Origin of the sequence: Caulobacter sp. DWR2-3-1b2, assembly GCF_049896345.1 — a bacterium.
Taxonomy (GTDB): Bacteria; Pseudomonadota; Alphaproteobacteria; order Caulobacterales; family Caulobacteraceae; genus Caulobacter.
This window is the reverse complement of sequence record NZ_JAFCUC010000001.1, coordinates 1,216,574-1,268,801: the sequence shown is the minus strand read 5'-3', so window position 1 is coordinate 1,268,801 and position 52,228 is coordinate 1,216,574. Positions and strand designations below refer to the sequence as shown.

Genomic DNA, 52,228 nt, shown 5'->3' with positions numbered 1-52,228 from the left:
GGTCGAACATGGCGTTGGGAAACGGCAGGGCTGTCTCCTCGACCAAGGTGGCCTGGTTGGGTTCGCCGCGGGGCCAGACCTCGACGCCCTGCGTCGCCGGCATGGCCGCCACCACGCGCCGGGCCTTGGCGCGGGCGGTGTCGAGGAAGGGCGTGGCGTAGCCCAGGCCCAGCACGTCCAGGCCCCGCGCATCGCCCCAGGCCTCCTCGACCTTGCGCCCCAGCATCTCGCGCGCCGACCGACCGAGGGGGGTGGCGTAGAAGGCTCTAAGATCGAGGACGTCGCGACGCATTGAGTCTCCTGGCAGGCGGCCTCATCTATGTAGGCGGGCGAACACCGCGCGTCACCGTTCCGTCGCCCCCAGGAGAGCCGAAGCATGTCGCTGACCGTCCACCAGTTCCCCTGCCTGTCGGACAATTACGGCTTTCTGGTGCGCGATGACGCCACCGGCAAGGTCGCGACCATCGATACGCCCGACGCCGACGCCATACTGGCGGCGCTGAAAACCCTGGGCTGGAGCCTGGACCTGATCCTCAACACCCACTGGCACCCGGACCACGCCGGCGGCAACGCGGCGATCCAGGCAGCGACCGGGGCGACGATCGTCGGACCACAGGAAGTGACCCGCATCGCGCCGCTGGACCGGCCGGTGGGCCAGGGCGACACGGTCGCTCTTGGCGAGACGACCCTATCGGTGATCGACACCGGCGGCCACACCCTGGGGCATATCGCCTATTACGATGCGGCGGACCGCATCGCCTTTGTTGGCGACACGCTGTTCGCCCTCGGCTGCGGGCGACTTTTCGAGGGCACCGCCGAGCAGATGTGGGGGTCGCTGGCCAAGCTGACCGCGCTGCCGGACGACACCACCGTCTATTGCGCCCACGAATATACCGCGTCCAACGCCCGCTTCGCCCTGTCGGTGGACGACGAACCGGCGCTCAAGATCCGGGCCGACCAGGTGTTCGCCGCCCGTGAGCGCGGCGAAGCCACCGTGCCGACCACCATCGGCCTGGAGAAGGCCACCAACCCTTTCCTGCGCGCGCCGCTGCTGCGCCCCCATCTGTCGCCCGCCGAGGCGTTCGGCGAAATCCGCGCCGCCAAGGACGGTTTCAAGGGATGAGCACGCCGCCGCTCGGCCTTTCCGGCGACCTGGGCGCCAAGGAGATCATCCGCCTGCTCGACCTGGCGCCGCACCCCGAGGGCGGCTGGTACAGGCGCACCTTCGAGGACGAAGCGCCGGCAGACGGCCGCTCGGCCTCGACGGCGATCTACTATCTGCTGCAGGCGCAGGAGCTGTCGGCCTGGCATCGCATCGACGCGGTCGAGACCTGGCACTACTACGCCGGCGCCCCGATCGCTCTGACCCTGTCGCCGCCCGACGGTGTCGGCCTCACGGCCTATACGCTCGGCCCCGACCTGCGGGCCGGCTGTCGTCCGCAGGTCATCGTGCCGGTCGGCTGGTGGCAGACCGCCGTCAGCCTGGGGGCGTGGACGCTCGTCGGCTGCACCGTCGCGCCAGGGTTTCGGTTTGAGGGCTTCGAACTGGCGCCGGAGGGGTGGCGGCCGAGCGCGTGACAGGCTAGGTGACAGGCCAAATGACAGGCGTTATTGTAAGAGCACAGGAGCGCCCCATGGCTCAAAGCGACGACATCGCGACCTCCACAGCCTCGCTGGAGGACTTGGAGATAGCCAAGGTGCTGGAGCAATCGAGACAGGACTCGGAGGCAGGTCTTTCGCTGCGGGGCGACGGCGCCCTAACCTATCTCCAGAAGCTCTTGGACCAGGCGCGCGCTCAAGTGTTACGCCAGACGGGCTGATCTCGCCTTGCCGCGCGACCTCGAACTCACGCCGCGTGCCAGGCGAGACCTCCAGGCCGCGAAAGATCGGTTCTTTGCCTCTGCCGGCCCCACGCCTCAGGCTCTCGAGCGCATGGAAGTCCTCGTGGGCGCCATCGCGAATCTCGTGAACACGCCCGTCACCTGGCCATTGAGCGAGACATTTCCGGGTGTGCGCTGTCGCCTGGCCAGTGGCTGCCGGATTTTCTACGAAGTTCGCCCGGACATGCACGACAATCACAGGGCAGGTGATGTGCCATACTGCACGTGCGCCTGCCCGGCCAGAACGAGCCCAGCAGGGTCTGATCGTGAGAGCAGGAAGGCCCCGGATCGCTCCGGGGCCTTCTTATCAGACGGTGGTGGACGCCGGCTCCGCCGCCGGCATGGTCGTGGTGTCGTCCGAGCCGTGTGACCACTTCTTGAGGATCGGCGACAGGACCAGGAACAGCACCCCGATACCGATCGACACCAGGCCGATGATCTTGAACACCAGCAACGACTGGGTCATGGCCGCCGCCGGGTCCAGCACCTGGCCGCCAACGGTTTCGGTCGCGGCAATGCCGGCGATCTTGCTGGCCAGCCAGTTGGCCATGGCCAGGGCCATGTACCAGACGGCCATCACGAACGAGACGATCGACAGCGGCGACAGCTTGGTCATCTGAGACAGACCGACCGGCGACATGAACATCTCGCCCGAGGTGTGCAGCATGTACATGATGACCAAGAAGACCAGCGGCATGCGGAAGGCGCCATCGGCGAAATGAGCGCCGATCAGCAGCACCAGGAAGCCCGCCCCGACCTGGATCAGCGATAGGCCAAACTTGATCATCGGGCCCGGATTGCGGCCTCGGAAGCCGAGGAAGGTCCACATCGCGGCGAACACCGGCGCGAAGATCAGGATCCAGCCGGCGTTGATCGCCTGGGTCTGGGCGGCGTTGAACGAAGTATTGACCCAGAAGCCGCTCTTGGGATCGATCCCCGCCGCCGCCAGTTGCTCGGGCGCGCCCAGGATCACCGCCCCATTGAACCAGGTCACCGGCTTGTGCAGCAGCACCAGATCGACATTACTGGCCGCGAACAGGTTCAGGGACGAACCGGCCTGTTCGAACAGGGTCCAGAACACCACCGCGCCCAGCACCAGCACGGTGGCCAGCAGCAGCCGCTCGCGTTCGACCTTCTCGCATTTGACGAAGGCGAACCACAGGATATAGCCCAGCGAACCGAACATCCCGGCCACCAGCGTGAAGTCAACGACGGGCGTATACTGCACCACGAAGAAGACGATCCCCACCATGGCCAGCGCGCCGACATAGATCAGGCCTTCGCGGTTGATCGGGCCAACGACCGGCGCCTTGAGCGTCTTGGGTTCGGGTGGCTCGCCCTTGCCCAACAACAGGGGCTTGCCCAGCACGAAGACGATGAAGCCGGCCAGCATGCCGATGCCGGCCATGCCGAAGCCCGCGTTCCAGCCGACATTGACGCCCAGCAGACCACAGAGGATGGCCGCCCAGAACGAGCCCAGGTTGATGCCGTAGTAGTAGAGGGTGAAACCGGGATCGCGACGCGGATCGCCTTGGGGATAGAGCTGGCCCACCAGGGTGGCGACATTGGCCTTCATGAAGCCCACGCCGACGATGATCAGCGACAGGGCCAGCCAGAAGATGTTCAGATAGAGCGGATCACGGTCTTCAACGCCCAGCTGATACTGCCCCTTGGGCAGCACCGAGGGGATGATCGAATTGGCCGGCAGGTTCTTGATCTCGAAGTCGCCCTGGTCATTGGCCGCCACGTCATAGGGCTTGTCGGCGATCATCATCTTGGCGACGCGTTCCTCGCCCCGGCCCGTGGCCTGGAACTCGTAGGCGTGGCCGCCATAGGTCAGGGTCTGGGTGGCCGGATGGCCCTCGACCGCCATGGTCAGGTGGCCCGCCACCAACAGGATGGCGCCGAACGCCACGGCCTTGCGGGTGCCCAGATAGCGGTCGGCCAGGAAGCCGCCGAGCAGCGGCACGATATAGACCAGCGACGTGTAGGAGCCGTAATGGCCGCTGGCAGTCTTCGAATCGAACAGGAAATGCTGGGTGAGGTAGAAGATCAGCAGGCCGCGCATGCCGTAGTAGGAGAAACGCTCCCACATCTCGGCCATGAAACAGATGATCAGCCCGCGCGGATGGCCTCGCAAGATCTGGATAAGCACGGGTATGCCGGTCACCAGCGTGACCAGGATGCCCATGGCGACAACGATATTCATTCACTAACCTTGAGATATTCAAGCGGCAGGGGCGTCGAACAGGTCGTTTCGCCCTCGCCCTCCCCATTCGGCGGGGAGAAGATCACGGGAGTCGGCGTTTCACAAGCAATGGCTTGCCGCTTTGGACCCCCCTCAGGGCCCCGCGCGTTCTCTATATCGCCGCCTTCGCGCGATACGGGAGAAACACCATGAAAACGCCAGACCAGGATCATCCGATCACCTGCTCGCGCGAGCCGGGCCGGGTCGCGGTGCTGTTTGAAGGTCACGAGATCGCCGACAGCGAAGACGTGCTGCGACTGGCCGAAGCCGACTATCCGGTGGTGCGCTATTTCCCTCGGTCCGACGTGGCCATGGACTTCCTGCAGAAGACCGACAAGGTCACCCATTGCCCCTATAAGGGGGACGCGACCTATTACACGATCTACCGCGACCGGCAGCTGATCGAGAACGCCGTCTGGTCTTACGAGACCCCGTTTCCGGCCGTGAGCCAGATCGCCGGACGCCTGGCCTTCTATCCACAGCACGTGGAATTCAAGTCCGCTGGCCAGACCCCAGCCCAGACCGCGGCCTTGGATGACGATGTTCATGTCGATGTCGATGACGTCGTCCGCCATACCGACAGCGGTTCCGGCGCCAGCCAGGCCGAGCATTGGCAGGCCAATGTCGATATGCCCGAGGACGAAGCGCGAAAGGGCGACGACATCAAGAACGACGACGGTCGCGCGGTCGTCAGCCGCCCGTACGACGGAACCGGATCAATCTGAGCCGCACTGATTTTTCGCGAATTACCAAGGCTTCGTTAACTATTTAGGCGCTGCAATACGGCAGCGCTTAAGCGCGAGGCCTCCAGAGAGAGGCATGGGAAGGAACGCCATGGCCTACACTGGTTATGACTCTCGTCTTAACGCCGCCCCGCGTTCGTCGGTGCGTCAGCCGCTCCTGCCGCCCATCGCCTGGGGGCGCCTGATCGTCTTGGGCGCCAGCGTGGCCGCCTGGGTCGGGATCATCGCGGCGATGCGCGCCCTTTTTTGAGGCGCAAGCGTTTCGAGGTCCGCTTGGAGCTTTTCCCGACCTGACTGCGTCAGGCCGTGAGCTCTAATCTGTTGTTTTGACGCATTTATCTTCACGCGAACCGGAACCACTTCGCTCGAAAAATCCCCTAGTAGGCGAAATCCTCGAACACCCGATTGATGTCGCCCTTCCAGGCGCCGTGGTACAGCGCCAGCAGGCGCTCGGCGGGCGTTATCCCGCTGTCGGCGATCTCTTCAAGTTCGCCCAGATAGATCGTCTCATCCAGAAAGCCGCCGTTGACGTGGGCGCGCGCCTTCAGCCCTTGCCGGGCGATAGCGACGAAGTCCTTGGCCACGTCTTGGGCAGAGCGGCCGGCGACCTGAGCCTTCAGGCCTAGTTTCGGCACGTCGCGACGCAGGCCAGCGCGATCCTCGGCCGTCCAGTCCTTGCAAATGTCCCACGCCGCAGCCAGCGCCGCGTCGTCATAAAACACGCCGGTCCATAGGGCTGGCAGAGCGCAGAGGCGGCTCCAAGGTCCGGCATCGGCGCCGCGCATCTCCAGATAGGTCTTCAGCCGCACCTCGGGAAACAGGGTGGTGGTGTGGTCGGCCCAGTCCTTGATCGAGGCGCGCTCGCCCGGAAGTTCGCCGATCTTGCCGTCGATGAAGTCGCTGAAGCTGCGGCCGGCCAGGTCGATATAGCGGTCGCCGCGCTTGGCGAAATACATCGGCACGTCCAGGGCGTAGCGGGCGTAGCGCTCGAAGTCGAACCCGTCCTCGAACACGAAGTCCAGCAGGCCGGTGCGGTCGGGGTCGGTGTCGTTCCAGACATCGGCGCGGGCCGAGAGAAAGCCGTTGGGCTTGCCCTCGGTGAACGGCGAATTGGCGAACAGGGCGGTGACGATCGGCTGCAGGGCCAGGCTCATCCGGAACTTGGCGACCATGTCGGCTTCGCTGGAGAAGTCGAGATTGGCCTGCACCGTGCAGGTGCGCAGCATCATGTCCAGGCCCAGGCCGCCGACCTTGGGCATGTAGTTGCGCATGATCACGTAGCGGCCCTTGGGCATGATCGGCACCTGCTCGCGCTTCCATAGCGGCGAGAAGCCCAAGCCGAGAAAGCCCAGGCCAAGCTCGTCGGCCACGGTCTTGACCTCGTCCAGGTGCTGGCCGGTCTCCTCGCAGATGTCGTGCATGGTCAGCAGCGGCGCGCCGCTCAGCTCGAACTGGCCGCCGGGCTCCAGGCTGACATTGGCGCCGTTGCGCTCCAGCCCGATGATCACCTCGCCTTCCATCACCGGCTTCCAGCCAAAACGCTGCAGGCCGGTGAGCAGGGCGTGCACGCCCTTGTCGCCCTCATAGGGCACGGGCGTATGGTCCTTGAGGTAGAAGCCGAACTTCTCGTGCTCGGCGCCGACCCGGAAAGCCTCCTTGGGCTTGGAGCCCGAGGCGAAATAGGCGGTCAGATCGTCGAGCGTCAGCGGACGCTCCTGGCTCGCGGCTTGCGCCATCGGTCATCCCTCCCAAAACACGCATCAAGAAGGGAGGGCAAACCCTCCGACCCGCCCGCGAACTGTCGTGCAGCGCAGTAGGGCGTTTTCTTAGCGAACCTCAAGAGGGCGCGCACAGCCTTTCGCGACAGGCGGCGCTAGCGCCAATCCCCTGCCGCCGCCTGCCACAGGGTCATGGCGGCGATCGCCGCCGTATCCGCGCGCAGGATGCGGGGGCCCAGAGACACCGGGATGACGAAGGGCAGCGACCGCAAGCGTTCGCGCTCCTCCGGCGCGAAGCCGCCTTCGGGGCCGATCAGGATGGCGGCCGGCGGGGCCGTAGCGGCCAAGGCCTCGATCATCGGCCGGGCGTCGCCGCCCTCGTCGCAGAAGATCAGCCGGCGCGCCGGGTCCCAGTCATCGAGAATCTTTTCCAGCTTCATGGGGTCGTCGATCACCGGCACATCCAGCCGTCCGGTCTGCTCGGCGGCCTCGATGGCGATGGCGTCCAGCCGCCCCAATTTCAGGAAATCCACATTGGTCCGCCGGGTCTGGGTCAGGCGCACGCGGCGCGCGCCCAGTTCCGCGGCCTTCTCGACGATGGTCTCGACCCGGCCGCGCTTGACCATGGCCACCACCAGGTCGAGGTCCGGCGCATGGTCCTGCTCGCGGGTCTGTTCCTCGCAGCGCAACAGGCAGCCGCGCTTGCCGGCCTCGGTCAGGCTGGCGCGCCACTCGCCATCTTGGCCGTTGAACACCAGGATCTCGGCGCCGACCTCCAGCCGCATCACGGCGGTCAGGTAGCGCGACTGATCGACGGAGGGCGCGACGCCCGCGCCGAGCTTCAGGGGATGGGGAACGAAGAGACGGATCATGGCGCTCTTCTAGAGCGTTTTGGAGCGAAGTGGATATCGGTTCGCGTGAAGAAAACGCGTAAAAACAACGACTCTAGCGCAACTGCACGTTCCGGGGGTAGGCTCTGCGCCATGAGCAAGACCGACGACTACGAAGCCGAACTTCGCGACCTGCAACTGGCCCTGGTCGGCCTGCAGCGACAGGCGATGAAAGAGGGCTGGAAAACCGTCGCGATCTTCGAAGGCCGCGACGCCGCCGGCAAGGACGGGGCCATCGCCCGGCTGACCGAGCACGCCCACCGCCGCGCCACCCAGGTGATCTCCCTGCCCGCCCCCAGCGATCGCGAGCGTAGCGAGTGGTACTTCCAGCGCTATGTCGCCCACCTGCCCGGCGCCGGCGAGGCCGTGGTGTTCAACCGCTCCTGGTACAACCGGGCCGGGGTCGAGCGGGTCATGGGCTTTTCCAAGCCCGACGAGCAGGAGCAGTTTTTGCGTGACGTGCCGGCCTTCGAGCTGATGCTGGTGCAGAACGGCGTGCGCCTGACCAAGTTCTGGCTCGACATCGACCGCGAGACCCAGGCCGAACGGCTGGAAGCGCGGCGCGAGGAGCCGCTGAAGGCCTTCAAGGTCAGCGATCTGGACGCCGTGGCCCAGGCCAAGTGGGAAGACTACAGCGCCGCCCGCGACGAGATGCTGATGCGCACCCACTCGACCCCGGCGCCCTGGGTCTGCGTGCGCGCCAACCACAAGAAGGCCGCCCGGCTGAACATCCTGCGCTACATGCTGCACGCCTCGGCCCCGAAAAAGCTGCTGAAGGGGATAGAGCGGCCGGATTCCGAGGTGATCTTCAAGTTCGAGCCGGCGGCGCTGACGGATGGGCGGCTGGCGCGCTGAGGGCTCGGCAACCCCGCATTTCGGGGCTTGCCCTCCCGGCCGGGCCGCATAGCATCGCGGTCATGAAAGCTCTGGCCTGTCTCACCGTCATCGGGGCTCTGCTCCTGGCCGCGCCCGCCAGCGCCCAAATACATGAGCGCATCTATCCCGCCCCAACGGCCCCGCTCGACCTGGCGGGTCTGCCGACCGGCGCCGTGATCGACACCGTCCGGACCGCCGACGGACTGACCCTCAAGGGGCTGGAGATCGCGCCGCGAGACGGCAAGCCGACCTTGCTGATGTTCCACGGCAACGGCTCGAGCGCGGCGACCTCGATGCGCTGGCTCGCGCCGTTGCTCACCGAGGGCTATGGCTTGGTGGCGGCGGAATACCGCGAATACAGCGGCAATCCGGGTCGGGCCAGCGAGGCAGGACTGGCCGCCGACGCGGACGCGTTCTTCGCGCGAGCCCGTGTCGTGTCGGGGGGCGGAAAACTGATCGTGGTGGGACACAGCCTGGGTGGCGGCGTCGCCTTTGGTCTGGCTCGGCGGCAAAAGCTCGACGCACTGGTGACCATCGGCACGTTCACCGATCTTCGAACCATGGCCCCGGCGGCGGCCCGATGGATGATCTCCGACCGCTATGACAACGCCGGCGCGATCGTCACGCTCGACGAGCCTTGTTACCTCGTGCACGGCACGGCGGACCAGGTCGTACCCTACGCCCATGGCCAAGCGATGCGCGCCGCCGGGTCGAAGGCTCGCAAGGACGGCGCGCTGTTCACCGTCGGTGGCGCGGGCCATGGTCCCGACGGCGCGGTCCTGGCGATGATCCTGCGCGCCGTCGCGGCCAAGACCCAGGGCGGCGGCGTGATTAAGGTTCAGCTGCCGCCAGGGGTTCAGTTGACGCCGTTCGGCTCCTGACGGTGCGAATGGTCGGTGACATAGAAGGTCTCCGGCTCGGCCTCGATCAGCATCTCGCGCTGGTCGAAGGTGATTCCCGGACAGACCGGGGCGTCGCCGTCGTCCCACAGCCGGGTCAGACCTTCCCGTGGGCCTTCAGTCAGGCATGGCCGCAGGACGTGCCGTCGGCGACGCCGGGCAGGCTGAAGGCGAAGGCGCGCACCGCGTCGAAGGTCATGGCCAAAGATCCCGTGGGCTGACGTATCGCCGCAGACTATAGGGACAAGATGGACGCTGAAAACACCCTCTTGCAGCCTGGCGCTCCCTCCGGCCTTCCCTCGCCTGTGCTCGTGCTGGGGGCCACCAGCCTGATCGGGCGGTTCCTGCTGGCGCGGCTGAGCGCGGCGGGGATCGAACCCATGGCGCTGAGCCGTCGGCCGCCCAGCGACGATATCTGCTGGGTGGACGCGGATCTCGGCGATCCGGACCTGGCCAAGGCGCTGCCACAGGTGGGCACGGTGTTCTCGCTGTCGCCGATCTGGCTGCTGCCCCGGGCCTTGCCGGCCCTGAAGGCGCGCGGCCTGAGCCGACTGGTGGCCTTTTCCTCGACCAGCCGCTTCACCAAGCAAGACTCGCCCGAGGCCTCCGAACGGGCGGTCGCCAAGGCGCTGGCCGATGCGGAAGCTGAGGTGGAGGCGTTCTGCGCCGCCCAAGGCGTCAGCTGGACCATCCTTCGCCCGACCCTGATCTATGTCGAAGGTCGCGACGGCAATGTCAGCCGGCTGGCCAGCCTGATCCGGCGGTTCAAGGTGCTGCCGCTTTCAGGAGCGGGGGCGGGTCGGCGCCAACCCGTCCACGCCGAGGACCTGGCGATCGGCGCCTTGGAGGCGGCCCAGGCGCCGGCGGCCTCGAACAGAGCCTATGACCTGACCGGCGGCGAGATCCTGACCTACCGGGTCATGGCTGAGCGGGTTTTCCAGGGGCTGGGCCGTCGCCCGGCGATCCTGACCCTGCCGCCGTGGCTGTTTCGCGGGCTGCTGACCCTGCTGAAGCCCTTCTATCCCGGCGCGACGGCGGCCATGGGCGACCGCATGGCCCAGGACTTGACCTTCGACGACGGCCCGGCGCGGGCCGACTTCGGGTGGTCGCCGCGAGATTTTCATCCACGGTTCTGACGCGCGGATACCGGATGGGGACACACATTCGTCCCACGGTCAGAGGCAGCGGGATCAGGGCGGCGGGGCGAGTGTGTGTCCCCGGCTAGACCCCGGCCCCTTCCACGTCGCTCAGCACCATGGCGAACGGCGCCTGGGCGCCGTCGCGCTCGACATAGCCGCTGACCAGCTTGTGGTCGGGATTGAGGACGCCCAGATCAACGTCCTCGGTCGGGAACATCACCACGCGCCGGTCGCCGATGCAGACCAGCAGCTCGTAACCGTCATGGGCCCGCCGCGACATGGCCTTCAGCCGTGAATAGTAGGGCTCGCGCTTCCAGGCGACCGGCTTGCCCGGATCGACCACGACGTTCAGCCGCTTGCCGTCCCGGTCCGAATACATCAGGAAGCCCGCCTTGTCGGGTCGCCAGGCAGCGTCCAATCGCTCCGAGCTCAGCCACAGGCAATGGAAGCTTTGGCAGGCCGAGGGCCGGCCGTGATAGTCGCCGCAGCCCGACCCCTTGCGGAACACGCTGCACCAGCGGCCTGCCGGTTTGTCGAGCTCGCTGATGTGCAGCACCTTGCAGCACATGCCGCAGTCGCCGCAGGACTTGGAGAGGGCCACATCGGTCATGCGGGCATCTCGCGCACCAGGCCATGATCGATGTCGCGATCGGCGAGGATCTCGAAGCCGCGGCGGCCCACCAGGACGTAGAGGGTCCCGCCCTTGGCCGCGCCGCGTGCCGCCCAATCGCGGAACGTGCCGTGGAACGGGGCCCTTCGCCAGGCCTCGGGCGAGGCCGGATCGACCTCGACGATCAGGCCCTGACCGGCGTTCTCGCGATGCACCACGAACCTGGCCCGGTCCGGCCGCCAGCGGTCATCGAGGTTGGGCGCCCGCAGCCAGTAGCAGGAGAAGCTGGCGCAGGCCGTGGGCCGGGTGTCATAGATCGCGCAGCCGGCGCCCTTGCGGTAGTGGCCGCACCAGGCGTGCGGCGCCTTGTCGATGGCCTTGACGCCCATCAGCTTGCAGCACATCCCGCAGTCGCCGCAGGTCCTGCTGGCGTCGCCTCGCCCACTGTCGTCATCCCCTGGATCGTCAGGAGACGGATTTATCGCGGTTTCATGACGGTTTTTCCGTCGGACCAAATACCGCTCGCCCCGGCGAACGCCGGGACGAGCGGCGCAGGCCTAGAGCAAGCCGCGCGATATAGGAATCGCACGGCTTGCTCTAGACTTTTGTTTTCGCATCGCTTTTGCGGAAAACCGGTGGCCACTTTTCCGCGCGATGCTCTAGGTCTCGCTCCAGACCCCCAGCTCGTTTCCCGACGGATCGGTGAAATGGAACCGCCGGCCGCCCGGAAAGGCGAAGATCGGCTTGGTGATGGTTGCGCCGGCCGCCGCCACCTTGGCCAGCATGGCCTCGATGTCGTGGGCGTAAAGCACCACCAGCGGCCGGTCGGTCGCGCCTTCTTGCGGCGTCGTGAAGCCGCCGTCCGCGCCCTGGCCCTCGAAGGCTGCGTAGTCGGGACCGTAATCGACGAACGACCAGCCGAAGGCGGCGGTGTAAAAGGCCTTGGTGGCCGGCAGGTCGCTGGCGAGCCATTCGATATAGTCGATCTTGCCGTCTTCGCGCATGACTTCTCCTAACGATGTTCTTGGATTGTTCTGGTCCAGGCTCAAGGCAGAGTCCAGACGCTGGTGCGCTTGACCGCCGTGTCCTCCAGCTCCCGGGTCGTCGCCACCTGATATTCGGCCAGTTTCACCAGGCCCTCCTTGGGAAAGTAGGTGCGGCCAGGATCGCCGATCAGCACCATCGCGCCCGCCGCCCGTCCTAGCGCCAGCCAGGCCATGACCGCCTCGGCCATGGGGCGCTCGTAGCAGATGTCGCCGGCCAGCAGCACGTCAGCTGCCGGCGGCGGGGCGTTCAACAGATCGACCCGGGTGAAGGCCACGGCGACGCCGTTGACCTCGGCGTTGAGGCCGACGGCGGCCTCGCAGAACACGTCGATATCGGCAGCCAGAACGCTGACCGCCCCGGCTTTCATGGCGGCGATGGCCACCAGGCCCGAGCCGCTGGCGAAGTCGATGACGCGTTTGCCCGCCACGGTCTCGGGATGGTCGAGGATGTAGCGCGCCAGGGCCTGACCGCCCGCCCAGGCGAACGCCCAGAACGGCGGCGGCAGGCCGAGCTCGGCCAGGGCCTGTTCGGTCAGCTGCCAGATCGGCGTGATCTCGTCAGCCAGATAAAGCTGGAGCTCGGGCGTGTGAGGCGGGGCTTGGAGGCGGGTGTTCTCGACGATAAAGGCCCGGCGGCCGGCGAGGGTCTGGTCGATGGTGAGAACTTTCATGTCGACTTTGCGACAACCGAAATTTGCGACAACCGAAAGGTGCTTGACGAACCACCGCAACCGTTTAGCGGTTGATCACGGCTAGGCTTCTGGCTGTTGTTAGTGCTCCTGGGGGAATATCATGAAGTTCAATAGCCCGCTCGCCTCTACGGCGATCATTTTTGCATGTCTGTCGCTCGGCCTCAGCGCGTGCGCCACCAATCAGAAGATCTCGACCAATCAGCTGTCGGACAGCTCCCTGACCTGCGCCCAGATCGCGTCGCAGGACAAGGAGCTCGACGTCATTCTGGAAAAGGCCAAGCACAACAAGGGTGTGAGCGGGGCCAATGTCGCCGCCGTGCTGCTGTTTTGGCCCGCCGCCGTGGGCAACTACATGGACGCCGACAAGGCCGAGGAACTGGTCGTGAAGCGCAAGGCCATCTTGGCCGAGCTGCACAAGGCCAAGAGCTGCAGCTAAGCAAAGGCCCGCCCGTTGGCGTCGCCAACGGGCGGGTATTAATGAGCTCCTAAGCCGGCGCCTTGCCGGACGCAGCCTTCAGCACCGACAGATAGCCTGGCGCGGTGAGCATGTTTCCCGTCAGGCCCTTCGCCACAAGCAGGCGATGCGCCTTGGGCAGGTTCCAGCACGGCATGTGCATGAACAGATGATGCTCGGCGTGGAAATTGACGTAATAGGGCGCGATCAGGGCTCGCTCGATCCAGCTGGCCTGGGTGGTCCGCGCATGACGGAACGGGTCGGGCTCGTCCTTGGCCACCAGGGCGTGCTCGGCGATGTTGCGCAGCCGGGTGACCAGCGGAAACCAGGTCGCCATCGGCACGATCCATAGCGCCAGCCACGCCCACCACAGGCCCGCCGCGCTGAGCACGACCAGCAGCCCCAGGTTCCACAGCAGGAACGGCCTCTGCCGCGCCGCCTCGCCGGCGAACACGCTGCCGGCGGGCTGGCCATCGGCGCGGCCCTTGAGCTTGGCCATTAGCGGCCCGAACCGCTGCTTGAAGAAGGTCTGGCCGGTCAGGTCACGGACGATCTTGCGACGCAGGGATTTCCGGGTCGTGGGGAATGGGGCTGACAGGATCAGGTCTGGATCCTCGGCCTGCTGGGCGAACTTGTGGTGGGTCAGGTGATAGGGCCGGTAGCTGGCGAGACTGGCCCCGGTCGGCGCCGCGCACAGCCATTGGCCCACCCAGTCATTGACCTTGAGGTCGGGGTGCAGACCGCCATGCGCCGCCTCGTGCATCAGGATCGCCAGGCCCAGCTGCCGCGCCCCGATCAGCATCACCGCCAGGATGTAGGTCAGCGGGTTGGGCCAGAGCACGAACACCGCCCCGGCCGCGACGATCACCGCCCAGGCGTGGGCGACCAGCGCGACGCCCTTCCACCGCGAGCGCGCCGACAGCGGCGCCCATTCGGCGGGGGTGAACAGTTCCTGCGGCTTGATACGGGTCGCGACGGCCATGGAATGACCATGCCACAGTCAGCTTCTGGCTTACAGAATGACGCTACGTCACAGCTCGGAGACCTTCATGCGCCTTGTCCTCACCGCCCTCGCCCTGACCTTGGTCGCGGGGACCGCCCTCCCTTCTGTAGCGGGGGCCGCCAGTTTCAACTGCGCCAAGGCTCGCACCGCCGATGAAAAAGCGATCTGCGCCAACCTGGCCCTGAACGACAAGGATGTGAGGATGTCGGTGCTGTACGACATCAACCGCAAGACCCTGGCCATGGGGGGGCGCGGTTCGCTGGAGGACGCCCAACGCCAGTGGCTGCGCGACCGCAGGACCTGCGGCGCCAACCGCGCCTGCCTGAACCGGGCCTATGACCGCCGCCTGAGCGACCTGGATCGCAGCATGGAGCGCATTTACACCAACGGCCCGTTCTAGCTGTCATCCCGGACAAGCGCGCAGCGCGAAGATCCAGGACCGAGGCGTGGACGCCGGCGCTTCCGGCGGTCCGGGATCTGCGGCTCTACGGGCCTTGTCCGGGATGACAACCGTAGTGGGTGTGGCGCCTAAAACCCCGCCGGCTTCCACGCCCCCGCCACCAGGGCCAGGAACAGCACGAAGCCGGCATGGGTGTTGGACTTGAACAGGGCCAGCGCCCCGACCGGATCGTCCATCCGCAGGGCCGCCGCCTGGCGTGACAGGTGCACAGCGAACAGCGCCGCCAGCGGCAGGAACACGGGTCCCACCCCGCCGACCCAGGCCGCGGCGATCACCAGCACGAAACAGGCGATATAGAAGACCAGCACCCCGCGGGGCGCGGCCTCGCCCAGCCGGCGGGCCGAGGATTTCACCCCGGCCAAGGCGTCGTCTTCGAGGTCCTGCACCGCGTAGATCGTGTCGTAGCCCAGGGTCCAGAAGATGCCCGAGGCATAGAGCAGGGCGGCGGCCCAGGTCAGGCTGTGGGTGGCCGCAGCGAAGCCCAGCAGCGCGCCCCAATTGAAGGTCAGGCCCAGCCAGGCCTGCGGCCACCAGGTGATGCGCTTCATGAAGGGATAGGCCGCGACCAAGGCCAGGGAAGCGATCCCCAGGCCGATCGCTAGCCAGCCGAGTGTGATCAGGATCAGGAAGCTGACCGCGCAGCAGCCGATCACGAAGGCCCAGGCCTGCTTGACGCTGATCAGTCCCGCCGGGATCGGCCGCATCGCCGTGCGGCTGACCTGGGCGTCGAAGTCGCGGTCGATAATGTCATTGAAGGCGCAGCCGGCCGCCCGCATCAAAGCCGCGCCGAGGAAGAAGGCGATCAGCAGCCACGGATTGGGCCATTGCCCCTTGCCCGCCGCCGCCAGGGCGATGCCCTGCCAGCCGGGCAGCATCAGCAGCCAGATTCCCGCCGGACGGTCAAACCGTCCCAGCTTCAACCAGGGCCGCAGGGCCGGCGGCGCATGGCGATCGACCCAGTTGCCGGCGGCGGCGTCGGGCAGGATGGCGGTGTCGGGTTCGCTCATGGGCAAGGCTTAGCGCGACGCCCGCCGCCCGACCACCTCATAGAATTTTCCGATGACTTCGCAAGAAACGATCAATTGGATTAATCTCTGCGCCGCGGTCAAGGTCAATCATCAAACACGGCGAGGCGACCATGACCAAGACCACCTTGACCACCACGGCCGGCGCACCGATCGCCGATAACCAGAATTCGATCAGCGCCGGTCCGCGCGGTCCCCTGCTGATGCAGGACTATCAGCTGATGGAAAAGCTGGCCCACCAGAACCGCGAACGGATCCCCGAGCGGGTGGTCCACGCCAAGGGCTCGGGCGCCTACGGGACCCTGACCGTGACGCAGGACGTCACCCGCTACACCAAGGCCGCCTTCCTGTCGGAGGTGGGCAAGCAGACACAGGTCCTGATGCGCTTCTCCACCGTGGCCGGCGAGCGCGGCGCCGCCGACGCCGAGCGCGACGTGCGCGGCTTCTCGATCAAGGCCTACACCGAGCAGGGCAACTGGGACATGGTGGGCAACAACACCCCGGTGTTCTTCGTCCGCGACCCGCTGAAGTTCCCGGACTTCATCCGCACCCAGAAGCGCCACCCGGTGACCAATCTGCGCTCGCCGACGGCGATGTGGGACTATTGGTCGCTGAGCCCCGAGAGCCTGCACCAGGTGACGACGCTGTTCAGCGATCGTGGCCTTCCTCAGGGCTACCGGTTCATCCACGGCTTCGGCAGCCACACCTACAGCTTCCTCAACGAGGCCAATGAGCGGGTTTGGGTGAAGTTTCACTTCAAGTCGATGCAGGGCATCAAGAACTGGACCAACGCCGAGGGTAACGCCATCATCGCCAACGACCGGGAAAGCGCCCAGCGCGACCTGTTCGAGGCCGTCGAGACCGGCGACTTCCCGCGCTGGCGCTTCTGCATCCAGGTGATGACCCAGGCCCAGGCCGAAACCTTCCGCTGGAACCCCTTCGACCTGACCAAGGTCTGGCCGCACGCCGAATATCCGCTGATCGAGGTCGGGATTGTCGAGCTGAACCGCAATCCGGACAACTATTTCGCCGAGATCGAACAGGCCTCGTTCAGCCCCTCGAACGTGGTGCCCGGCATCGGCTTCTCGCCCGACAAGGTGCTGCAGGCGCGGATCTTCGCCTATGCCGACGCCCACCGCTATCGGATCGGGACCCACTACGAGGCCCTGCCGGTCAACCGTCCGATCGCCCCGGTTCACACCCAGCACGCCGACGGCGCGATGCGCCTGGACAGTCCGCCGCGCACCAACGCCTGGTACGAGCCCAACAGCTTCGGCGGACCGGTCGAGGACAAGGCCTTCGTCGAACCAGCCCTGCCGCTGGAGGGCGACGCCGACCGTTTCGACCATCGGGGGATCAGTGACGACTATACTCAGCCTGGCGACCTGTTCCGCCTGATGAACGCCGACCAGCAGCGCCAGTTGTTCGACAATATCGCGGCGGCCATGCACGGCGTGCCGGTCGAGATCCAGCAGCGCCAACTGGTCCACTTCCACCGCGCCGATCCGGCCTACGCGGCCGGCGTCGCCCACCGCCTGGGGCTGACGATCGAGAGCCTCGTCGCCGCGCAATAGCGATCGCCGCTGTTTCGCAGGCCCGAGACGGGCCGTCACGCATTCACCCAGCGTGGCGGCCCGCCTCCACAGTCTTGAAAGTTCCATTTGATGTCTTCCGCCGTCAATCGTTTCGAAGCCTGGACCTTACTGGTCCTCGGCCTCGCCGCCGGGATCGTCCTGCCCCATCCCGTGACCACCGCCCTGTGGACCGCCGCCGCGCGAGCCTTTGACCGCGCCGGCGACGCCGGGATGGTCACGCGCCTGACCTCCGGCACGAAGTTTGGCTCGCGGATCCGGGCGGCGCTGCTGGGAAACACATCGCCGCACCTGCGCTTTGCCTGACGGCGAATTCACCCACGGGCGGGGACACACACTCGTTCCACGGCCCTTGCACACTTGGCGCAGGCGGCGGGATGAGTGTGTGTCCCCAGCTGATCCGCCGCGCTTCAGGGCTACCGCGCAAGCCAGGCCCTATCCCCCAAACCGCTCAAACGTCTGCTCAATCACCGCCCGCGTCACATCCCACTCCACCGCCGCCAGCGCCTCGGCCAGCGTGAAGAACCGCGCCTCGGCCGCGTCGTCGCCGGCTACAGGATCGCCCGCCACCCACCGCGCGGCATAGTCGATCATCAGGTAATGCCGCGTCGTCTCGCCGCTCGTCCGCGACGTGAACAGCCCGTCCACCACGTCGACAAGCCCCAGCAGCACGGCCTCGACGCCCGTCTCCTCGGCCAGTTCGCGCAGGGCCCCGGCGCGAGTGGTCTCACCCCGTTCCAGCCGGCCGCCTGGTAGGCTCCACTGGCCCAGTCGGGGCGCGGTGCCGCGCTTGATCAGCAGGACCTGGTCATCACGCAGGCAGATGACGCCGACGGTGGGTACGGGGAGGAGTTCGGACATAGGGGTAGAAGCCATGGCGGGCCTGATAGGCTCCGTGCTCGTCGCTGTCATCCCTGGTCAGGCCGTTACGGAAACCCGTTCTTCAGGTCCAGGCTCGAACTCACCCCCACCTTGGTCAGGTGGTTCCCCAACCAGGCGTCGGCCGCCTTGCGGCCCCGGTCGCGCAGGTCGGTCAGGAAGCTCCACTCGGTGTCGAACTTGCTGCCCAGCGACAGGTCGGCCAAGGCCTTGTCGGCGGTGATGGCGTGCATCAGCATCCTGCGGTAGCGGCCGCGGGCGGTGTCCTTGAGCAGCCCCTCGTCGAGAAGCTTCTGCACGAAGCCGATGGCCCTCAGCTCGCTGGCGAGCGCCGCGTTGAAAGTGATCTCGTTCAGCCGATCCATGATCTCGCCCGGCGTCTTGGGCGTCTCGTCGCGGACGAAGGGGTTGAGGCTGACCAGCAAAATATCATCGGGCGTGTCGTCGTAGAACAGCGGCCATAGCGGCGGATTGGCCAGAAAGCCGCCGTCCCAATAGGGCTCGCCGTCGATCTCGACCGCCTGGAACACCTGGGGCAGGCAGGCGCTGGCCATGATGTGGCGGGCGGTCAGCTCGGTCTCGCGGAAGACCTTTAACTTGCTGGTGCGCACGGCCGTGGCGGCGATGTAGAGCTTGATCGGCGAGCGCTCGCGCAGCGCCTTGAAGTCGATCTCGCCCTCCAGGGCGTCGTGCAGCGGATTGAGGTTGAACGGGTTAAACTCGTAGGGGCTCATCGACAGGGCGAAGGTCTCGGCCATCCGCCAGCCGGGGGTGTTTTTCAGCCAGTCGGTCCCGCCGGAAAAGGCGTTGGTCCAGATGCTGGTGTCGCCAAACACGTTGCGCCCGCCGTTGCGGTTGACCTGTTTCCAGAAGCGTTCGAGCCGGGTCTTGGCGGCTTCTCGTCCATTGGCGCGGCCTCCGTCGATCAGGCCCTGGGCTAGGCAGACGGCGTTCATCGCGCCGGCCGAGGCGGCCGTCACCGCATGGATCTCGATGTCTTCCTCCTCGAGCAGGCGGTCGATCACCCCCCACTCGAAAGCCCCGTGCGAGCCCCCGCCCTGCAGGGCGAGGCTGATGGGCTTGGGGCCCGAGGGCTTTTTCTTGAACGGACCGATGGGCATGGAGAAGCTCCGAGTTCAGACGGTCCCGACGCTCCCCCCACTCCATCTTCCCGGCGAAGGCCGGGAAGATGGAAGAAAAGTCTGGACCTACGCCGCCGTCCAGCCGCCATCGATGCTGAAGGCCGCGCCATTGGCCGAGGCCCCGGCGTCGGACACCAGATACAGCAGCAGACCGTTCAATTGGTCGAAGGTGACGAACTGCTTGGTCGGCTGGGCGGCCAGGATCACGTCCTTCATCACCGCCTCCTCCGAGATCCCGCGCGCCTTGGCCTGATCGACGATCTGGGCCTCGACCAGCGAGGTCTTCACGAAGCCCGGGCAGATGGCGTTGCAGGTGATACCGAAAGTGGCCAGTTCCAGGGCGGCGGTCTTGGTCAGGCCGAGGATGCCGTGCTTGGCGGCCACATAGGCGCTCTTGAACGGCGAGGCGACCAGGCCGTGGGCCGAGGCGATGTTGACGATCCGTCCGCGCCCCTGCTCCTTCATGATCGGGATCGCCGCCTTGGTGGCGTGGAAGGCCGACGACAGGTTGATGGCGATGATCAGGTCCCACTGGTCGGCGGGGAAGTCCTCGATTGGCGCCACGTGCTGGACGCCGGCGTTGTTGATCAGGATGTCCAGCTCGCCGAACTCGGCCTTGGCGGCGGCGATCATCTCGGCGATCTGGCCGGGCTTGGTCATGTCGGCGCCGTTGTAGAGCACCTCGACGCCGTGCTTTTCGGCCAGGTCGGCGCGGGTTTTCTCAATAGCGGTCATCTCGCCCAGGCCATTCAGGACGATATTGACGCCCTGGGCCGCGAGCGCGTCGGCCATGGCATGGCCGATGCCGCTGGTCGAACCGGTCACAATCGCGACCTGACCTTGCAAACCGAAATCCACGGCCATCGGCAACTCCTTGCGCATCCCGCTCATGCTGCAACGCAACATATAGCTCGCTGTTGCGATCAGCGAGCGTTTATAACTCACCGGTGGATAAATTCAGGGCTGGAGCCGAGCGAAAACCCAGTCGGCCTGTGTCGAGAGATCCTTGCGGTACCTGTAGCCGTCCAGGTCGAAGCCCTTGAGATCTTCCGCCCGCTCGACGCGGTTGTCGATGGCGAAGCGGGCCATGCGGCCGCGGGCCTTCTTGGCGAAGAAGCCCAGCACGCGCAGCGTGTTGCCCTTTTCTTCCTTGAAGTGGCAGTTGACGATGGGCAACTTGAGCGCCTTGGCGTCGACGGCGCCGAAATATTCCTGGCTGGCCAGGTTCACCAGGGTGGGATCGGCTTGGTCCTGGGCCGCCGCGTTCAGGGTCTTGGAGATTGTTTCGCCCCAGAAGTCGTAGAGGTTGGAGCCCTTCTTGGTCTTCAACCGCACGCCCATCTCCAGGCGATAGGCCTGCAGGGCGTCGAGCGGTCGCAGCACGCCATACAGGCCCGACAGGATGCGCAGGTGGTCCTGGGCCCACTCCAGGGCCGGGCGGTCCAGCTCGCGCGCGGCGAGACCCGCATAGACGTCGCCGTTGAAGGCGATCACGGCCTGGAGCCCCTCCTCGACCTGCGGGTCGAAGACTTGAAAGCGCTCGTAGTTCAGTTCGGCCAGCTTTTCGGAGATGTGCATCAGCCGGCGCAGGTCGGTCGCCTTCAGCTTGTGCGTCAGCTTGGCCAGTTCGGCGATCTGCGGTTTCAACTCGGGCGTGGTGAGCGGCAGCACCTGGTCAGGGGCGGTGAAGTCCAGCGATTTGGCGGGGGAGATGACCATCAACATGGGCGGGGAGATAGAGGCTCCGGAGGGCCACGGCTAGTGCGAGGCTGGACAATGGGCCGGCGCGCCGCGATGTTACGCGTAGGGTGGGGACAGCATGATTGATTTCGGACCGACTTTGAGAAGGGTCGCGGCGCTGCTCGTCTGCGCCGGGTTCGCTGGACTTGCCAGCTGTCAGGCGCCGGCCCTGGATCCCGAGGCCGACGCCGTGGCGCGTGCGGTCTATTCGGAGATCCGCACTCAGTCACCGAGCCTGCAAGCCCGCCTGTCGCCGGAAATTCGCACGCCGCAGACCGCCGAGGAATTGGTCAAGGTCCGGGCCTATATTCCCGCGGGCGAACCGAGCCTGGGCAAGGCCGTGGGCTGGAATTATCTCTCCATGGTCGGCAAGGGCAAGACGGCGACGCTCGCCCACGAATACGACTATCCCGGCAAGGTGGTTCTGGCCCGGGTGGCGCTAGCGCGGCCGGAGGGCGCAAAGGCTTGGCTGATGACCGGGTTCAATGCCCAGGTCGCCACCACGGAGGAACTCCAGGCGCTGAAATTCTCCCTGGCTGGCAAGCATTACACCCAATACGTTTTTCTAGCCGGTCTGGCGGCCAGCCTTGGCCTGATGCTGGCCGCCTTGATAAAGGTAATCCGAATCAAGGGCCTGAAGCGCAAATGGCTATGGGGGATCGCCGCGTTCGCGGGGGTCGGCAGCCTGCAGATGAACTGGTTCAACGCCGTGTTCAGCTGGAAGCTGGTGAACATCGCCCTGCTCGGCGCCGGTGTGGTCCGCGGGGGCTCACGGTTCGACCCCTGGATCCTGACCTTCATCGTTCCGCTGGGCGCGGTCTTGATCCTAACCGGGGTATGGGCCAAGCCGAAGGCTGAGCCCGTAGTGGAGGAGGCGTTCTGATCGTACCCCAGACCTTGGGCCTGCTGGCCGCCCTGACCTGCCCGCTGGTGATGTTCGGCGCCCTGTTCCTGGTGCTGCGCACCCAGGGCCTGAAGTACCGCATCCTGTGGGCGGTGCTGTGTTTCGTCGGGATCGGGGCGTTCTGGATGCGCGCTTCGGACGGCGTGTGGGGCTTCGTGCCGGCGGCCATCAACATCCTCGGGCCGGGCCAGCAGGCCGGCTATTACAAGGCGACGGTTCCGCTCGGCGCCCTGGCGTCGATGTTCGTCTGTCTGGGCGTCCGGAGAGCCCGCGCCAACGCCCTGGCGAAGGCGGCGGACAGGACTGCCTAGAACAGCACGCGCGGGTTCATGATCCGCTGGGGGTCCAGCGCGGCGCGGATGGCGCGCAGGGCCTCGACCTCTACGGCGCTCTTGTAGCGCAGGGCCTCGACCGACTTCATCGCCCCCAGGCCGTGCTCGGCGCTGATCGAGCCGTCCATCGACGCCACGATGTCATGGACGATGCGGGCGCCCGTATCGCGCAGGGCGTCGTGCGGGTCGTCGCCCTTCTCGTTCATGGGCGCGCCGTCGGCCCGCAGGACGTCGTAATGGACATTGCCGTCGCCAACATGGCCGAAGGCGACCACCCGGACGCCGGGCGACAGCTTTTCCACCGCCGCCGTGGCCTGGTCGATGAAGGCGGCGACCTTGGAGACCGGCACGGAGACGTCATGCTTCCAGGCCGCGCCTTCGGGCTTCTGGCCGCCGGACTGGTTCTCGCGCACGGCCCAGAAGGCGTGGGCCTGGGTCTGGGATTGTGCGACGGCCGCGTCCTGGATCAGGCCGGTCTCCAGCGCGTCCGACAGCAACCGCTGCATGGCCGCTTCGGCGGCGCCCGGTTCGCCCGAGGCGGTCTCGATCAGCACGTACCAGGGATGGACGGCCTCCAGCGGCTCGCGCAGGCCGGGGATGTTCTTGATCGCGAACGCCACGCCCAGCCGGCTCATCAGCTCGAAGGCCTCGATCGCGCCCCCGGTCTCGTCCTTGGCCCTGGCTAGCAGGGCGATGGCGGCGTGGGGGGTAGCGACGGCGGCGATGGCCACGCAGCGTGAAGCCAGCAGCGGATAGAGCTTGAGGCTGGCGGCGGTGATCACCCCCAGCGTGCCCTCGGCCCCGATCAGCAGGTGCTTGAGGTCATAGCCGGTATTGTCCTTGCGCAGCCGCTTCAGGCCGTTCCAAACCTCGCCATTGGGCAGCACCGCCTCGATCCCCAGGACCTGGTCGCGCATCGTGCCATAGCGCAGCACCGCCGTGCCGCCGGCATTGGTCGAGGCCAGGCCGCCGATGGTGCAAGAGCCTTCCGAGGCCAGGCTCAGGGGAAAGCGGCGGCTGACCGAGAGCGCGGCCTCATGGGCCGTCGCCAAGGTGACCCCGGCCTCCAGCACCATGACGTCGTCGAAGGCGTCGATGTCGCGCACCCTCGTCAGCTTCTCGGTGGAGAGCAGGATCTCGCCCTGCGGGATCTGGCCGGCGACCAGGCCGGTATTGCCGCCCTGCGGGGTGATGGCCACGCCGTCGGCCGCGCAGATGCCGACCACTGCGGCCACCGCGGCCGTGGAGCGTGGCAGGGCCAGCAGTGGGGTCTGGCCGGACCACCGCCCGCGCCATTCGACCAGTTTGGGGGCCAGACGATCAGGGTCCTGGCTCCACCCGCCCTCGCCGAGCACGGCCTTCAGGCGGGACAGGGTGTCGGCGGGGAGGGGCTTGGTCATGGTGGCGGAGGATACGCTTCCGGGAGCGAGGCTGTCAGTATATACTGCGGTCTATACGGAGATCGCCATGGGCATCCTGATCAAGAATCCAGAGGCCGAGCGCGCCGTGCGCGAACTCGCCGGACTGACGGGCGAAAGCTTGACAACCGCCGTAGAGGTCGCGGTGCGCGAACGCTTGGCCAAGCAACACGAAGCCCGACCGCATCGAGCGCGGACGATCGAGGAAATGCGCGAAGCGACCGATCGCTTCAGGCGCGCCGTCGGCCTGGACAAGGTCAAGCTGAACGTCACCAAGGCCGACTTCGATGAGCTTAACGAAATCCCCGGCCTCGACACAACCGATCCTGAATGATTGTCGTCGATACCTCGGCGTTGGTCGCCGTCGCCACCAGCGAGCCTGACCACATTCTGATCATGCAAGCCTTGTTATCCTCGGATCGGACCGTAATCTCCGCATTCAACTATGTTGAAACCGGCGTCGTCTTGATCAGTCGGGGCCATCTCGAAGACCGGGCTGAACTGGACGTTTGGCTTGCTCAACTCGGAGTCGCCGTCCACCCCGACCCCGAGGACTCCGCCAAGGCTCTAGACGCCTACCTCACCTACGGCAAAGGACACCACCCCGCCCGCCTGAACCTCGCCGACTGCTTCGCCTACGCCTTGGCCAAGCAACTCGGCGCGCCACTGCTCTACAAGGGCGACGACTTTCCGATGACCGACGTCCGCTCGGCGCTGGACGCCTAGCCCGCCACGTCCGGATCCGGCAGGCCCCGAACGTCGCGCCAATAGTCCTCGCGCACGTCGTCGTCGATCACCGGCGGATCGCCCGCGCCCTTGAAGAGCCGGTCGCCGCCATCCTTGCGCGCCTTGGCGATCCAGAAGGGGTGGCCCGTGTCGACGTCGGTGAAATTGGCCTTCAGGCCTGAATTGCGCAGCGCCTCAAAGGCCCGGCCGGCGTAGTAGAGCGTCTCGCCGGTCTTCGACAGCCGGACGCGCCCGATCCGCGCCGGACCGTTCAGCCCCTTGGACTTGTCCTCGATATACATGATGCGGAATTTCATCGGCTCTATCCTATGAAACCGGCCGCGCGCCGCAGCCGGTCATTGATCGCTTCGCCCAGGCCCTCGCCCGGGATCGGCGCGACGGCGATGGCTGTCGGCTGGGTGCGGTCGGCGGCGCGAAGGAACGCGAACAGGTTTGCCGCCGCCTCCGCCAGATCGCCCGAGGGGCTGAGATTGAACACCCTATCCCCTTGCGGCCATGGCCCAAAGGCCAGGAACGCCTCGCCCGCCGCCGGGGTCTCGGCATTGATCCGCACCGGCGCGTCGGGGGCATAGTGCAGGGCCAGCCTGCCGGGCGAGCGCTTGGCGTCATTCTGCGCCTCGGCCAGCGGGCCGACCACGGCCTCCAGCTGGGCGCGAGTCACGGCGCCGGGGCGCAGCAGGCTCACCGGACCGTCGAGCACCGCCACAACCGTGCTTTCCAGCCCGACGTCGCAGGGCCCGCCGTCCAGGGCGGCGGCGGTCTTGTCGCCGGTCTCGGCGAAGGCGTCGGCAAAGGTGGTGGGGCTCGGCCGGCCCGAGCGATTGGCCGAAGGCGCAACGACCGGACCGCCGAACGCCGCCAGCACGGCGCGCGACAGGGGGTGGCCGGGCACCCGGATGGCCACGGTGTCGAGACCCGCCCGGGCCAGATCGCAGACGGCGGCGGTGTCGCGGATCGGGGCGACGATCGTCAGCGGGCCGGGCCAAAAGGCTCGCGCCAGAGCCAGGGCGCGATCGTCGAAGGTGGCAATGCGGGCGGCGGCTTCGATGCTGGCGACATGGGCGATCAGCGGGTTGAAGCGCGGGCGGCCCTTGGCCTCGAAGATCGCCGCCACGGCGGTCGGGTTCGAGGCGTCGGCCCCCAGGCCATAGACCGTCTCGGTCGGCAGGAGCACCAGGCCGCCGGCGGCGAGCGCCCGCGCGGCCCCAACAACTTGCGGGTCTATTTCCGCTTGGCCGCGATGGCGAAGCTGACCTTCACCTTCGCCCCGATCTCGCTCGTCGACGCCCATTCACCCTGTCCTACCCCGAACACCGTCCGGTCCAGGGTGGTTACACCGCGCGCCGTGGCCGTGTCGCCGTCGATCTTCAGCGAGAACGGCAGGCTGACGGGCTTCTTGACTCCGCGCAGATCCAGCACGCCGTCGGCGACGAACCGGCCCTCGCCGGTCTGGCGGAACTTGCTGGCGGTGAAGACAGCCTTGGGATGGGTCGCCGCCGCGAAGAAGTCCTCGCTGGGCAGGCTGGCGTCGCGCTGGTCGTCGCCGGTGGCGGCCGACGCCATGTCGATGCTGACCGTCAGCTTCGAGCGGTCGAGGGCGTCGGGCGAGAACAGGATGTCGGCGGTCCAGCGCTTGAACTGACCCTGGATGGTGTTGTCTTCCCAGGCGGCGGAGAAGCCCAGGGTCGAGCTCTTGGCCACGGTCCAGGCGACGGGGTCCTTCAGCGCCTTGTCCAACTCGGCGGGCGCGGCGGGGGCGGTGGCGGCTTCGGCGGACGGTGTTTGCTCGGCGGGCGCGGCGTTTTGAACCAAGGCCGGCTTGCCTCGCCATTGCACTTCAGGCGCAGGAACGGGCGCCGCCGGCGTCTTGGCCTTCACCGACGGCATGTAGAGATAGCCGGCGGCGACCACCGCGATGAGTCCCGCGGCGGCCAGCCAGGCGCGCGGCTCTTTCCAACCCGGCTTGGCGCCAGCCGCCATGTGGCCGAAAACGGCGTCGCGGTCGAGAATCTGGTGCTTGGCCACCGCCCCCAGGTGCAGGGCCAGCAGCAGATAGGTGGTCTTGACCAGCAGGCCGTGACCCAGCTCGCCGACCTGATTCCACAGGTGTTTGGGACCGGCCGCCAGCTCGGGCAGGAACGGCAGGTGCGGCCAGGGGATCGCGCCAAACAGCACGGTCGGGATCGGCAGCCGGCTGGTCGAGACGATGATCCAGCCGGTGACCGGCAGTCCGATCATGATCACGTAGAAGGCCACGTGGACCACTTGCGAGGCGATCGTCTCCCAGCGGGGTTGCCCCACCGGGTGCGGCGGCGGCCTGTGGGTCAGCCGCCAGGCCAGCCGGCCCAAGCTGAGCAGCAGGATGGTGATGCCGATCGACTTGTGCAGTTGAAAGATCGCGTAGGTGGTCGGCCCCTTGGGACCGTCCCCCATCCGCCAGCCCAGGATGATCTGGAAGATGATGGCGGCGGCGATCAGCCAGTGCAGGATGATCGCCACCGTCGTGTAGCGAGAAGGGGGCGTGTATCGCGTGCGTCCCGCCACCGAGGCGGTCTCAACGGTCGACTCGGTGGTCATGGCGTACCTCGTCAGAAATCGCGGGTTTCGAATCCAACCCTACTTCTTCGGATTGAACTCGGCTTCGATTTCCAGATCGACGTCGTCGCCGACCAGGCCCTTCAGGTGGGTGAAGCCGAAGTCCGAGCGCTTGATCGTGCCGGTGGCCGAGAAGCCCATGATCTGCGAGCCGAACGGGGTCTTGGCGTAGCCGTTATATTTGACGTCCAGGGTCACCGGCTTGGTCACGCCGCGAAAGGTCAGGTCGCCCGTCAGCTTGCCGGGTTCGACCTTGGTCGAGACGAAGGTGATCTTGGGATATTGGCCGGCGTTGAAGAACTTGGGGTCCGTGCCGATTTCCTTGTTGAAGTCCGGCAGGCCAGTATCGACGGCGGCGGCGTCGATGGTGATCGACACCTTGGTGGCCAGCGGCTTGGCCGGGTCATAGACGTAAGAACCGTCGATGGCTTCGCGCGCGAAGCGGAAGGTGTAGTGCGACGTGCCGAAGTGCGAGACCTTCATCTCGAGGCTGGCGTGCTTCTTGTCGATCGTCCAATTGCCGGCCGGAGCCTGGGCCGGGTCGGTGGCGACGGCCTGCGCCGAGGCGACGGCGGGGAGGGCCGCCGGAGCGAGCAGAAGAGCGCCGGCCAGGAGGGCGGAGGCGAAACGGCGGTTCATGGGCAGTCTCCAAACTGTAATAGAAATAGTTGCTGAACCCCAACTTGGGAAGCTTGGCCCAGCGATAAAGGGTCAGCGCTTCACGAAGCCGTGATCCCTTCGGCTTTGCACACGCGGCGGCCGTCTCTAAACAGGGTTCACCTCGCCGTCCCCTGGATCGGACCTCCCTCATGACCTACCGCGCGCCCGTTCGCGACCTCGCCTTCGCCCTGCGCCATGTGGCCGGCTTCGACCGCCTGGCCGCGGCCTTTCCCGAGGCCGACGCCGACACGGTGGACGCGGTTCTCGACGCGGCCGGCGTCTTCGCCAGCGAGATTCTGGCCCCGATCAACCGGGCCGGCGACCTGACGCCCGCGCAGCTGGACAATGGCGTGGTCCGCACCTCGCCAGGCTTCCCCGCCGCCTACAAGGCCTTCGCCCAGGCCGGCTGGAACAGCCTGGCGGCCGATCCGAAGCACGGCGGCCAGGGCTTGCCCAAGACGCTGGAAATCGCCGTCTTCGAGATGGTCCACGCCGCCAACATGGCGTTCGGCCTGTGCCCGATGCTGACCCTGGCGGCGATCGAGGCCCTGGCCAGCCATGGTTCGGAAAGCCAGCAGCGGCTCTATCTGCCCCGGCTGGTCTCCGGCGAATGGACCGGCACCATGAACCTCACCGAGCCCCAGGCCGGCTCGGACCTGGCGGCCCTGACGACGATGGCCACGCCCGATGGCGAGGGCGGGTACGCCCTGGTCGGCCAGAAGATCTACATCACCTGGGGCGACCACGACGTGGCCGACAATGTCTGCCACCTCGTTTTGGCCCGCACGCCCGACGCGCCGCCCGGCGTCAAGGGCATCTCGCTGTTCCTGGCGCCGAAGGTTCTGGTCGGCGAGGATGGCGTGCTGGGCGTGGCCAACGCCCTGCGGGTGGGCGGGCTGGAGCACAAGCTGGGCATCCACGGCTCGCCCACCTGCGTGATGCTGTACGAGGGGGCCAAGGCCACCCTGGTGGGCGAGTTGGGCAAGGGCCTGGCCCACATGTTCACGATGATGAACGCCGCGCGGCTGCAGGTCGGAACCCAGGGCGTGGCCATCGCCGAGCGGGCCTATCAGCAGGCCCTGGCCTTCTCGCTGGAACGCACGCAAGGCCGCTCGGCCTGGACGGGCGCCTATCCCGCCCGGCTGTTCGACCATCCCGACATCCGCCGCACCTTGCTGCTGATGAAGGCCCGTATCGAGGCGGCGCGCGGGATCTGCCTCTCCACGGCCGTGGCCGCCGACCTGTCGCGCCACGCCGAAACGGAAGAGGCTCGCGCGAGCGCCAAGCTGCGCGAGGAGCTGCTGACCCCGATCGCCAAGGCCTGGTCCACCGACATGGGCGTCGAGGTGGCCTCCCAGGGCGTGCAGATCCACGGCGGCATGGGCTTCATCGAGGAGACCGGCGCGGCCCAGCACTATCGCGACGCCCGGATCAATCCGATCTACGAGGGCGCCAACGGCATCCAGGCCATCGACCTGATCGGCCGCAAGCTGATGCTGGGCGAGGGCCGGGCGATTGGCGATCTGATGGACGACATGCACGATACGCTGGAGGCAATAGCCGCGATCGAGACCTTGGCCGGCGTGGCCCTGCGCTTTGACGCCGCCCTCAACGCGGCCAGTTCGGCCACGGCCTGGCTGATCGAACGCCGGGCCCGGGCCATGCCGGACGCGTTGTCGGGGGCCACGGCCTATCTGAAGCTGCTAGGCGACGTGTTGGGCGGCTGGATGCTGATCAAAGGCGCGCTGGCCGAGCCGCACGGCGTGCGGCTGGCGCTGGCGCGTGTCTATGGGGAGAACGTTTTGGCGAGCGTGCCGGGCCAGGTGGCGGGGGTGACGGCGGGGGCTGCGGATCTGGAAGGCGTGACGGCGGAGATGCTGGGCGTTTAATGATCTGACCGGGCACATGCACTTGTGCGTGTCCCCATCAAACGCACAGAAGTCGGACCTTGAGGTCAAGACCGCCCGCACTTCCGGCTGGGGACACGCACAAGTGCATGTCCCCGATCGAAAACCCTACAGCTGACCCAGCATGTAGTCCGCCGACGACACCTTGAAGTCCCCGCCCTCTTCCACGTTCAGCGTCTCGACCACGCCGTCCTTGGCGATCAGCGAATAGCGCTGCGAGCGCAGGCCCATGCCGAACTTGCTGCCGTCGAAGTCCAGGCCGACCGCCTGGGTGAAGGCGCCATTGCCGTCGGCCAGCAGCAGGACCTCGTCGGTGATGCCCTGGTCGGCGGCCCAGGCCTTCATCACGAAGACGTCGTTGACCGAGACGCAGGCGATCGTGTCGACGCCCTTGGCCTTGAAGTCAGCGACATGGTCCTTGAAGCCCGGCAGGTGCTTGGCCGAGCAGGTGGGGGTGAAGGCGCCGGGTACGGCGAACAGGGCGACGGTCTTGCCCTTGAACAGTTCGTCGGTGGTCACCGGGGCCGGGCCCTCGGCGGTGAAAGTCATGAAAGTCGCCGAAGGAAGCGTGTCGCCAACCTTGATCGCCATGTGCGGAGTTCCTGTTCGTTGAGGGAGCGGATCGGAGATAAAGCCGCCAAGGCCGATCGCCAAGGAAAGGTTGGACTTGAAACTGCCGCCGTCCGCCCCGATCCTCTGATCATGGACCACCCGCACATCGATCTCGGCAAATCCGAGCCCGCGTTTCTCGCCGGCCAGATGCTGGTCGCCATGCCTGGCATCGAGGATCCACGCTTCGAGCGCGCGGTGCTGTACCTGTGCGCCCACGACGCCGAACAGGCCATGGGGCTGGCGGTCAATCGCCCGGCCGAGGGGCTGACCCTGTACGAACTGCTCAACAATCTCGGCGTCGAGCCCGAGGCTCACGCCCTGTCGCATCTGGTGATGCTGGGCGGGCCCGTGGAGCGCGAGCGGGGCTTTGTCCTGCACACCGACGACTTCGTCTCACCCGATTCGACGGTGTCCGTGGCCGATGGCCTGGCTCTGACCGTCACCCGTGACGTGCTGGACGCCCTGGGCAGCCGCGCCCACCGACCGCGCCAGGCCATACTGGCCCTTGGCTATTCCGGCTGGGGCCCCGGCCAGCTGGAGCAGGAGCTGCGCGACAATGTCTGGCTGATCTGCGAGGCCGACGAAGCGCTGCTGTTTGGCGACGATTACGATAACAAATGGACCATGGCCCTGGCCAAGATCGGCATAACCGCCGACCAGCTGTCAGCCCAGGCGGGACGGGCGTAGACGGTCCAGGGGTGGGGGACTTGCCCCCACCTGGCGACTGCGTCGCCTGTCCGCCCCCATAGGGGGCGGAGCTCAGGTGCGCGAGGCTCCGCCCCCTCGCCGCGACAGACCGCGAAGTGGGCGGAGGGGCAAGTGAGTAACCCTACCCCCGCGCCTTCACCGGCGCGGCGCCGTCCACATAGGCCTCGTTCAGATAGACCTCGGCCTCCTGCGGCGACAGGGCCGGCGCGTAGCCGAAGCCCTGGCCGTAGTCGCAGCCCAGGGCCTGAAGCGCGCGCGCCATCTCGGCGTTCTCGACGCCTTCGGCCACGACTTCCAGCTCCAGGTCCTGGCCCAGCTTGATCACCGAGCGGACGATCTTGGCCGAGCCGGCGTTGCTGCCCATGGTGCGGACGAAATAGCGATCGACCTTGAGCGTGTCGAACGGCAGGCGGGTCAGGTACTGCAGCGACGAGAAGCCGGTGCCGAAATCGTCCAGGGCCAGGCCGGCGCCCGCCTCGCGCAGGCTGCGCAGGATCACGGCGGCCCGCTCGGGATCGCGCATGATGTCGCTCTCGGTGACTTCCAGCTTCAGCGCGCCGCGCGGCAGGTTGTGTTCCTTCAGCACCTGGCGGACGTCGTGCACCAGGCCCGGACGGTCGATCTCGCCGGTTGACAGGTTGACGCTGACGGTTAGGGCGCCGACCGCCGGATGGGTGTCGCGCCAGGCGGCCAACTGCTTGGCCGAGGTGCGCATCATGTGCTCGCCCAGCTCGCTCATCAGGCCCATCTCCTCCACCAGCGGGAGGAACTCGTCGGGCGGCAGCATGCCCCGGCGCGGATGGATCCAGCGGGCCAGGGCCTCGAAGCCCGACAGGGCGCCGGTCGAGAGGCGCACCACGGGCTGGAAATAGGGACGAATCTCGCCACGGGCGATGGCGCCGCGCAGGTCGGCCTCCAGGGCCAGTCGCGACAGGCCGTCGGTCTCCATAGAGCGACCATAGGCGGCGGCCCCGCCACGTCCGCCCGAAGCGGCGGCCTCGACGGCCAGCTCGGCGCGGCGCAGCAGTTCGGCCGCTTCGGGGGCGTCCTCGCCGCCCTCGGCCGACACGGCCCCGATCGACAGGGTGGGATGGATGTCGAAGCCGGCCACCCGCAAAGGCTGCTCCAGGGCGGTGCGCAGCAACTCGGCGGGCTCGAAGCCGGTTGGATCGCACAGCACCGCGAACTCGTCCTCGCCGATCCGGCCCAGGATCGAACAGGTCGGGAAGGCGGCGGCCAGGCGTGAGCCCAGGGCGGCCAAGACAAGGTCGGCGCGCTCGTGGCCCAAAGCCTCGTTCAGACGGCGCAGGCGATCGACGTCGGCCACCACCAGCTCGTAGGCGCCCGGCTTGGACAGGCGCTCGCGGGCCTGGACGATGAAGCTCTTGCGGTCCAGCAGGCCGGTCAGGCTGTCGCGTTCGGAGGCGGCGAACTTGACCTCCGGGGCGATGACGCCGGCGGCGCGCACCCCGTCCTCCAACCACTGGCCACGCCAGATGCAGACCTCGCCGCCCCGCATGCGCAGGCGGGCCACGATCTCGCTGCCCGGCTCGCGAACCTTGAGGATGTCTTCGGCCTGCGCGCGGTCTTGAGGCAAGGTCAGGGCGCGGAAGGCGACGGAGGAGCAATCCGGAGCCAGCGGCCCCAGGCCCAAGGCGCGCGCCGCGCCATTGACGCGCAGCCGGTCAAGCTCGGGCTCCCAGAGCCATAGGGCGACCTCGGCGGCGCCAAGCGCCTCGAGCATGGCCGTGGCGTCCCAAACGCGGCGCTGACTGATCTTGAAAGACATGCCCTATCCCAGCGTCCGGGGCTCGCTAGGAATCCCTCCCCGAAAGGTAGACCGGCCTAAACGGCCGGAGGGGGCGCGACCATCCCGAACAGACGATGATCTCGCCATTCGCCGTTAATTTTCAGATAAGCAGGCGCATATCCCTCTTCCAGAAATCCCGATTTCAGCAGCACCGAGGCCGAGGCGGCGTTCTCCGGCATGCAGGCCGCTTCCAGGCGGTGAAGGCCCATCTCGCCGAACGCGAAGTCCACGGCGGCCCTGACGCCGTCCAGCATGTAGCCACGTCGGGCGTAGGGCTGACCGATCCAATAGCCCAGCACGGCGCTCTGGGCGACGCCGCGACGGATATGGAACAGCCGCACCCCGCCGATCAGCGTCGCATCGTCGCGGCGGAACAGGAAGAACGGAAAGGCCTCGCCGGTCTCCAGTTCGCGGGCATAGGCCCCTAGCCGGTTGCGAAAGGCGGCGCGGGTCAGGTCGTCCTTCGGCCAGGTCGGCTCCCACGGCTCGAGGAAGGCCGCCGACTGGGTCCGCAGCGCCGACCAGGCCTTATAGTCCGACAGGCGCGGCAGGCGCAGCACCACCTTGCCGCCCTCAAGGCGCGGGCCGGGATCGGTCTGGAAAAGGCGAAGAAAGGCGGACAAGCGTGGGTTCTCGTTGAGCGGGCGCATTTTCGAGGGTCAACGCGCCGGAGGCAAGAGGGGCGCAGTCGTGCAAGAGTTATCCACAGGCTGACGGGGTCGAAACCCGGTCCCCGTTTGGGGACAGGCCCATGGGCCTGTCCCCAGCCGTCGCACCGCGCTCTATCCCCATGACTGGGGGAATGAACCTAAGCGAATCCAGTAGCTTAAACAAAAACGCAGGTTTCCGATGCTCACCCCTCCGGGCCGGCCGCATCATGGGGCCATGACCCAAACCGACATCCCCGCCTGGCGCGACGCCCTGCAACTCAAGCTCATGGCCGCCCTTGATGCGGCCTGGGCGATCCTCGACTCCAGCGACGACCCGGCGGAAATCCGCCGGGTCCGCGAAAGAGCCAAGGCCCTGGGCGACCTGGCCACCCTGGCCCGCAAGGTGGCGCTGATCGTGCCTCTGCCCCGCGCCAAGCCGGTCGCGGCGAGCCTGGGACCCGTCTGGGAAGAGGCGCAAACCGCCCTCGCCCCGGTCGCGGCCCAGGCCGAGATCGCCCGCCGGGCGCTGGACAAGCTCAAGGGTGGACGGCGCGGGCGGTTGTAAGCCTAAACCCTTTCTCCTCCCCCGCGTCGCGGGGGAGGAGAAAGCCCGCCACGGCGAGGCCGCGCCTTAAAACCTTGATGGCGAGCTTGCGCCGGAATCCGCCATTCCGCAGGGCCGAGAAGGGTGGAAAACAGACAGATTCGTCCCGACTAGCGGACATCCACCTAAAGCGGCCAGCCCCCTACCCCAGCGCCCGCTCGAACACGTCCCCCGCCTTCAGGGCCCCCTTCGCCCCCAGGATCGCGCTGGCCGTCTTGCGCGGCCCGAGGATCAGCCCCGCCAGCCGCGTCAGGTCGGCCACCGTCACCGCGTCTACCGCCTGCGCCAGTTCGGCGGGGGCGTATAACCGGTCGAACATCAGCGCCTGGCCGGCCGCCTGCTCCGCCCGTGACAAAGGCTGTTCGCGGGCCATGAACATGTGGGCCTTAAGCTGGGCCTTGGCGCGGGCCAGTTCGGCGTCCTCGATCTTGTCGGCCAGGGCCACGATCTGTTCGGCGCAGACCTTGGCGGTCTCGGCCGCGTCGCCGGCCGAGCAGCCGGCGTAAACGCCCAGCGCCCCGCAGTCGGCATAGGTGTCGGCATAGGCGTCGATATTATAGGCCAGGCCGCGCTTCTCGCGGGCCTCCTGGAACAGCCGCGACGACATGCCGCCGCCCAGGGCCTCGGCGAAGATCCGCAGGGCGAAATAGTCGTCCTGGCGGGCGCTGACGGCGGGCAGCATGAACACCAGGTGGGCCTGCTCCAGCTTGCGGGCCTGGCTCTTGCGGCCGCCGATGAAGGGGGCGGCGGCGAAGTCGGCGGCGCCCTTGGCCGACGGCAGGGCGCCGAACTGGCGGCGGGCCAGGTCCAGCACCTCGTCAACCTCGACCGCGCCGGTGGCGCTGACGATCAGCCGGTCGGCGGCGTAAAGCCGTCCGCGCCAGTCCGACAGGCCCTCGACCGTGGCCGCGTTGACGCTGTCGACCGTGCCCAGGATCGGCCGGGCCAGGGGATGGTCGCCCCAGGCGGCGGCCTGGACCAGGTCGAACACATAGTCGTCGGGCGCGTCGGCGGCCTCGGCGATCTCCTGGGCCACCACCTGCTTCTCGCGGGTCAGGTCGGCCTCGTCGAGCGTGGGGCGCAGGACGAGGTCGCTGAGCACGCTCATGCCCAGGTCCAGCCCGCCCTTCAGGGCGCGGACCTGGAAACTGGTGCGCTCATAGCCGGTGGCGGCGTTGATCGACCCGCCCTGGGCCTCGATCACCTCGACGATGTCGCGCGCGCTGCGACCGCCCGCGCCCTTGAACACCATGTGCTCAAGCAGGTGCGACCAGCCCGACCGTGCCGGGTCCTCATAGGCCGCGCCGCGCCCGGCGACGACCGACAGGGCCACGGTCTCGAGACCGGGCATGGGATCACAGACGACGCGGACGCCGTTTTCGAGGGTGTGCAGGGTGGCGGAGGTTGTCATGTCCCCCTCGCATAGCGACCCAGCGGCCAGGACGCCAGGATGATCCCTTCTGCCGCAAGGGGAGAAGGAAGGATCAGGCGTTCGCGAACACCCGGACGAACGCCTTCACTGTCTCCGCGTCAGCCGGCAGCCGCTCAAACTTTTCCGGCTTCTTCGAGTGGTCCGGCGTGGCGCGCGGGGTCACCGGGCTGACGCCGGCGGCGGCCAGCACGGCTTGCGGGAACTTGGCCGGGTGGGCGGTGGCGAGGATCACCACCGGGGTCGCCGGGTCGGCCAGGCGCAGGACATTGGCGGCGGCCACGGCGACGGCGGTGTGGGGGTCCAGAAGCTCGCCGGTCTCGTTGAGGGTGGAGAGGATGGTCTTGGCGGTGTCGGCCTCGCTGACCGACGCGCCTTGGAACAGGTCGCGCATCTTGGCATGGGCGCTGGGCGGGATATCGAGCGCGCCCGCGCCGGCGAAGGCGCGGAAGGCGCGGCCGGTCTCGACCCCGTCGCGGCCTACGGCCTCGAAATACAGCCGCTCGAAATTGCTGGCCACCTGGATGTCCATGGCCGGGCTCTGGGTGGCGTGGACGCCGCCGCTGGCGTAGCGGCCATCCTCGAAGGCTCTTGCGAGAATGTCATTGGAGTTGGTGGCGGCGATGATCCGGGCGATCGGCAGGCCCATGCGGCTGGCCACATAGGCGGCGTAGGCGTCGCCGAAATTCCCCGTCGGCACCACGAAGGCCACCTTGCGGGCAGGGGCCCCCAGGGCGACGGCGGCGGTGAAGAAATAGACGGTCTGGGCGGCGATCCGCGCCCAGTTGATCGAGTTGACGCCCGACAGGTCCACTGCGTGGCGGAACTGGTCGTCCTGGAAGGCCTGCTTGACGATGGCCTGGCAGTCATCGAACGAGCCGAGGATCGAGACGCAGGCCACATTGCTGTCGGTCGCCGTGGTCATGAACCGGCGCTGGACCTCGCTGATCCGGCCCTCGGGGAACAGGGCCACGATGCGGGCATGGCTGCGGCCGCGGAAGGCCTCGACCGCCGCGCCGCCGGTATCTCCGGAGGTGGCGCAGATGATGGTCATGGTCCGCGACTGGCGCGACAGCACATGGTCATAGAGCCGCCCCAGCAGCTGCATCGCCACGTCCTTGAAGGCCAGGGTCGGGCCATGGAACAGCTCCAGCAGGTGGCGGCCGGGGGTCAGCTGTTTCAGCGGCGCGACGGCGGTGTGGGCGAAGCTGGCATAGGCCTCGTCGCACAGATCGCGCAGGTCCTGGGCCGGCAGGTCGTCGCCGACGAACTTGCCGATCACCGTGGCGGCGACCTGGGCGTAGGGCTGGCCGGCGAAGGCGGCGATCTCGTCAGGCGTAAAGGTGGGCCAGCGCTCTGGCACATAGAGGCCGCCGTCGGGGGCGAGGCCGGCCAGCACCGCTTCGAGGAAGCCGATCGACGGGGCCTGGCCCCGTGTGGAGACGTAACGCATCAGGATCTCATCTTCCGCCAGAGCATGGCGGCATAGATAAACAGCAAGGTCACGGCAAGACCGAACCACGTCAGGGCGTATTCCAGGTGCCGATTGGAAATTTCTGCCGGCAAGGGCGCGGGGGTGATTCCGGGCGGCGCGGGCGTGGCGGTCTCGACCATCAGGATGAAAGGTGCGGGCTTGTCGGCGGCGAAGCGCTGCAAAGTTGCTTGGCGGTCACCGCCCAGGGTCTTGGGGGCCATCAGCACCCCGACGGCGTGGGCCGGAGCGGCCAGGGTGACGGGGCCCGGCGCCGTCTGGCCGGTCATGGCCTTGATCACCCCCAGGTCCAGCAGGATAAGGCCGTAGGAACGGGTCGTGGTCGGGCACGGGACGGTGGCGCGCCAGACGATGTCGCCGTCGCGGACGCCATAGACGGGGGGCAGGGTCTCAGAGCGGCCGGCGGCGCAATCGACCGAGACGCGGGTCCAGGCGACGTCCTCGCCTTTATCGGCCCGAGCCAGCACCGTCGCCAGGGGCTGGGCGGGCGCGGTCTTCAGCACCTCAATCCGGGCCAGCAGGTCTTCCTTCCAGGCCAGGCGCTTGATCTGCCAGCCGCCCAGGGCGCAGAGGATGGCGAAGGCGATCAGGGTGGCGATCGTCAGGCCGATCGGGAAGCGGCGGTCGGGCGCGACGGCGGGAGCGGTCTCAGACATCGTGGCGGCCGGCCTCCGAGGCCTTGTTGGCGATCTGGGCGGCGACGATCAGGCCCTTGGCCGGGCGCATCAGGGCCAGGCTGGCGATCACCGTGACCGGCAGCCAGAACACCAGCAGCAGCCAGGTCGGCCAGTGCCAGGCGAACATCGAAAACAGCGCCCCGAACGCGCACAGGAAGCCGGCGATCAGGATCACGAAGGTCGAGGCTCCGTCCCCCGGCTCGTGGGCCCCAAGGTCGAAGCCGCAGGCGTCGCAGGTCTTGGCCACCTTCAGGAACCCGTCGAACAGCATCCCCTCGCCGCAGTGCGGACAGCGGCCGGTCGCGCCGGCGAGGTAGGGGTTCACGCGGTTGGGGTGGGGGGCGGTCATGGGACTACTCCTTACACCGCAACGCGCGGACAGGCACATGGGCTTGTCCCCAATCAGACCCCAGAAACCAAAAAGGCCCGGAACGCCTTGCGACGGTCCGGGCCCTTTGGAGGCGCGAGCGCTAGTGCTGGGCGCCGAAGATCACATAGACGAAGGCGAACAGAAACAGCCAGACCACGTCCACGAAGTGCCAGTACCAGGCGGCGGCTTCGAAACCGAAGTGCTGCTTGGGCGTGAAGGCGCCGTTCATCAGACGGATCAGGCAGACGATCAGGAACAGGGTGCCGACGAACACGTGGAAGCCGTGGAAGCCGGTGGCCAGGAAGAAGGTCGAGCCGTAGAGGCCGGCATTGGCGGCGGCTTCCGAGTAGAACAGGTGCTCGCTATTGATATGGCTGTATTCATAAATCTGGATGGTGGTGAACAGCGCGCCCAGCAGGATGGTCAGGATCAGGCCCCACTTGGCGCCGTTGCGGTCGCCTTGCTGCAGGGCGTGGTGCGACCAGGTGATGGTGGTGCCTGACAGAAGCAAGGTGAGCGTGTTGACCAGCGGCAGCTGCCAGGGCGAGACGGCCTCGACGCCCGTCGGCGGCCAGGTGGCCCAGGCGGCGCGGACTTCCTCGATGCCCGACAGGGTGCGGTGGTGATGGAAGAGCGCCATCTCGAAGAAGATCCAGAACCAGGCGACGAAGAACATCACTTCCGAGGCGATGAACAACACCATGCCGTAGCGCAGGCCAATCGAGACGACGGGGGTGTGGTCGCCGGCGTTGGCTTCCTTGATGACGTCGCTCCACCAGCCGAAGAAGGTGTAGAGCACGCCCGAAATGCCTAGGGCGAACAGCCACCACTGGCCCTTGTCGATGCCGAAGACCCCGCCCTTGATCCAGGCGATCAGGCCGATAGCCATCATGGTGGCCGACAGCGAACCGACGAACGGCCAGGCGCTGGGGGGCAGGATGTGATAGTCGTGTTTGACGGCGCCTTGGGCCATGTGCGTGCTAACCCTATAATCCCTATAAGCGCGCCGGCCGGTTTTCCCCCTGCCGAAACGCCATGTGTGAAACGCTATAGCCCTGTCGGCGGCCTGCCGCCAAGGGGTTCGACGATGCGCGGCGTCGCCGCCGCCTGTTTCGCCCCCGCCGCGTCAGGCACGGCCGGGAAGAAGGTATAGGAGAGCGTGATTTCCGACTTTCCCTTGGTGTCGACGTCATCGACGAAACCGGGATCGACGAAATAGACCACCGGGAACTCGACCGTCTGGCCGGGCGCGATGGTTTGATTCGAAAAGCAGAAGCATTCCAGCTTCTGGAAATAGGGGCCGGCCTGCTCGGGCACGACATTGTAGATCGCCCGACCGGTCATGGGCTTGTCGCCGCGGTTGGTCACCTTGAAGAAGGCCAAGCCCGTATCGCCGATCCGGACGGTCTGGCTGGTCTGCAGGGCGGTGAAGTCCCAAGGCAGATTGCGGACATTGGCGTCGAAGCGGATCTCGATCTTGCGGTCGAGCACCTTGGTCGGCTTGGCCACGGCCTTGCGCACCGTGCCGTCAAAGCCCGTGGCCTGGCAGAACAGCTTGTACAGCGGCACGGCGGCATAGGCCGCGCCGACCATGCCGAAGAAGGCCACGCCGCAGATCGCGGCGACCTTGAGGTGGTTGCGCTTGGCCGGACGCTCGGCCGTGCCGACCTTGTTGTCCTGCTCGATCTTGCGCCGGTCTTCGGGCTTGAGGCCGTCGTCAGAAGTGGGGCCCAACATTGCCTCCCAGCTTCACGAGGGTGACGACGAAGACCAGGATCACGAAGGCAACCAGGCCCAGGCCCAGGGCGATGTTACGGCCGCTGCGCGCCTTGGTGGCGGGATCGACGGGCTTGCGTGTCATGACAGCAGCTCCAGAGCTTTGAGGCCCAGCACGGCCTCGGCCAGCAGGGCGGCGAACAGGGCGAACAGATAGAGGATCGAGAAGGCGAACAGGTTCCGGGCGTGCTTGGCGTCGCCGACCACCACGCGTTGGCCAGGTTTGCCGCGCTTGGCCTCGGCCTCGCCGACCTCATAGAGGTCGCGGTCGGCGGGACGCGGATCAGCGGCGTCGCCGGCCGTGCTGCGGAAGACGCGCAGGGCCAGGGTCAGGAACACCAGGCCGCCCAGGCCCGAGACTGCCAGGTACAGCCACCCGCCCAGGCCCGTGAACACCGGGGCCAGGCACACCGGGATCAGCACCAGCGTGTAGAGCAGGATCTGCTTGCGGGTTTCGCGTGCGCCCTTGACGACGGGCAGCATCGGCACGCCGGCCTTGGCGTAGTCGGTGCTGATATAGAGCGACAGCGCCCAGAAGTGCGGCGGGGTCCACAGGAAGATGATCAGCACCATCAGCCAGGCGTTCAGCGGCGCGTGACCGGTCGCCGCCGCCCAGCCGATCACCGGCGGCAGGGCCCCGGCCAGGCCGCCGATGACGATGTTCTGGGCCGTCCAGCGCTTGAGCCACATGGTGTAGACCACGGCGTAGAAGACGATGGTGAAGGCCAACAGGCCGGCGGCCAGCCAGTTGATCGCCATGCCCATCAGCATCACCGAGAGCAGGCTGAGCACCACGCCAAGCGTGGCGGCTTCCTCGCCCTTGACCAGGCCCATGGGCACCGGCCGGCCGCGCGTGCGGCGCATCTTGGCGTCGATGTCGGCGTCGTACCACATGTTCAGCGCGCCCGAGGCGCCCGCCCCGATGGCGATGCACAGCACCGCCACGGCGCCCAATAACGGGTGGATCGGCGTTCGGGCGGCCAGCATTCCGGTCAGGGCGGTAAACACCACCAGCGACATCACCCGCGGCTTCATCAGCTGGAAATAGTCCTGCCAACGGGCGTGGCGGACCGTATCGGTCGCCTCGTCGTCGGGGATCAGGACAGTGGGCTGGGCCATTTTACGAAAGGGTCGCTTGTCTACTTAAGGGTCGCGGGTTCTGGATGGGCGAAGGGCGCGGGCTGGATTTTCATCCGGCCCGCGCCCCCGCGTTTGCGTCTCTAGTCTATCAGGTTCAGTGGCTGTCGGCCTTGATCACCGGCGGGTCGCTGAACTGGTGGAAGGGCGGCGGCGACGACAGGGTCCATTCCAGGGTGGTGGCGCCTTCGCCCCACGGATTGGCCTCGGCCGGGCGACGACGGATGGCGGCCTCGATCAGGATGACCAGGAACACCAGCACGCCCACCGCGGTGATCGCGTAGCCCACCGACGAGACGTAGTTCCAGTGCGCGAAGGCGACTGGATAGTCCACATAGCGGCGCGGCATGCCCTGCAGGCCCAGGAAGTGTTGCGGGAAGAAGATCACGTTGACGCCGACGAACATGATCCAGAACTGAAGGCAGCCCAAGAACTCGTTGTACTTCACGCCCCACATCTTCTCGAACCAGTAGAAGAAGCCGGCGAAGATGGCGAACACCGCGCCCAGCGACAGCACGTAGTGGAAGTGGGCGACGACGTAATAGGTGTCGTGCAGGCTGTAGTCGATGCCGGCGTTGGACAGCACGACGCCGGTCACGCCGCCGACGGTGAACAGGAAGATGAAGCCGATCGCCCACAGCATGGGGGTCTTGAAGCTGATCGAGCCGCCCCACATCGTGGCGATCCACGAGAAGATCTTCACGCCGGTGGGCACCGCGATGACCATGGTGGCGGCCACGAAATAGGCCCGCAGGTTGATGCTCATGCCGACGGTGTACATGTGGTGAGCCCACACGATGAAGCCGACGAAGCCGATGGCGACCATGGCGTAGGCCATCGCCAGATAGCCGAAGATCGGCTTCTTGGAGAAGGTCGAGACGATGTGGCTGATGATGCCGAAGCCTGGCAGGATCAGAATGTACACTTCCGGGTGACCGAAGAACCAGAACAGGTGCTGGAACATGACGGGGTCGCCGCCGGCGGCCGGGTCGAAGAAGTGGGTGCCGAAGTTGCGGTCGGTCAGCAGCATGGTGATGGCGCCGGCCAGCACGGGCAGCGACAGCAGCAGCAGGAAGGCGGTAATCAGCACCGACCAGGCGAACAGCGGCATGCGGTGCAGGGTCATGCCCGGGGCCCGCATGTTGAAGATCGTGGTGATGAAGTTGATCGCGCCGAGGATCGACGAGGCGCCGGCCAGGTGGAGCGCCAGGATCGCCAGGTCCATCGACGGGCCGGTGTGGCCGGTGGTCGACAGTGGCGGATAGATCGTCCAGCCGCCGCCAAAGCCCTTGCCCGGGCCGCCGTCGACGAACATCGAGGTCAGCAGCAGGCACCAGGCGGCGACCAGCAGCCAGAACGACACGTTGTTCATCCGCGGGAAGGCCATGTCCGGCGCGCCGATCATGATCGGCACGAACCAGTTGCCGAAACCGCCGATCATCGCCGGCATGACCATGAAGAAGATCATGATCAGGGCGTGGGCGGTGACGACCGCGTTGTAGCCGTGCTTGGACGATTCAACGATCCCGATGTTTTGGAAACGACCACCGCTGACCGTTTGCATGAAGACATCGAGCGAACCGCCCGGCCTGAAAACTTGGATGCCCGGCTCGGCCAGCTCCCAGCGGATCAGGCCCGACAGCAGACCGCCCACCAGGCCCGCCATGATGGCGAAGATGATGTAAAGCGTGCCAATGTCCTTGTGGTTCGTCGACCCGAACCAGCGGGCGATGAAGGGCGGCTTGTGATCAGCGTCGTCGTGCGCATCGTGCGCGTCGTGATGATCGATGTCAGCGGCGTGAGCCATCGGACTTAATCCTGCAATCGTATCTTAGACCGCCGGCGCGGCGGGAGCCGCGGCCGGAGCGGATGCGGGGGCGGTCGCGACCGGGGTCACCGTGGCGGTCGCCGGAGCGGCTGCGGTGGCGGGTGCGGCGGGCGGCGCGGTCTTGGACTTCACCCAGACGTCAAAGTCGGCCTGGCTGACGACATGAATCTCGATCGGCATGTTCGAGTGTTCGACGCCGCAGAGTTCCGAGCACTGACCGTAATAGACGCCGATGGTGTCTGCCTTGAACCAGGTTTCGTTCAGGCGGCCGGGGATGGCGTCGGTCTTCAGGCCGAAGGCCGGCAGGGCGAAGGCGTGGATCACGTCGGCGCCGGTGACCTGAACCCGGATGACCTGGTTTACCGGAACGACCAGCGGCTTGTCGGCGGCCAGCAGGTAAGGCACGCCCTTGGCGGCGGCCTCTTCCTTCTTCAGCGGCACCGAGGTGATCTCGCTGATCTTCTGGTCGGGATATTCGTAGCCCCAGTACCACTGGTAGCCAGTGGCCTTCACCGTCATGTACGGCTTGGGCATGTCGTTATAGGCGAAAAGCAGCCGGAACGAGAAGATCGCGATCACCATCAGGATGACCACCGGGACGATTGTCCAGATGATCTCGACCGTGGTGTTGTGGCTGAACTTGGCCGGAACCGGGTTCGCCTTCTTGTTGTAGCGGATGCAGACCCAGATGATCAGGCCCAGCACCAGCAAGGTGATGGCCGTGATGATCGGCATCAAGATGACATTGTGGAACCAGATCGCCTCGAACTTCAGCGGCGACGCGGCGCGCTGCAGATCGATCGCGCCAGGCGTCGGCTGTCCCAGCAGTTCGGTGCTCTTGGCCAGCGCCTGCCCCGCGAATACGCCCGAAAGCGCCATCGTCGTGGCGGCGACGGCTGCTACGCCCGCCAACATCCGCCGCATCCCCAAAATTGCCTTCATATCCCTCACGGCCCGTTTCGGCGGCGATTTGGCGTCCATCGAACCCACGCCGCGCCGACTTGCACAATACGACCAGTGACATGGAACAATGGCAATCGACTTTGTGGAATCGACGGCCCTGCCCCGGCGTCTCTGGCCGGTCGTCGGCGTGCATACGCGCTCAAATCCCCCTTGCCAAGCGCCAGAGGTGTTCGCCGAACACCGTGCTGTAAAGGCGGGCGCGTTAGCTGAGAACAGCTCTCAACAGCGGCCAATCGGTGACCTACGTGTCATTACTAACATGTAATGACAGCTACCTTGCATTAGGCACTACCTTGCGTCACAAGGATGCAGCAACGGGAAACCAACGCCGTGACGGAAGCCATCGAAATTCAACTGAAAAAGGGCGTGCTGGCGCTGTGCGTGCTGGCCCTGCTGTCACGCGCCGACAGCTACGCCTACGAAATCGCCAGCAAGCTCGCCAAGGACATCGATATGGGGGAAGGGACAATCTACCCGCTCATGCGCCGCATGCAGTCGGACGGCCTGGTCGAGACCTATTTGGTCGAGAGCCAGAGCGGCCCGCCGCGCAAATATTATCGCCTGACCGATGCCGGGCGAAACAGCTTCACGGCCCAGAAGGCCGAATGGGCGGCGTTCACCACGGCCGTCGAAGACATCTTGGGAGCCGCCGCATGACGCGCGCCGAATTCCTCACCCGCCTCAAGCGCGGCCTGGCCGGCATGCCCGCCTCCGCGATCGCCGACATCGTCGCCGATTACGAGGCGCACTTCGCCGACGCCCAGGCGGCCGGACGCAGCGAGGCCGAGGTGGCCGCCGCCCTGGGCGACCCAGAACGGCTGGCTCGCGAACAGCGCGCCGAGCAGGGCGTCAAGCGCTGGGAAGAGGTCAAGAACCCCTCGGCCGCCGCCGGCGCCGTCTTCGCGGTGTTGGGTCTGGGCGCGATCGACATTCTGTTCCTGCTGCCCTTGCTGATGGGCGTGTTGGGGACGTTGTTCGCCTTCTTCATGGCGGCGATCGGCGTGTTCGTGGGCGGCGGCTTCGTCGCCACGGTCGGGCCGTTCGCCGGACCGCCCGGCGGCCCCGCCGTCGCCTTCCTGATGGGCATCGGACTGATGGCCGTCGCCACCGCCCTGGCCGCCGTCACCACCCTGCTGACCATCTGGCTCGTCAACGGCCTGGTCTGGTACGGGCGTCTTCACTACCGGCTGCTGAAGCCGGCCATCGAAACCCAGGTCTGAGGGGACCGCCATGATCCGTAACCTGACCATCGTCGCCGTCGCCAGCTTCGTCCTCGCCCTCGGCTGCTTCGGCGGCGCGGCGGCACTGGGCGGCCGCGAGCTGCTGACCCGCGGCTGGACCATTCCGATGAACGACTGGCACATCGACGTCAGCGACGACGACGACCATGTCTCGATCACGCCGGGCGGCGTGAACGCCGGCGACCGCGAGGAAACCACGCGCCAGATCGCCTGGGCCGGCGCCGAGGCCCTGCAGATCGACCTGCCCGCCGACGTCACCTACACCCAGGCGGCCCCGGGCGCCGGCGCGTCGATCAAGGTCTCCGGGCCCAGGTTCCTGGTCGATCGGGTGGAGGTCGAGAACGGCCGCATCCGCCTGAAGGGCGACGACGACTCCGGCGACATCAATGTCACCGGCCACGGCATCCAGATCTCGCGCGGCCGCGACGCGCTGGTCATCGAGGTGACCGCCCCGGCCGTCCGCAGCTTCACCCTGAACGGCAGCGGCGACCTGGACGTACGGGCCTATGACCAGCCCACCCTGGACCTGGAGATCAACGGCAGCGGCGCCATCAGCGCCCACGGCAAGACCGCCAAGCTCGACCTGCAGGTCTCCGGCTCGGGCGAAGCCGACCTCGGGGGCCTGGACGCCGGCGACACCAAGGTCGCCGTGGCCGGCAGCGGCGAGGCCAAGATCGCCCCGCACGGCGCGACGGAGGTCGAGGTGGCCGGCAGCGGCGAGGTCGAGGTGATCACCAAGCCGACCAGCCTGGTCTCCAACGTCGCCGGCTCCGGCGAAGTGCACCAGAACTGGTAGGACTCACGGACGGGGACATGCCCATGGGCATGTCCCCGATCGCATCCGCCACGAGCCCCCGGCGTCGAATCGTCGCCCGGGTGATGACGTGGGCGGAAGAAACCCCTACCTCTAGGGGCATGACAGCTCTCATGACCGCCCCGTCCCTGCTGGCCGCCGCCGGCGTCGATCCCGAACGGGCCCGCCAGATTCTCGGCGAAGCCCTGGCCGGCGCCGATGACGGGGAACTGTTCGTCGAACGCTCCGAAAGCGAGTCCTTCGTGTTCGACGACGGGCGGCTGAAGAGCGCCTCCTATGATTCGGGCGAAGGTTTCGGCCTGCGCGTGGTGGCGGGCGAGACCGCTGGCTACGCCCACTCCGCCGAGATTTCCGAAGCCTCGCTCGGCCGCGCCGCCGATTCGGCCAAGCTGGCCCGCCGCGGCTATGCCGGGATCCACGCCGACGCCCCGCGCGCCACCAATGAAAAACTCTATGGCGACGACGACCCCGTCTCGGCGCCAGCCTTTTCCGACAAGGTCGCCCTGCTGCAGGAGATCGACGCCTTCGCCCGGGCCCGCGATCCGCGCGTGGTCCAGGTGATGGCCTCGATGGCCGGCGAGCGCCGCGTCGTCGAGATCCTGCGCGCCGACGGCCGCCTGCTGCGCGACGTGCGGCCCCTGGTCCGCGTCAATGTGCAGGTCACGGTCGAGAAGGACGGCAAGCGCGAGGCCGGCTCCTCGGGGGCCGGTGGCCGCGCCGGCTTCGCCGCCTGGATCAGCCCCGACAAGTGGCAGGAGCAGGTCGACGAGGCCCTGCGCCAGGCCTTGGTCAATCTCGACGCCGTGGCCTGCCCGGCCGGCGAGATGGACGTGGTGCTCGGCCCAGGCTGGAACGGCGTGCTGCTGCACGAGGCCGTCGGCCATGGCCTGGAAGGCGATTTCAACCGCAAGGGCATCAGCGCCTTCTCGGGCCGGATCGGCGAGCGCGTCGCCGCCAAGGGCGTCACGGTGTTCGACGACGGCTCCCTGCCCGGCCGTCGCGGCTCGCTGACCATCGACGACGAGGGCACCCCCACCGAGCGCACCGTGCTGATCGAGGACGGCATCCTCGTGGGCTACATGCACGACCGGATGAGCGCCCGGCTGATGGGCATGGCCCCGACCGGCAACGGACGTCGCCAGTCCTACGCCCACATGCCCATGCCGCGCATGACCAATACCGGCATGCTGGCCGGTAACGACGACCCGGCCGAGATGATCGCCTCGATGAAGCGCGGGCTCTACTGCGCCAATTTCGGCGGCGGCCAGGTCGACATCACCAACGGAAAGTTCGTTTTCCAGTGCACCGAGGCCTATCTGGTCGAGGACGGCAAGATCACCGCGCCCGTCAAGGGCGCCACCCTGATCGGTGATGGCCCCAACGCCTTGACCAAGGTGACGATGATCGGCCACGACTTCGACTTCGACCCCGGAATCGGCGTCTGCGGCAAGTCCGGCCAGGGCGTGCCGGTCGGCGTCGGCCAGCCGTCGCTGAAGATAACGGGACTGACGGTTGGGGGCACTGCGGTTTAGGCGCGGCGTCCGAATAGGAATGGCGTAAATGGCCCTCGAAAGCGGCCTTCGCCGCGCCGTTCTGCTCGTCGCGGCGCTGAACCTTGCCTATTTCGGCGTTGAGCTCACCGTCGCGCTGCACATCGGTTCGGTGTCGCTACTGGCCGACAGCGTCGATTTCCTCGAGGACGCCGCCGTCAATTTTCTGATCTTCGTGGCGCTTGGCTGGAGCCTCCAGCGACGCGCATGGGTCGGATCAGCCCTGGCGGGCGTCTTGTTGATCCCTGCGGCGGCCTTCTTCTGGGCAGTGTGGCGAAAGTACGCGGACCCGGTTCCGCCCGAGGCGCTGCCCTTGGCCATCACCGGGGCCGGAGCCTTGGTGGTCAACCTGTTCTGCGCCTTCACCCTGGCGCGTTTTCGCCGTCACGCCGGCAGCCTGACCAAGGCGGCCTTCCTGTCCGCGCGCAACGATGCGCTGGCTAATGTGGCGATCATCCTCGCCGCGGTCATCACCCTGTTCACGCGCTCGTTCTGGCCGGATGTGGTCGTGGGCCTCGTCATCGCCTGCATGAACATCGACGCGGCCAAGGCCGTGTGGATCGCCGCGCGCGCCGAACATCAGGCGGCGCGACCCGTGCCCTGATCCTCGCTCAGTCCCATCGGGGCCGGGCCGACACCGATGACCGGGCGCAACCGGGAAGCACCGCTCGCCGCTGAAGCCCGATCCGTCCATCCGGCGCGCGGCGGCGGGGTCCACGACGGCGGCCGCTACCGGTTGACGATCTTGATGATCCGCTTGGACGACGGTCGGCCAGACAGCCCCTTGTCCGGCGCGTAGGTGACGATCAGGTCGCTGCCCTTCAGGTTGACGCCGGGCTTGCGACCCTCGGCCAGTAGCACGCGGACGACGCGGGCCAGCAGGTTGCGGTCGCCGTTGCGGGCCATCTTCTCGAAGGCCTCGGCGGTGACCGTGGCGGTGTCGGCCACCAGCACCGAGGTGGCGGGAGTGGCGTCATCGACGGTTTCGAAGGCGATGCGGTGCTGGGCGGCGCGGCTGGCGCGGGCGCTGGCCTGCAGCAGGCGCTGGAACAGCAGGTTGACGGAGATCACGGTCGGCGGTTGGATCGAGGTGGCCTTGCCGGTCAGGGCGGCGGCGTCGCCGGCCGGCCGCTCGGCGGTGAACAGCGTCATCCCGCCCAGCTTGCTGGCTCGCAGGACGGGCTCGCCCATCTCGTTCTTGTAGATGGTGTCGCCGCGCGGCGCGGGCTGGGCGGACAGCACCCAGACCTCGGAGCTGTTTTCGAACTTCATCAGCGGCTGGGACGCGCCGCGATCCAGAATAAAGGCGCTGCCGGTTTCGGAGACGTAGCGGGCGACGGCGGGCGGGGCCGCCCTGCGGGTGTCCGACGCCCCGCGACTGCCAAACAGCGCGTCGCGAAGGCTGTGCCCGTTCTGTGCGTGCGCGGCGCCGGCGCTGGCCACCAGGGCGAGCGCCAACAGGATCGCCCGGCCCCCTGGCCTCCCGCCTGGCCTCCCCCCTGGCCTCGTCGTCGCCGCCGATAGACTCTTCATGCCCATGGTCATGATCGTCGACTGGGGCGAATCTTGGACGCCAAAGACCTTGTTCCCGCCACGCCTTACCCCGAAGCCCCCAGTGTCGCTTGCGAGCAACACCTCCGTCGGTCGGTCAGTCGAGCGGGCGGGAGGACGGTCGTCAAGGGTGGTGTCGCCTTGGCCTCATCGCCAAAACAAACGCTGCCATCCCGGACAAGCGCGTAGCGCGCCGATCCGGGATGGCAGCGTGAACGCCGCGCTTCCGGCGGTCCCGGATCTGCGGCCCTGCGGGCCTTCTCCGGGATGACACGCCTTTTTCAGCTCTAGAATCGCTGGCTTAAGCCGCCATGTACTGCCCGCCGTTCAGGGTCAGCGTCGCGCCGGTGACGAAACCGGCGCGCTCGCCGGCCAGGAACGAAACCATGTCGGCGATCTCCTCGCCCTTGCCCAGGCGGCCGACGGGGATGCCGGCGATGATCGAGGCCAGCACGGCTTCCGGCACGGCGGCGACCATCTCGGTGTCGATATAGCCCGGGCAGATGACGTTGACGGTCACGCCCTTCTTGGCGTTCTCCAGGGCCAGGGCCTTGGTGAAACCGATCAGCCCGGCCTTGGCGGCCGAATAGTTGGTCTGGCCCATCTGGCCCTTCTGGCCGTTGATCGAGCTGATATTGACGATCCGGCCCCAGTTGCGTTCGCGCATCCCCTCAATGACCGGACGGGTCATGTTGAAGGCGCTGTCCATGTTGACGCGGATGACTTCGGACCACTGCTCGTAGGTCATCTTGTGCAGCATGCCATCGCGGGTGATGCCGGCGTTGTTGACCAGCACGTCGATCGGGCCCAGTTCGGCCTCGACCTTTTTGACGGCGGCGGCGCAGTCGTCGAACGAGCCGACATTGCCCTTTACCACCATCACGCCCAGGTCCTTGGCGCAGGCTGCGGCGGCCTCCTCATTGCCGGAATAACCGGCCGCCACCTTCATTCCGTCGGCCACCAGCCGCTCGCAGATCGCCCGACCAATGCCCCGGGTGCCGCCGGTCACGAAAGCCACTCTCGCCATCAAATTCTCTCCCTGAAGTTTCTTATGGTTGCACGCGGCCGGCGGCGCGGGACAAGCCCTAGCCGCCGGCCGTCATGGAAATTCATCGCGGCGACGTTTGTCGGTTCGGGATCGTCAGACCGCCTCGACGCACATGGCCACGCCCATGCCGCCGCCGATGCACAACGTGGCCAGGCCCTTCTTGGCTCCGGAACGCTTCATCTCATGGACCAGGGTGGTGAGGATGCGCGCGCCCGAGGCGCCGATCGGGTGGCCGATGGCGATGGCCCCGCCGTTGACATTGACCTTGGCCGGATCGAGGCCCAGCTCCTGCACCACGCACAGCGACTGGGCGGCGAAGGCCTCGTTGCTCTCGATCAGGTCGAGATCGGCGACGGTCCAGCCGGCCTTTTCCAGAGCCTTCTTGGACGCCGGGATCGGGCCGGTGCCCATGATCTCGGGCTCGACGCCGGCATTGGCCCACGAGGCGATCCGGGCCAAGGGGGTCAGGCCGCGCTTCTTGGCCTCGTCGGCGCTCATCAGCACCAGGGCGGCGGCGCCATCATTGAGGCCCGAGGCGTTGGCGGCGGTGACCGAGCCGTCCTTGGTGAAGGCCGGCTTGAGCCCGGAAATGCCTTCATAGGTCGCGCCGTGGCGGATGAACTCGTCGTCCTTAACCACCGTGTCGCCCTTGCGACCCTTGATGGTCACCGGGACGATCTCGCAGTCGAACTTGCCGGCCTTCTGGGCGGCCTCGGCCTTGTTCTGGCTGGCGACGGCGAAGCGGTCCTGGGCTTCGCGGGTGATCTGCCAGCGCGAGGCGATGTTCTCGGCGGTCTGGCCCATGTGGTAGCCGTGGAAGGCGTCCCACAGGCCGTCCTTGATCATGGTGTCGACGAAGCTGAGGTCGCCCATCTTCTGGCCGTTTCGTAAGCCTTGCGCGTGCGGCGCCTGGCTCATGCTCTCCTGGCCGCCCACGACCACGATATTGGCGTCGCCGGCGGCAATCTGCTGGGCGCCCAGAGCCACGGCGCGCAGGCCCGAGCCGCATAGCTGGTTGAGGCTCCAGGCCGGGCTTTCGACTGGGATACCGGCATTGACCGAGGCCTGGCGGGCCGGACCCTGGCCGGCGGCGGCCTGCAGCACCTGGCCCAGGATCACTTCGTCGACATCGGCGGCGCTGATGCCCGCGCGCTCAACGGCGGCCTGGATGGCGATCTTGCCCAGCTCGTGGGCCGGCAGGCTGGACAGGGCGCCGAGGAACGAGCCGACCGGCGTGCGGGCGGCGGAAACGATGACGATGTCGCTCATGGCGAAGAAGCTCCCAACGTATTTCCGGGCGCTTCTCGCAGTTGCGGCGCCCATGATTTTGCAGTGCGGCGCCACCATGCCTAAACCGGCACGGTTCGTCACCGTCACATTTTCACGGGATGTTGCGCGCGCCAAGCGTCAGCGGCACTGGCGTCATGCCTTTGCATTCGCGATAGTGCAGTGCGAAAAGGCGGAGACAACGCTGTCCTAGGGAACGAAATGTCCGAGAACAACGAAAACGGCGAAACGCCATCGGCCCGCGCGCCCGGCGAAAAAGCCGCCGGCCCCAAGGTCGTCATCAAGAAATACGCCAACCGTCGCCTCTACAATACAGCGTCTTCCTCTTACGTCACGCTGGAACACCTGTCGGACATGGTGAAGGAGGGCGTGGATTTCGTGGTCTATGACGCCAAGACCAATGACGACATCACCCGCTCGGTGCTGACCCAGATCATCTTCGAAGAGGAAAATCGCGGCGGCGGCCAGAACCTGCTGCCGATCCAGTTCCTCCGCCAGTTGATCGGTTTCTACGGCAATTCCATGCAGGCCTTCGTGCCCAGCTATCTGGAAATGTCGCTGGAGAGCTTCACCAAGCAGCAGGAGCGGATGCGCACCCAATTCGCCGGCCTGACGCCCGTCAAGGGCATCCCCGCCGTCGGCATGCCCACGATCGGCGTCTACGAAGACCAGATTCGTCAGAACATGGCGCTGTTCGACCGGGCCATGAAGATGTTCTCGCCCTTCGCCTATGCCCGCCCCGAGGATGCGCCCGCCGCCACGCCGGCCGAACCGCCGCCGCCCGCCACGCCGGCCTCGGCGCCCAGCGAGGACTCGCTGGCCGACCTCAAGCGCCAGCTTGAGGCCATGCAGCAGCAGATCGAGAAGCTGGCGACCAAGCCCTAGGGGGCGTGTTGCGTCCTTCGAGGCTCGGCTTCGCCTCGCACCTCAGGATGAGGAATTCAGAGCAAAAGATCCTCATCCTGAGGCGCCCGCGAAGCGGGCCTCGAAGGACGCAGCCTTGCCACGATCCCTTAACCACGCCGACTGATCCGTTCTTAACGCTCGCGGCGTTATCTCTTCACCATGAATGGTCCGATCGA

At 67.0% G+C, this 52,228-nt stretch carries 63 protein-coding genes and 1 pseudogene (2 of these 64 cut by a window edge); 29 read left to right on the top strand and 35 right to left on the bottom strand.

Annotation, left to right across the window (positions count from 1 at the left end; translation table 11 throughout):
* Positions 1-292 carry the start of a class I SAM-dependent methyltransferase gene (locus ACP694_RS06265; protein ID WP_426011234.1) on the bottom strand. It extends 545 nt beyond the left edge of the window, so only the first 292 of its 837 coding nucleotides appear in the window; its start codon is at positions 290-292; its stop codon lies beyond the left edge, outside the window.
* An 84-nt stretch (positions 293-376) separates the two neighbouring features.
* On the opposite strand from ACP694_RS06265, the gene gloB reads away from it, so the two are divergent.
* From gloB to ACP694_RS06250, 3 genes are read left to right on the top strand one after another with little or no spacing between them, the layout of a single operon-like run.
* Positions 377-1,123: a hydroxyacylglutathione hydrolase gene (gene gloB, locus ACP694_RS06260; protein ID WP_426011233.1), complete on the top strand. Its 747-nt coding sequence runs from the start codon at positions 377-379 to the stop codon at positions 1,121-1,123.
* Positions 1,120-1,578, top strand: coding sequence for a cupin domain-containing protein (locus ACP694_RS06255; RefSeq protein ID WP_426011232.1), 459 nt, complete (start codon positions 1,120-1,122; stop codon positions 1,576-1,578). Before gloB ends, ACP694_RS06255 begins: the two co-directional genes overlap by 4 nt.
* Positions 1,579-1,634: 56 nt before the next feature.
* Complete coding sequence (locus tag ACP694_RS06250) at positions 1,635-1,820, top strand: hypothetical protein (protein WP_426011231.1); 186 nt, start codon at positions 1,635-1,637, stop codon at positions 1,818-1,820.
* Between the two features lie 367 nt (positions 1,821-2,187).
* On the opposite strand, the gene ACP694_RS06245 is transcribed toward ACP694_RS06250, so the two are convergent.
* Entirely contained in the window at positions 2,188-4,089 is a 1,902-nt protein-coding gene (locus tag ACP694_RS06245; RefSeq protein WP_426011230.1) for a peptide MFS transporter, read from the bottom strand.
* A gap of 188 nt (positions 4,090-4,277) precedes the next feature.
* Between ACP694_RS06245 and ACP694_RS06240 the strand changes: the two genes are divergently transcribed.
* Positions 4,278-4,853, top strand: a complete 576-nt coding sequence (locus tag ACP694_RS06240) for a DUF427 domain-containing protein (RefSeq protein WP_426011229.1) — start codon at positions 4,278-4,280, stop codon at positions 4,851-4,853.
* Between the two features lie 109 nt (positions 4,854-4,962).
* Positions 4,963-5,121 carry a hypothetical protein gene (locus ACP694_RS06235; RefSeq protein WP_426011228.1) on the top strand — a complete coding sequence of 53 codons (159 nt, stop codon included), beginning with the start codon at positions 4,963-4,965 and terminating at the stop codon, positions 5,119-5,121.
* Positions 5,122-5,248: 127 nt separating this feature from the next.
* Here the strand turns inward: ACP694_RS06235 and ACP694_RS06230 are convergent, their stop codons facing one another.
* Both ACP694_RS06230 and ACP694_RS06225 read right to left on the bottom strand, forming a co-directional pair.
* A complete protein-coding gene (locus tag ACP694_RS06230) occupies positions 5,249-6,607 on the bottom strand; it encodes a glutamate--cysteine ligase (RefSeq protein ID WP_426011227.1) in 1,359 nt (452 codons plus the stop codon).
* A 137-nt stretch (positions 6,608-6,744) separates the two neighbouring features.
* Entirely contained in the window at positions 6,745-7,461 is a 717-nt protein-coding gene (locus tag ACP694_RS06225) for a 16S rRNA (uracil(1498)-N(3))-methyltransferase (RefSeq protein ID WP_426011226.1), read from the bottom strand.
* A gap of 111 nt (positions 7,462-7,572) precedes the next feature.
* Here ACP694_RS06225 and ppk2 point away from each other — a divergent pair, with 111 nt between their 5' ends.
* The 4 genes from ppk2 (at position 7,573) to ACP694_RS06205 (ending at position 10,390) form a co-directional block, all read left to right on the top strand.
* Positions 7,573-8,334: a polyphosphate kinase 2 gene (gene ppk2 / locus ACP694_RS06220; RefSeq protein WP_426011225.1), complete on the top strand. Its 762-nt coding sequence runs from the start codon at positions 7,573-7,575 to the stop codon at positions 8,332-8,334.
* Positions 8,335-8,396: 62 nt separating this feature from the next.
* Complete coding sequence (locus tag ACP694_RS06215; protein ID WP_426011224.1) at positions 8,397-9,236, top strand: alpha/beta hydrolase family protein; 840 nt, start codon at positions 8,397-8,399, stop codon at positions 9,234-9,236.
* A gap of 8 nt (positions 9,237-9,244) precedes the next feature.
* Positions 9,245-9,475 carry a hypothetical protein gene (locus ACP694_RS06210; RefSeq protein ID WP_426011223.1) on the top strand — a complete coding sequence of 77 codons (231 nt, stop codon included), beginning with the start codon at positions 9,245-9,247 and terminating at the stop codon, positions 9,473-9,475.
* Positions 9,476-9,502: 27 nt separating this feature from the next.
* Positions 9,503-10,390, top strand: coding sequence for an SDR family oxidoreductase (locus tag ACP694_RS06205; protein ID WP_426011222.1), 888 nt, complete (start codon positions 9,503-9,505; stop codon positions 10,388-10,390).
* Positions 10,391-10,475: 85 nt separating this feature from the next.
* On the opposite strand, the gene ACP694_RS06200 is transcribed toward ACP694_RS06205, so the two are convergent.
* The 4 genes from ACP694_RS06200 to ACP694_RS06185 form a co-directional block, all read right to left on the bottom strand.
* Positions 10,476-11,003: a YkgJ family cysteine cluster protein gene (locus tag ACP694_RS06200; RefSeq protein ID WP_426011221.1), complete on the bottom strand. Its 528-nt coding sequence runs from the start codon at positions 11,001-11,003 to the stop codon at positions 10,476-10,478.
* Complete coding sequence (locus ACP694_RS06195; RefSeq protein WP_426011220.1) at positions 11,000-11,407, bottom strand: YkgJ family cysteine cluster protein; 408 nt, start codon at positions 11,405-11,407, stop codon at positions 11,000-11,002. The genes ACP694_RS06200 and ACP694_RS06195 overlap by 4 nt, the downstream gene beginning before the upstream one ends.
* A 255-nt stretch (positions 11,408-11,662) precedes the next feature.
* A complete protein-coding gene (locus tag ACP694_RS06190; protein ID WP_426011219.1) occupies positions 11,663-12,007 on the bottom strand; it encodes a VOC family protein in 345 nt (114 codons plus the stop codon).
* Between the two features lie 41 nt (positions 12,008-12,048).
* Positions 12,049-12,720 (bottom strand): class I SAM-dependent methyltransferase, encoded by a 672-nt coding sequence (locus tag ACP694_RS06185; RefSeq protein WP_426011218.1) that lies wholly within the window; start codon positions 12,718-12,720, stop codon positions 12,049-12,051.
* A 121-nt stretch (positions 12,721-12,841) separates the two neighbouring features.
* Here ACP694_RS06185 and ACP694_RS06180 point away from each other — a divergent pair, with 121 nt between their 5' ends.
* On the top strand, positions 12,842-13,177 hold the full coding sequence (locus ACP694_RS06180; RefSeq protein ID WP_426011217.1) for a hypothetical protein: 336 nt from the start codon (positions 12,842-12,844) through the stop codon (positions 13,175-13,177).
* A 49-nt stretch (positions 13,178-13,226) separates the two neighbouring features.
* Here ACP694_RS06180 and ACP694_RS06175 read toward each other — a convergent pair whose 3' ends face one another.
* On the bottom strand, positions 13,227-14,177 hold the full coding sequence (locus ACP694_RS06175; protein WP_426011216.1) for a fatty acid desaturase family protein: 951 nt from the start codon (positions 14,175-14,177) through the stop codon (positions 13,227-13,229).
* A 67-nt stretch (positions 14,178-14,244) separates the two neighbouring features.
* Between ACP694_RS06175 and ACP694_RS06170 the strand changes: the two genes are divergently transcribed.
* Entirely contained in the window at positions 14,245-14,598 is a 354-nt protein-coding gene (locus ACP694_RS06170; RefSeq protein WP_426011215.1) for a lysozyme inhibitor LprI family protein, read from the top strand.
* A 128-nt stretch (positions 14,599-14,726) separates the two neighbouring features.
* Here ACP694_RS06170 and ubiA read toward each other — a convergent pair whose 3' ends face one another.
* Positions 14,727-15,671: a 4-hydroxybenzoate octaprenyltransferase gene (gene ubiA, locus ACP694_RS06165; protein WP_426011214.1), complete on the bottom strand. Its 945-nt coding sequence runs from the start codon at positions 15,669-15,671 to the stop codon at positions 14,727-14,729.
* Positions 15,672-15,796: 125 nt separating this feature from the next.
* On the opposite strand from ubiA, the gene ACP694_RS06160 reads away from it, so the two are divergent.
* Together ACP694_RS06160 and ACP694_RS06155 are read left to right on the top strand one after the other, a co-directional pair.
* A complete protein-coding gene (locus ACP694_RS06160) occupies positions 15,797-17,257 on the top strand; it encodes a catalase (protein WP_426011213.1) in 1,461 nt (486 codons plus the stop codon).
* A 90-nt stretch (positions 17,258-17,347) separates the two neighbouring features.
* Positions 17,348-17,581, top strand: a complete 234-nt coding sequence (locus ACP694_RS06155; RefSeq protein WP_426011212.1) for a hypothetical protein — start codon at positions 17,348-17,350, stop codon at positions 17,579-17,581.
* A gap of 129 nt (positions 17,582-17,710) precedes the next feature.
* On the opposite strand, the gene ACP694_RS06150 is transcribed toward ACP694_RS06155, so the two are convergent.
* The 4 genes from ACP694_RS06150 to yaaA all read right to left on the bottom strand — a co-directional run bounded on the left by ACP694_RS06150 (position 17,711) and on the right by yaaA (position 21,021).
* Entirely contained in the window at positions 17,711-18,136 is a 426-nt protein-coding gene (locus ACP694_RS06150; protein WP_426011211.1) for an NUDIX hydrolase, read from the bottom strand.
* Between the two features lie 65 nt (positions 18,137-18,201).
* The gene (locus ACP694_RS06145; protein ID WP_426011210.1) at positions 18,202-19,275 is read right to left on the bottom strand and encodes a patatin-like phospholipase family protein; all 1,074 of its coding nucleotides are present in this window, start codon (positions 19,273-19,275) and stop codon (positions 18,202-18,204) included.
* Positions 19,276-19,362: 87 nt separating this feature from the next.
* Positions 19,363-20,160 (bottom strand): 3-hydroxybutyrate dehydrogenase, encoded by a 798-nt coding sequence (locus ACP694_RS06140; protein WP_426011209.1) that lies wholly within the window; start codon positions 20,158-20,160, stop codon positions 19,363-19,365.
* A gap of 93 nt (positions 20,161-20,253) precedes the next feature.
* Positions 20,254-21,021 carry a peroxide stress protein YaaA gene (yaaA, locus tag ACP694_RS06135; protein WP_426011208.1) on the bottom strand — a complete coding sequence of 256 codons (768 nt, stop codon included), beginning with the start codon at positions 21,019-21,021 and terminating at the stop codon, positions 20,254-20,256.
* A 94-nt stretch (positions 21,022-21,115) separates the two neighbouring features.
* Between yaaA and ACP694_RS06130 the strand changes: the two genes are divergently transcribed.
* Positions 21,116-21,919 carry a hypothetical protein gene (locus ACP694_RS06130; protein ID WP_426011207.1) on the top strand — a complete coding sequence of 268 codons (804 nt, stop codon included), beginning with the start codon at positions 21,116-21,118 and terminating at the stop codon, positions 21,917-21,919.
* Positions 21,920-21,933: 14 nt separating this feature from the next.
* On the top strand, positions 21,934-22,251 hold the full coding sequence (locus ACP694_RS06125; protein ID WP_426011206.1) for a hypothetical protein: 318 nt from the start codon (positions 21,934-21,936) through the stop codon (positions 22,249-22,251).
* Here the strand turns inward: ACP694_RS06125 and ACP694_RS06120 are convergent.
* Entirely contained in the window at positions 22,248-23,672 is a 1,425-nt protein-coding gene (locus ACP694_RS06120; RefSeq protein WP_426011205.1) for an FAD-binding oxidoreductase, read from the bottom strand. The genes ACP694_RS06125 and ACP694_RS06120 overlap by 4 nt on opposite strands.
* Positions 23,673-23,739: 67 nt before the next feature.
* Between ACP694_RS06120 and ACP694_RS06115 the strand changes: the two genes are divergently transcribed.
* Positions 23,740-24,024 (top strand): type II toxin-antitoxin system VapB family antitoxin, encoded by a 285-nt coding sequence (locus tag ACP694_RS06115; protein ID WP_426011204.1) that lies wholly within the window; start codon positions 23,740-23,742, stop codon positions 24,022-24,024.
* Positions 24,021-24,416, top strand: coding sequence for a type II toxin-antitoxin system VapC family toxin (locus tag ACP694_RS06110; RefSeq protein ID WP_426011203.1), 396 nt, complete (start codon positions 24,021-24,023; stop codon positions 24,414-24,416). The genes ACP694_RS06115 and ACP694_RS06110 overlap by 4 nt, the downstream gene beginning before the upstream one ends.
* Here the strand turns inward: ACP694_RS06110 and ACP694_RS06105 are convergent.
* The 4 genes from ACP694_RS06105 to ACP694_RS06090 are packed head-to-tail and all read right to left on the bottom strand — an operon-like array spanning position 24,413 to position 27,671.
* The gene (locus ACP694_RS06105; RefSeq protein WP_426011202.1) at positions 24,413-24,733 is read right to left on the bottom strand and encodes a 1-deoxy-D-xylulose-5-phosphate synthase; all 321 of its coding nucleotides are present in this window, start codon (positions 24,731-24,733) and stop codon (positions 24,413-24,415) included. The genes ACP694_RS06110 and ACP694_RS06105 overlap by 4 nt on opposite strands.
* Before the next feature lie 5 nt (positions 24,734-24,738).
* Positions 24,739-25,728, bottom strand: coding sequence for an L-threonylcarbamoyladenylate synthase (locus ACP694_RS06100; protein WP_426011201.1), 990 nt, complete (start codon positions 25,726-25,728; stop codon positions 24,739-24,741).
* Complete coding sequence (locus ACP694_RS06095) at positions 25,659-27,014, bottom strand: YceI family protein (protein WP_426011200.1); 1,356 nt, start codon at positions 27,012-27,014, stop codon at positions 25,659-25,661. The genes ACP694_RS06100 and ACP694_RS06095 overlap by 70 nt, the downstream gene beginning before the upstream one ends.
* 39 nt (positions 27,015-27,053) lie before the next feature.
* On the bottom strand, positions 27,054-27,671 hold the full coding sequence (locus tag ACP694_RS06090) for a YceI family protein (protein ID WP_426011199.1): 618 nt from the start codon (positions 27,669-27,671) through the stop codon (positions 27,054-27,056).
* A 170-nt stretch (positions 27,672-27,841) separates the two neighbouring features.
* Here ACP694_RS06090 and ACP694_RS06085 point away from each other — a divergent pair, with 170 nt between their 5' ends.
* The gene (locus tag ACP694_RS06085) at positions 27,842-29,581 is read left to right on the top strand and encodes an acyl-CoA dehydrogenase (protein WP_426011198.1); all 1,740 of its coding nucleotides are present in this window, start codon (positions 27,842-27,844) and stop codon (positions 29,579-29,581) included.
* 126 nt (positions 29,582-29,707) lie between these two features.
* Here the strand turns inward: ACP694_RS06085 and ACP694_RS06080 are convergent, their stop codons facing one another.
* The gene (locus tag ACP694_RS06080; protein WP_426011197.1) at positions 29,708-30,190 is read right to left on the bottom strand and encodes a peroxiredoxin; all 483 of its coding nucleotides are present in this window, start codon (positions 30,188-30,190) and stop codon (positions 29,708-29,710) included.
* A 111-nt stretch (positions 30,191-30,301) separates the two neighbouring features.
* On the opposite strand from ACP694_RS06080, the gene ACP694_RS06075 reads away from it, so the two are divergent.
* Positions 30,302-30,898, top strand: a complete 597-nt coding sequence (locus tag ACP694_RS06075; protein ID WP_426011196.1) for a YqgE/AlgH family protein — start codon at positions 30,302-30,304, stop codon at positions 30,896-30,898.
* Positions 30,899-31,040: 142 nt separating this feature from the next.
* Here ACP694_RS06075 and ACP694_RS06070 read toward each other — a convergent pair whose 3' ends face one another.
* Together ACP694_RS06070 and ACP694_RS06065 are read right to left on the bottom strand one after the other, a co-directional pair.
* Positions 31,041-32,708 carry a putative bifunctional diguanylate cyclase/phosphodiesterase gene (locus ACP694_RS06070; protein WP_426011195.1) on the bottom strand — a complete coding sequence of 556 codons (1,668 nt, stop codon included), beginning with the start codon at positions 32,706-32,708 and terminating at the stop codon, positions 31,041-31,043.
* A gap of 56 nt (positions 32,709-32,764) precedes the next feature.
* A complete protein-coding gene (locus ACP694_RS06065) occupies positions 32,765-33,352 on the bottom strand; it encodes a GNAT family N-acetyltransferase (RefSeq protein WP_426011194.1) in 588 nt (195 codons plus the stop codon).
* A gap of 262 nt (positions 33,353-33,614) precedes the next feature.
* Between ACP694_RS06065 and ACP694_RS06060 the strand changes: the two genes are divergently transcribed.
* Positions 33,615-33,944 (top strand): hypothetical protein, encoded by a 330-nt coding sequence (locus tag ACP694_RS06060; protein WP_426011193.1) that lies wholly within the window; start codon positions 33,615-33,617, stop codon positions 33,942-33,944.
* A 181-nt stretch (positions 33,945-34,125) separates the two neighbouring features.
* On the opposite strand, the gene ACP694_RS06055 is transcribed toward ACP694_RS06060, so the two are convergent.
* The 10 genes from ACP694_RS06055 to coxB form a co-directional block, all read right to left on the bottom strand.
* Positions 34,126-35,394: a M16 family metallopeptidase gene (locus ACP694_RS06055; protein ID WP_426011192.1), complete on the bottom strand. Its 1,269-nt coding sequence runs from the start codon at positions 35,392-35,394 to the stop codon at positions 34,126-34,128.
* 73 nt (positions 35,395-35,467) lie between these two features.
* Positions 35,468-36,865 (bottom strand): threonine synthase, encoded by a 1,398-nt coding sequence (gene thrC / locus ACP694_RS06050; RefSeq protein ID WP_426011191.1) that lies wholly within the window; start codon positions 36,863-36,865, stop codon positions 35,468-35,470.
* Positions 36,865-37,560 carry an SURF1 family protein gene (locus ACP694_RS06045; RefSeq protein ID WP_426011190.1) on the bottom strand — a complete coding sequence of 232 codons (696 nt, stop codon included), beginning with the start codon at positions 37,558-37,560 and terminating at the stop codon, positions 36,865-36,867. The genes thrC and ACP694_RS06045 overlap by 1 nt, the downstream gene beginning before the upstream one ends.
* Positions 37,553-37,930 carry a DUF983 domain-containing protein gene (locus tag ACP694_RS06040; RefSeq protein WP_426011189.1) on the bottom strand — a complete coding sequence of 126 codons (378 nt, stop codon included), beginning with the start codon at positions 37,928-37,930 and terminating at the stop codon, positions 37,553-37,555. The genes ACP694_RS06045 and ACP694_RS06040 overlap by 8 nt, the downstream gene beginning before the upstream one ends.
* A gap of 121 nt (positions 37,931-38,051) precedes the next feature.
* Entirely contained in the window at positions 38,052-38,924 is an 873-nt protein-coding gene (locus tag ACP694_RS06035; protein WP_426011188.1) for a cytochrome c oxidase subunit 3, read from the bottom strand.
* Between the two features lie 74 nt (positions 38,925-38,998).
* Entirely contained in the window at positions 38,999-39,637 is a 639-nt protein-coding gene (locus tag ACP694_RS06030; protein WP_426011305.1) for a cytochrome c oxidase assembly protein, read from the bottom strand.
* Positions 39,638-39,668: 31 nt separating this feature from the next.
* Positions 39,669-39,812, bottom strand: a complete 144-nt coding sequence (locus ACP694_RS06025; RefSeq protein ID WP_426011187.1) for a hypothetical protein — start codon at positions 39,810-39,812, stop codon at positions 39,669-39,671.
* Positions 39,809-40,846, bottom strand: coding sequence for a heme o synthase (gene cyoE, locus ACP694_RS06020; protein ID WP_426011186.1), 1,038 nt, complete (start codon positions 40,844-40,846; stop codon positions 39,809-39,811). The genes ACP694_RS06025 and cyoE overlap by 4 nt, the downstream gene beginning before the upstream one ends.
* A gap of 115 nt (positions 40,847-40,961) precedes the next feature.
* The gene (gene ctaD / locus ACP694_RS06015; protein ID WP_426011185.1) at positions 40,962-42,671 is read right to left on the bottom strand and encodes a cytochrome c oxidase subunit I; all 1,710 of its coding nucleotides are present in this window, start codon (positions 42,669-42,671) and stop codon (positions 40,962-40,964) included.
* A 24-nt stretch (positions 42,672-42,695) separates the two neighbouring features.
* Complete coding sequence (gene coxB / locus ACP694_RS06010) at positions 42,696-43,634, bottom strand: cytochrome c oxidase subunit II (protein ID WP_426011184.1); 939 nt, start codon at positions 43,632-43,634, stop codon at positions 42,696-42,698.
* Between the two features lie 351 nt (positions 43,635-43,985).
* On the opposite strand from coxB, the gene ACP694_RS06005 reads away from it, so the two are divergent.
* The 5 genes from ACP694_RS06005 to ACP694_RS05985 all read left to right on the top strand — a co-directional run bounded on the left by ACP694_RS06005 (position 43,986) and on the right by ACP694_RS05985 (position 47,864).
* A complete protein-coding gene (locus ACP694_RS06005) occupies positions 43,986-44,312 on the top strand; it encodes a PadR family transcriptional regulator (protein WP_426011183.1) in 327 nt (108 codons plus the stop codon).
* Complete coding sequence (locus ACP694_RS06000) at positions 44,309-44,875, top strand: DUF1700 domain-containing protein (protein ID WP_426011182.1); 567 nt, start codon at positions 44,309-44,311, stop codon at positions 44,873-44,875. Before ACP694_RS06005 ends, ACP694_RS06000 begins: the two co-directional genes overlap by 4 nt.
* A 10-nt stretch (positions 44,876-44,885) precedes the next feature.
* The gene (locus tag ACP694_RS05995) at positions 44,886-45,692 is read left to right on the top strand and encodes a GIN domain-containing protein (protein WP_426011181.1); all 807 of its coding nucleotides are present in this window, start codon (positions 44,886-44,888) and stop codon (positions 45,690-45,692) included.
* Between the two features lie 119 nt (positions 45,693-45,811).
* Positions 45,812-47,242 (top strand): metalloprotease TldD, encoded by a 1,431-nt coding sequence (gene tldD / locus ACP694_RS05990; RefSeq protein WP_426011180.1) that lies wholly within the window; start codon positions 45,812-45,814, stop codon positions 47,240-47,242.
* Between the two features lie 28 nt (positions 47,243-47,270).
* Positions 47,271-47,864: a cation transporter gene (locus tag ACP694_RS05985; protein WP_426011179.1), complete on the top strand. Its 594-nt coding sequence runs from the start codon at positions 47,271-47,273 to the stop codon at positions 47,862-47,864.
* A gap of 125 nt (positions 47,865-47,989) precedes the next feature.
* Here the strand turns inward: ACP694_RS05985 and ACP694_RS05980 are convergent, their stop codons facing one another.
* The 3 genes from ACP694_RS05980 to ACP694_RS05970 all read right to left on the bottom strand — a co-directional run bounded on the left by ACP694_RS05980 (position 47,990) and on the right by ACP694_RS05970 (position 51,128).
* Positions 47,990-48,718, bottom strand: coding sequence for a DUF4908 domain-containing protein (locus ACP694_RS05980; RefSeq protein ID WP_426011178.1), 729 nt, complete (start codon positions 48,716-48,718; stop codon positions 47,990-47,992).
* Positions 48,719-49,112: 394 nt separating this feature from the next.
* Positions 49,113-49,838, bottom strand: coding sequence for a beta-ketoacyl-ACP reductase (locus tag ACP694_RS05975; protein WP_426011177.1), 726 nt, complete (start codon positions 49,836-49,838; stop codon positions 49,113-49,115).
* Positions 49,839-49,952: 114 nt separating this feature from the next.
* Positions 49,953-51,128 (bottom strand): acetyl-CoA C-acetyltransferase, encoded by a 1,176-nt coding sequence (locus ACP694_RS05970; RefSeq protein WP_426011176.1) that lies wholly within the window; start codon positions 51,126-51,128, stop codon positions 49,953-49,955.
* Here ACP694_RS05970 and ACP694_RS05965 point away from each other — a divergent pair.
* The 4 genes and pseudogenes from ACP694_RS05965 to ACP694_RS05950 form a co-directional block, all read left to right on the top strand.
* Entirely contained in the window at positions 51,127-51,339 is a 213-nt protein-coding gene (locus ACP694_RS05965; RefSeq protein WP_426011175.1) for a hypothetical protein, read from the top strand. The two genes, ACP694_RS05970 and ACP694_RS05965, sit on opposite strands and share 2 nt — an antisense overlap.
* Before the next feature lie 8 nt (positions 51,340-51,347).
* Positions 51,348-52,031 (top strand): polyhydroxyalkanoate synthesis repressor PhaR, encoded by a 684-nt coding sequence (gene phaR, locus ACP694_RS05960; protein WP_426011174.1) that lies wholly within the window; start codon positions 51,348-51,350, stop codon positions 52,029-52,031.
* A 4-nt stretch (positions 52,032-52,035) separates the two neighbouring features.
* Positions 52,036-52,176, top strand: a pseudogene (locus tag ACP694_RS05955) (hypothetical protein); the annotation flags it as partial.
* Positions 52,177-52,211: 35 nt separating this feature from the next.
* Positions 52,212-52,228 carry the 5' end (the start) of a hypothetical protein gene (locus ACP694_RS05950; protein ID WP_426011173.1) on the top strand. 325 nt of this gene lie beyond the right edge of the window, so only the first 17 of its 342 coding nucleotides appear in the window; the start codon lies at positions 52,212-52,214; its stop codon lies off the right edge, out of view.

Excerpts from the sequence above, each read along its gene's own strand:
- ACP694_RS06200 (WP_426011221.1), bottom strand. The coding sequence starts at position 11,003 with ATGACCGATGTGGCCCTCTCCAAGTCCTGCGGCGACTGCGGCATGTGC.
- ACP694_RS06150 (WP_426011211.1), bottom strand. The coding sequence starts at position 18,136 with ATGTCCGAACTCCTCCCCGTACCCACCGTCGGCGTCATCTGCCTGCGT.
- ACP694_RS06100 (WP_426011201.1), bottom strand. The coding sequence starts at position 25,728 with ATGGGCGTCGACGAGCGAGATCGGGGCGAAGGTGAAGGTCAGCTTCGC.
- tldD (WP_426011180.1), top strand. The coding sequence starts at position 45,812 with ATGACAGCTCTCATGACCGCCCCGTCCCTGCTGGCCGCCGCCGGCGTC.
- phaR (WP_426011174.1), top strand. The coding sequence starts at position 51,348 with ATGTCCGAGAACAACGAAAACGGCGAAACGCCATCGGCCCGCGCGCCC.
- coxB (WP_426011184.1), bottom strand. The coding sequence starts at position 43,634 with ATGAAGGCAATTTTGGGGATGCGGCGGATGTTGGCGGGCGTAGCAGCC.
- ACP694_RS06195 (WP_426011220.1), bottom strand. The coding sequence starts at position 11,407 with ATGTGCTGCAAGCTGATGGGCGTCAAGGCCATCGACAAGGCGCCGCAC.
- ACP694_RS06095 (WP_426011200.1), bottom strand. The coding sequence starts at position 27,014 with ATGACCACCGAGTCGACCGTTGAGACCGCCTCGGTGGCGGGACGCACG.
- ACP694_RS06240 (WP_426011229.1), top strand. The coding sequence starts at position 4,278 with ATGAAAACGCCAGACCAGGATCATCCGATCACCTGCTCGCGCGAGCCG.
- ACP694_RS06210 (WP_426011223.1), top strand. The coding sequence starts at position 9,245 with ATGGTCGGTGACATAGAAGGTCTCCGGCTCGGCCTCGATCAGCATCTC.
- ACP694_RS06110 (WP_426011203.1), top strand. The coding sequence starts at position 24,021 with ATGATTGTCGTCGATACCTCGGCGTTGGTCGCCGTCGCCACCAGCGAG.
- ACP694_RS06245 (WP_426011230.1), bottom strand. The coding sequence starts at position 4,089 with ATGAATATCGTTGTCGCCATGGGCATCCTGGTCACGCTGGTGACCGGC.
- ACP694_RS05970 (WP_426011176.1), bottom strand. The coding sequence starts at position 51,128 with ATGAGCGACATCGTCATCGTTTCCGCCGCCCGCACGCCGGTCGGCTCG.
- ACP694_RS06180 (WP_426011217.1), top strand. The coding sequence starts at position 12,842 with ATGAAGTTCAATAGCCCGCTCGCCTCTACGGCGATCATTTTTGCATGT.
- ACP694_RS06045 (WP_426011190.1), bottom strand. The coding sequence starts at position 37,560 with ATGTCTGAGACCGCTCCCGCCGTCGCGCCCGACCGCCGCTTCCCGATC.
- ACP694_RS06250 (WP_426011231.1), top strand. The coding sequence starts at position 1,635 with ATGGCTCAAAGCGACGACATCGCGACCTCCACAGCCTCGCTGGAGGAC.
- ACP694_RS06175 (WP_426011216.1), bottom strand. The coding sequence starts at position 14,177 with ATGGCCGTCGCGACCCGTATCAAGCCGCAGGAACTGTTCACCCCCGCC.
- ACP694_RS06085 (WP_426011198.1), top strand. The coding sequence starts at position 27,842 with ATGACCTACCGCGCGCCCGTTCGCGACCTCGCCTTCGCCCTGCGCCAT.
- ACP694_RS06115 (WP_426011204.1), top strand. The coding sequence starts at position 23,740 with ATGGGCATCCTGATCAAGAATCCAGAGGCCGAGCGCGCCGTGCGCGAA.
- ACP694_RS06120 (WP_426011205.1), bottom strand. The coding sequence starts at position 23,672 with ATGACCAAGCCCCTCCCCGCCGACACCCTGTCCCGCCTGAAGGCCGTG.
- ACP694_RS05995 (WP_426011181.1), top strand. The coding sequence starts at position 44,886 with ATGATCCGTAACCTGACCATCGTCGCCGTCGCCAGCTTCGTCCTCGCC.
- ACP694_RS06255 (WP_426011232.1), top strand. The coding sequence starts at position 1,120 with ATGAGCACGCCGCCGCTCGGCCTTTCCGGCGACCTGGGCGCCAAGGAG.
- ACP694_RS06025 (WP_426011187.1), bottom strand. The coding sequence starts at position 39,812 with ATGACACGCAAGCCCGTCGATCCCGCCACCAAGGCGCGCAGCGGCCGT.
- ACP694_RS06000 (WP_426011182.1), top strand. The coding sequence starts at position 44,309 with ATGACGCGCGCCGAATTCCTCACCCGCCTCAAGCGCGGCCTGGCCGGC.
- cyoE (WP_426011186.1), bottom strand. The coding sequence starts at position 40,846 with ATGGCCCAGCCCACTGTCCTGATCCCCGACGACGAGGCGACCGATACG.
- ACP694_RS05965 (WP_426011175.1), top strand. The coding sequence starts at position 51,127 with ATGGCGAAGAAGCTCCCAACGTATTTCCGGGCGCTTCTCGCAGTTGCG.
- ppk2 (WP_426011225.1), top strand. The coding sequence starts at position 7,573 with ATGAGCAAGACCGACGACTACGAAGCCGAACTTCGCGACCTGCAACTG.
- ACP694_RS06190 (WP_426011219.1), bottom strand. The coding sequence starts at position 12,007 with ATGCGCGAAGACGGCAAGATCGACTATATCGAATGGCTCGCCAGCGAC.
- ACP694_RS06090 (WP_426011199.1), bottom strand. The coding sequence starts at position 27,671 with ATGAACCGCCGTTTCGCCTCCGCCCTCCTGGCCGGCGCTCTTCTGCTC.
- ACP694_RS06040 (WP_426011189.1), bottom strand. The coding sequence starts at position 37,930 with ATGACCGCCCCCCACCCCAACCGCGTGAACCCCTACCTCGCCGGCGCG.
- ACP694_RS06205 (WP_426011222.1), top strand. The coding sequence starts at position 9,503 with ATGGACGCTGAAAACACCCTCTTGCAGCCTGGCGCTCCCTCCGGCCTT.
- ACP694_RS06215 (WP_426011224.1), top strand. The coding sequence starts at position 8,397 with ATGAAAGCTCTGGCCTGTCTCACCGTCATCGGGGCTCTGCTCCTGGCC.
- ACP694_RS06055 (WP_426011192.1), bottom strand. The coding sequence starts at position 35,394 with ATGACAACCTCCGCCACCCTGCACACCCTCGAAAACGGCGTCCGCGTC.
- ACP694_RS06075 (WP_426011196.1), top strand. The coding sequence starts at position 30,302 with ATGGACCACCCGCACATCGATCTCGGCAAATCCGAGCCCGCGTTTCTC.
- ACP694_RS06170 (WP_426011215.1), top strand. The coding sequence starts at position 14,245 with ATGCGCCTTGTCCTCACCGCCCTCGCCCTGACCTTGGTCGCGGGGACC.
- ACP694_RS06140 (WP_426011209.1), bottom strand. The coding sequence starts at position 20,160 with ATGGCCGTGGATTTCGGTTTGCAAGGTCAGGTCGCGATTGTGACCGGT.
- ACP694_RS06160 (WP_426011213.1), top strand. The coding sequence starts at position 15,797 with ATGACCAAGACCACCTTGACCACCACGGCCGGCGCACCGATCGCCGAT.
- ACP694_RS05975 (WP_426011177.1), bottom strand. The coding sequence starts at position 49,838 with ATGGCGAGAGTGGCTTTCGTGACCGGCGGCACCCGGGGCATTGGTCGG.
- ACP694_RS06185 (WP_426011218.1), bottom strand. The coding sequence starts at position 12,720 with ATGAAAGTTCTCACCATCGACCAGACCCTCGCCGGCCGCCGGGCCTTT.
- ACP694_RS06235 (WP_426011228.1), top strand. The coding sequence starts at position 4,963 with ATGGCCTACACTGGTTATGACTCTCGTCTTAACGCCGCCCCGCGTTCG.
- gloB (WP_426011233.1), top strand. The coding sequence starts at position 377 with ATGTCGCTGACCGTCCACCAGTTCCCCTGCCTGTCGGACAATTACGGC.
- ACP694_RS06225 (WP_426011226.1), bottom strand. The coding sequence starts at position 7,461 with ATGATCCGTCTCTTCGTTCCCCATCCCCTGAAGCTCGGCGCGGGCGTC.
- ACP694_RS06230 (WP_426011227.1), bottom strand. The coding sequence starts at position 6,607 with ATGGCGCAAGCCGCGAGCCAGGAGCGTCCGCTGACGCTCGACGATCTG.
- ACP694_RS05985 (WP_426011179.1), top strand. The coding sequence starts at position 47,271 with ATGGCCCTCGAAAGCGGCCTTCGCCGCGCCGTTCTGCTCGTCGCGGCG.
- ACP694_RS06070 (WP_426011195.1), bottom strand. The coding sequence starts at position 32,708 with ATGTCTTTCAAGATCAGTCAGCGCCGCGTTTGGGACGCCACGGCCATG.
- ACP694_RS06130 (WP_426011207.1), top strand. The coding sequence starts at position 21,116 with ATGATTGATTTCGGACCGACTTTGAGAAGGGTCGCGGCGCTGCTCGTC.
- ACP694_RS06105 (WP_426011202.1), bottom strand. The coding sequence starts at position 24,733 with ATGAAATTCCGCATCATGTATATCGAGGACAAGTCCAAGGGGCTGAAC.
- ctaD (WP_426011185.1), bottom strand. The coding sequence starts at position 42,671 with ATGGCTCACGCCGCTGACATCGATCATCACGACGCGCACGATGCGCAC.
- ACP694_RS06060 (WP_426011193.1), top strand. The coding sequence starts at position 33,615 with ATGACCCAAACCGACATCCCCGCCTGGCGCGACGCCCTGCAACTCAAG.
- ACP694_RS06145 (WP_426011210.1), bottom strand. The coding sequence starts at position 19,275 with ATGCCCATCGGTCCGTTCAAGAAAAAGCCCTCGGGCCCCAAGCCCATC.
- ACP694_RS06035 (WP_426011188.1), bottom strand. The coding sequence starts at position 38,924 with ATGGCCCAAGGCGCCGTCAAACACGACTATCACATCCTGCCCCCCAGC.
- ACP694_RS06155 (WP_426011212.1), top strand. The coding sequence starts at position 17,348 with ATGTCTTCCGCCGTCAATCGTTTCGAAGCCTGGACCTTACTGGTCCTC.
- thrC (WP_426011191.1), bottom strand. The coding sequence starts at position 36,865 with ATGCGTTACGTCTCCACACGGGGCCAGGCCCCGTCGATCGGCTTCCTC.
- ACP694_RS06080 (WP_426011197.1), bottom strand. The coding sequence starts at position 30,190 with ATGGCGATCAAGGTTGGCGACACGCTTCCTTCGGCGACTTTCATGACT.
- yaaA (WP_426011208.1), bottom strand. The coding sequence starts at position 21,021 with ATGTTGATGGTCATCTCCCCCGCCAAATCGCTGGACTTCACCGCCCCT.